The sequence below is a fragment of the Spirosoma flavum genome (genome assembly GCF_042686045.1).
GTDB lineage: Bacteria > Bacteroidota > Bacteroidia > Cytophagales > Spirosomataceae > Spirosoma > Spirosoma flavum.
Map to the genome: position 1 here is coordinate 403,143 of NZ_JBHUOM010000023.1, position 57,671 is coordinate 460,813.

Here is a 57,671-nt window from a genome sequence, read left to right on the forward strand (position 1 = left end):
AGGCTCGACGACGTGAAATACAGGCCCAATTAAATCTCGATTCGGTTGATTTAGTACTGGTTAATACTGTCACGAGTGGTCGTTGGTTTGGTCAATTGGCCATTCCCGGTAGAACGCCGGTCGTCACGTTTGTGCACGAATTGGCTATGTCGGTTCGGCTATATACACGCCCCGACGAACTTGATTATCTCCTTCGTCGCACTACTCAGCTACTGGCCGTATCGAAAGCCACAGCCCGCTATTATGAGCAGCAACACGGCTTCGATCCAGCCCGAATCATGCTCTATACGCTGATTGATACACCCTCGCTGGAGCGTAATGTGCAAGTGGCCCGTGAGCAACCCAATATCTATCCTTCGTTGGGATTACCAGCCAATGCGCTAATTGTAGGAGGGTGCGGCAATGCCGAGTGGCGAAAAGGCAACGATTTGTTCATATCAATAGCCCGGCAGGTAATCGGGCGGGACCCCAATACAGAACAGCCCATTCACTTTGTGTGGGTAGGTGTTCCACCCGGCCCTTTGCACGATGATTTGCTGGACGACATTCAGAAAGCGGGTCTGGCCAACCGCGTTCACCTGATTCCACCAACGCCCGATGTACTGCGCTACATGAGTCGGTTCGACGTATTTTTGCTCTGCTCCCGCGAAGACCCGTACCCGCTCGTGGTATTTGAAGCTGGTTTAAGTGGTGTGCCGGTTGTGTGTTTTGAGGAGGCAGGAGGCTCACCCGAACTGGTCGAAACCGATGGTGGATTTGTTGTTCCTTATCTCGACCTCGACGCGATGAGTAGCCGGGTTCTTGACTTGCTCCATCAGCCTGAACTAAGAGAAAAAATGGGGAAACGCCTTGGACAAAAAATTCTGAAACGTCATCCAGCTAAGCAAAGCGTCGAAACTCTCGTAACTTTGTTTGATAAACTGACCCGGCGATAGATTCTATCATCCCTGTGTTGGCCTTCTGTCGTGCCCGATCTATGACCATTGCATTTACAATCTGTTCTATAAATTACTTAGCCCAAGCTCGGACCCTAGGTGATTCATTACGACAAACTAACCCTGATTATCAGTATATAATTGGACTGGTCGATTCACTGAGCGAGGCTAATTTACCCGCCGAATTGATGCCAGTTTATCCTATGGTCGAAGTGGATTCCATCGGCATTATTGACTTCTCAGCCATGTGTGACCGCTACGACATTACGGAGCTAAATACGGCAGTCAAGCCATTTTACATCGACTATCTTTACAAAACCTATCCCGACGCCACCCAGGTCATTTATTTCGACCCGGATATTATCGTTTTTCAGCCATTGCATGATCTGAACAATGCACTGGCGAGCTACAGTCTGGTACTGACTCCGCATACCTGTTCGCCTACGCCCGATTGGGAAAGGCCAAATGAACAGCATCACCTGAACACGGGTATTTTTAACCTGGGCTTTATTGGTTTGCGTAATGATGCCACAGCTCGAAAATTCGTTGACTGGTGGAAGGACCGCCTGGTATATGAATGCCGGATTGACCTCTGTGCTGGTCTTTTCGTGGATCAGCAGTGGGTAAATTTCGCCCCCGTTTATTACGACAACGTTTTGATTGACCATCACTTAGGCTACAATATGGCTTATTGGAACCTACACGAACGGTATAGTAGCCAGAATGAGACGGGTGAATGGTTTGTGAGTAATAAACGTAAACACGACCAGGTACAGCCCACTGAAAAATTGCAGTTTTTTCATTTCAGCGGCTACAACCCCGATAAGCCAAACGAAATTTCTAAGTATCAAACGCGCTTTGGTTTTGCCCATCAAGATACCGCCAAAACCGATGCACCTTCCCGCTATGTCGATCAGCCGGAACAGCAGCGGCCCGATGTGAGACCCCTGTTTGACTTGTATCGCGACCGTCTGATGGCTAATTATAACAACCAATATCGGGCATATCCCTGCGTTTATATTAAGTCCCCGGTTGTATTGCGGTATCAGCGGATACGTAAATTGCTAAAATCTCCCTTCAACCGAGTTATTGCGCTCTTAGAATCTCGCTACCTATGACGAAGGGGCCAACTTTTCGAGAACTTTGGACATTTCGCTATCACAAGTTCACTCATATTGTAGGGAAATTCTGGTCGTTTGCCGTTAAATATCTCCAACTGCGTCGGCTGAAGAGCCGACTGGGGAACCGTCCTTTGGTGGCTATTATTCTATCGGAACAGATGGGTGATATCATCGGCTGTGAGCCAGTAGCCCGCGAGGTACGCAAGCGTCACCCTGATGGGTATATCATTTGGGTCGTGCGCGAAGCTTACATTGATCTGGTAAAATATAATCCTACTCTTGACGGGTTTCTGATAGAGAAATGTCCTGGAGAGCGGGTGCAATTGCTCCGGTCAGGTATTTATGACAAGGTGTATAACCTGCATATTTCGCACCGCAAGTGTAAATATTGCCCCGAAGACCCTATTAATCCTATCGCCGATCAGCTTGGAGTGACCTTCGATAATTATTATCACCGGGGCGATTTGCTGTACATATTTTCGCAGATCGCTGGGTTACCTGCCCTGACCGCTGACCCAGTGATGTACATTCCGGAAAGCGCTCGGCAAGCCGTACAATCCCGAAATTTACCCAGCCAACCTATTGTTATCCACTGCCAGTCGAGTCACGTTTTGCGCGACTGGCCCGCCAGTAACTGGAATCAACTGGTACAGTGGCTGCTGGCTACCTATCCATATCCTGTTATTGAGGTGGGGCTAGTGCCAACCGTTACCGAAACGAACCCGCGCTTTCTGAGTTTATGCGGCCAGCTAAGTTTACTCGAAACAGCTGAAGTTATTGGGAAAGCCCGTCTGTTCATTGGTATCGATAGTGGCCCTGCTCACATGGCGAATGCGATGAACACTGATGGTGTTATTCTGCTGGGTCAGTTGTTCGATTTTGTCGATTATCTGCCTTACTCCGGTCGTTACAAACGGGGCGAAGGCGTAACTATTCTGAATGATTATGGCCATCCGTGTGCTGAACTTCCGTATGCCTGGGTGCAGGAAGCAACTCAACAGCGATTAGGCCAACCCAAACTTGTATGAAGCAGTCAACGAATGTTAGTGTAAATGTAGTCTTGCCAGTTTACAAATCTCAGCTTACTGATTATGAGGTCATTGCTCTAACTCAATGTTTACGGGTACTAGGAAATTACCCAATCTGGCTAGCCACTCCGCACTCGCTCGACATCTCCGCTTATCGCGAAATTGGCCCAAACTTACAGGCTCGTACATTCGACGATAGCTACTTCTCCGATGTACAGGGCTATAACCGGCTTATGATGTCGGAAGAGTTTTATCAGGCATTTGACGATCAGGAATATGTGTTAATTCATCAGTTGGACGCGTTCGTGTTTCAGGACGATTTGACTTATTGGTGCCAGCAAAACTACGATTACATTGGGGCACCCTGGCTGCGCGACCGCGATTTTACGGGCTGGATTGACAAACTCGACTTTACCATTCGGCAACGGGTGGCGACCTGGTTTAACATCAAAAAACCGGATGGCGTCACTCCCCGCGAGATCATCACCCTGAACGGCGTGGGGTGCGGTGGCCTGTCACTCCGGCGTATACCGGCTATGTTGCGCTGCCTGAAACCTTTCAAGGAAAAAATTGCCGAATACGAGCGATACACCACGCACCATTACCATGAAGATGTGTTTTGGAGTATTGAAGTAAATCGTCACTGGCCACATTTGAGGATTCCCTCCTACCGAAAAGCACTCTATTTCTCAATTGAATTTTATCCCAAGTGGGCTATTGAACACTATAATCAAGGTCAGTTGCCCTTCAGTTGCCACGCATGGAACATTCACGGAACCGATTATTGGCGCCCTATTTTCGCCCGGTATGGCTACCAAATCTGACCCTTCGCATGACCGACTTACAACGTCCCACTATCTCCATTGCTCTTTGTACATATAATGGTGTAGCTTATCTGCCTACGCAATGGCAAAGTTTACTTGAGCAGCAGCAGTTGCCCGACGAAGTTGTCATTTGCGACGATCAGTCTACGGATGGTACAGATGCCGTGATTGGTAAACTAGCCGCTGATTCTCCTTTTCCGGTACGTATTCTCGAAAATTCAGTCAGGCTTGGGTCCAATAAAAACTTCGAGCGTGCTTTAGCTGCCTGTACCGGCGATCTGATTTTTATGTGTGACCAGGATGATTTTTGGTTGCCGGAAAAAATCGCCACCATGACGCAGTACATGGGTCAGCACCCCGAAGCGCAGGTAGCTTTCTGCGATGCCTGGGTAACCGATGAGCGTTTGGAAAACCGGCTCAGGCGCTTTTGGGAAGTCGTTCGGTTCGACAAACGCGCACAAACCCGTTGGCAATCAGGGGAATCAATGGAGGTGTTACTCGACGGTAACCGCATGATGGGATGCGCGACCGTTATTCGAAAGGAGTTCGTTAAGACCGTATTGCCAATACCAACAGACATACCCGGTGACTACATTTACGACGGCTGGATTGCCCTGGCGGGTGCGGCCAATAATGCCGTCCATTTTATTGACAAGCCCTTACAACTATACCGGACCCATGTTCAACAACAGGTAGGCGTTCGCGAACAGGAAGCCCCGGAAGCGGTTCGATTGCAGGATCGGTTCGCCCGACGCCGGGCTGGAAAACTGGCTCCTCTGCGCGAGAAACAAGTACAATTAACAAAAATTAGTCAGTTGCTCACCGAACGAGTCCCAACTAATGCGCCAAGCTTGCCCCTACTTCGTCGGCGATTAGCGCATTTTACCATGCGTAGTAGTTTGCCGCATAACCGTTTTAGTCGCTTGCTACCCGTTTTGAGCAGTTTGCAACACGGTAATTACAATCGATACGCCGACGCGTCGGCCAATTGGTACGCTCCTTACTTAGCTGTTTTGGGCGATATACTCGAATGACGTAGTTTTGTGCCACTGTGCTACTAACCATCTGTACTATCCGTCAACTGCCCCATGCGCTCGCGCTCGGCGACAGTTTTTGTCATCATTCTGCCAACTCAGCTGATAAGCCATTCGTTTTGATTGGTCTGGTCGACGATCCAGCCCACTTACCTACTGATTTTGTTTCGCCATACCCGTTGCTGCCTATTCATGAGTTGCTGACACCGACAGAGTTGACAGCCTTATCAACTGTTTATACCCCAACAGAATTTGCGGCTGCGTGTAAACCACTGTTTATTACTGAATTGTTCCGGCGGTATCCCGATGCCGATAAGGTTGTATATGCTGATCCTAATATTCAATTTCTGGGGTCGTTCTCCCCTATTTTGGATCAACTTGTCACGGCAAATGCTATCCTGACTCCTTTTATCACCAGTAATCCGGGCGATATGCGTTGGCCGGATGAAAAGTTCTTTCAGAATATTGGGCTCTATAGTTCAGATTTTCTGGCATTCCGGCGTTCAGACGAAACGGATCGGCTTCTGACTTGGTGGGATAATCGGGTCCGGGAACGAGCCTACGTAGATTTTTGCGAAGGTCTCTGTCTGGATCAACTTTGGCTGATGCACGTACCAATTTTCTTTCGGGATGTGTTAGTCGTTAAGAATCCGGGCTGGCATGTTGCTCTCTGGAATCTGCCCGAACGAGCCATCCGGCAAGTAGAAAATGGTTGGTTGGTAACGGGACCAGGCGCTCAAAATCAACCGCTACAGTTTGTTAATTTTAAAGGTTTAGCTAATCCTGACGAGGGCTTTTTCCCTCACCAGAACCGAATACACTTGTCAACGCGACCTGAAGTTGTGCAACTACTAACTACTTACCGTCAGGCTCTCATTGTTCATAAAAAGGCGCTTGTTGATGCTAGTAACCCAGCTTACGGAAAACAGCCAGAGCCGGTCATTTTGCGCGGCTGGCGATACGCTACGGTCCAGTCACTAAAGCGCATGACCCGCTTTCTCGACCGGGTGTCTATACCAGCTCTCACTTGAAGCCACTCGATCTACTACCTAATAATCAACTTCTATCAAGGTTTTATCAACCAATAACTCTATTTTTGCGGGCCAACTATCTCAGAAAAATACAAACGCAAGCTGGTTTGTAGATTCTCCTTCATGAAAGTACTCTACGACCATCAAGCGTTTACAGGCGTACCCTACGGGGGAATTTCCCGTTATTTTTTTGAACTGATGCGTTCCTTTTCCAAGCGGTCTGATATCGAGTTTGAATTGTCACTACGATTATCAAATAATGACTATCTTGATCAGGCATCGTTTAGTCGGCATATGCGTTACCGAAGCCTGGCGCAAGTACCAAACGCCCACAAGGTTGCATCGGCATTAAATCGACTTTATAGTCTCCAGCGAGTCAGAGCGGGCAAATTCGACGTTTTTCACCCGACTTATTACCACCGCTACTTTCTGGATGCTATTGGTAAAAAGCCATTTGTGATATCATTTCACGATGCAACCAGCGAACGTTTTGGCAAACAATACCCTGAAGTGGGCGAGGGTTTGTATGACCTGAAAAAGTTGCTGCTGCGCCGGGCTGACTGTATTATTGCCATTTCTGAGTTTTCAAAGCAGGAGATACTCCGTTTTTTTCCTGTCGAGCCAGAAAAAATAAAAGTAATTTATTTGGGCACAACCCTGGGCGAACACTCGTTGGTCCCTGAGCAGGTAGCTCCGCCCTTGCAGGCACCATATCTTCTTTACGTTGGTAAACGTGGATTGTACAAAAACTTTGACGGTTTCTATCGCGCTATTCAACCTGTGTTGAAACACCACCCCGACCTGCACCTTATTTGTGCGGGTGGTGGCTCTTTCAACCGCGATGAACAGACATTATTTCATGCCTCCCGGCTCACCAACCGGATTCATTATCGCCCTGCAACTGATGCCAATCTGCTGTCACTTTATCGACACGCTCGCGCCTTTGTATTTCCATCCTTGAATGAAGGCTTTGGAATTCCAGTGTTGGAAGCGTTTAGTGGCGGCTGCGCCGTGGTGTTGAGCAACCGAAGTTCGTTGCCTGAAGTGGGAGCCGATGCTGCCTTATATTTCGACCCCGAAGATGATGATTCCATAGCAGAGACTGTTGAGCGCGTTGTAACAGACGATGTACTCAATGCTGACCTGCGCCGGAAAGGCACTGAACGACTTCGTAATTTTTCGTGTGACAAAACCGCCCGTCAAACGCTGGACGTTTATCAATCTCTCTGCTAATCGACGGTATGAATCTGACATCCAAATCGCTTTGTGCATTTGTAACGCAACCGTACCGTCCCCCGGTGACTACTGCTGCCGACAAACAAACGTATCCGAAACTAACCATCGTAACGCCCTCCTATAATCAGGAACAATACTTAGAGCGTACGATTTTGAGTGTACTCAATCAGCACTACCCGAACCTGGAGTACTTTATAATGGACGGTGGCTCAACAGATGGTAGTCTGGACATTATTAAAAAATACGAATCTTATCTGGCTGGTTGGGTAAGCGAAAAAGACCAGGGGCAGACCGATGCGATAAATAAAGGATTTAAACGAGCAACGGGCGATTATGTCGCCTTTCAAAATTCTGATGATGTATTTGCACCCGATGCTTTCAGTCGAGTAGCCGAAGCCTGGCGTAAATTTCCTGACACCGACGTTTTTTTCGGTGATATGTATATTACGGATGAGGCCGACGTTATTCTTGAAGAGATGCGGGCACCGGAGTTTTGCGCCGAGTGTCATATCTACGAAGGAATGCAGGTTTTTAATCAGTCGCTGTTTATCCGGCGCGACCGACTAACTCAGTTTGGCCTACTTGATGAAAGCCTGCGATTTGTAATTGATTACGAAATTGTGGCCCGATTAGGCGTTCAATCGGGAGTTCGCTTTAGGCACGTTAGTGGATTCTGGGGTGGCTTTCGGGTGCAGCCCGACGCAAAATCGTCAACAATTGCGGCTACAGTGGGTATTCAGGAGCACCAGCAGGTAAAAGACAAATACCAACCCATGCTAACGTCATGGTTTGGCGCATCATTCTGGCAACGCTATTGCCGACTTCGTAAATTGCTGAGCTTTGCCTTGAAGGGAGAGTTTGGGTATGTTCGACACCGACTACGTCTGAATCGGCTAAGACAATAGCCAAACAATATAGGTTACGATTCGTACTTTAGAGTCGTAGTAATCGAAGAAGTGCACACCATACTTTATAAACAGTTACGCTTATATGAACAGTTTCATTCGCTTTGTACAGACACTCGACTATATGCGAATGGTTGTCGGCATCTGTATTCTTGTGGATGGCTACCCGCTGATTTTCTTTTTTCGGGAAACCCTGAAACTCGCTCCGGGCAGTACGGCATTTACGGCAGCCGCGCTGGCGGGGGGCTTGGTGCTTATGGTTCCGTTTACGATACTACGTCGCCTGTATCGGCCTAATATGACAATGCTGTGGCTGGGCGTGGGGTTCCTGTTGCTCAGCATTTTCTATATGTTCTTTTTCAATGGCGTACCAGGTTTCGACGAGTATGGCCGGGACACGATTTACTTCGCTTATGTTCTGATCTTTCTATTTTTACTCATTAACATTCCTAACGACATCATCCGGGTGTTTGTCCCGATTGTTGTGCTATTCACCTTGGTATCGAATTTAGGCTTGGTTTATTCGCTGATAACTGACCCGACCTGGGCCATTGGCCAGCGAGCAACTATTACGCTCAATAACGGCGATGAGGGGTCAGGTAACCCACACGCATTTTCGCGAAACGCCTTTATGGGAGTTATTGCCTGTGCTATTGGTCTGTTCCGTCCGCAGACGAATATCCTGTTTAAACTAGTCTGTTTTTTTGCCGGATTGCTCAACATAGCCGTTCTGGTTCTGACACAAACCCGGTCGGCTATTGTTGCCCTGATTCTTGCGGTAATTTTATTTATGTATTTCAACGTTCGGCCACCTCAGATTCGCATGGCAGTTCGTGGGCTTGTCAAACCTGTACCTATAATTATTATGGTGTTAGGTTTTATAGGCGTCATTTTCTTTTTTCAGCGATACTACACGATTTATTTAGTTCTGTATGACTACGTATCCAGTTTTATGGAGCGCAATTTAGAGAATGTATATGCTTTGTTAGGACAAAAAGCGCAAGGGACTGACTATAAAGCTACACTTGACGACTCGGCTGCCAACCGATCGGTCAGTGCAACGTTTCTGCAAAACGTTGTAATTGGTCACATGCACATGTTAGTTTTTGGCTATGGCTATAAATATACCTATTTGGACGTTCCACTTATGGAATCGTTCACCAATCAGGGCATCCTTGGCTTGCTTTTGTTTGGCGGTATAAACGGTATGGCTTCTTATTATGCCGTACGAATTATGCGCACTAATCCAAATGATTTAAGTGTCTTTTTAGCCTATTTTTATTTACTTGTTTTTGTGCAATTGTTCACCAATGGACGCCCGAATGAGATTTCATTCTGGTTCCCGCTGGCGCTGATGATTCGATTTATGGGGGTCGAACACTTGTTTCCTGCCTATTTATCGCCCAAACCAATTGTCGCTAATCAGGATCAATTTGTTGTCATTTCAACTGCTGAACAAACCTGATGCGTATCCTTATCGTCCATAATCTGTTGTGGGCTCATTATAAATCCAGCGTATTTCAGGCTTTTCAGCGCTTGGTTGACCAGCAAATCAATGTTTCTGTGCACGTATTGCAAATTGCCCGCAATGAACGCTCGCGTGCTGGCCTGGAAACAATTAACCCCGACGAAACAACACCTGTTTATACGTATGACTACGAATTACTGTTTGACCGGTATCTGGAAGAAGTCAGTCTGCGCGAACGGGCTCAGGCATTGCTTCAGCGGGCTAAAGCGTACAAGCCCGACGTAATTAATTTGACCGGCTATTATGATCCAGCACAAATTTTGTTGCTGCTGTGGGCTAAATCCAGCGGTATTCGGGTTGTAATGCAAAATGAAAGTACAGGAGCCGATCAGCCGAGGGGAGGCTGGAAAGAACAATTTAAGCGGTGGCTGTTCCAAAGATGCGATGGATTCTTCTGTTTCGGGAGTCAATCTGCTGATTATCTCATTCAACTTGGCGTTAATCCAGAAAAAATTTTACTTCGTAAAAACGCAGTAGATAATGATGTACTTCAATCGGTTTATGAAAAAGCGTTGCCTGACCGCGTCAATATGCAGCAAGCCATGCAGCTACGGGCAAATAACTTTGTGTTCGTTGGCCGACTAATTGAAGCGAAGAATTTACCTATGCTTCTGACTGCGTTTGCTGAAGCCTTAAAGTATTCTACGAATTCAACCAACTGGGGGTTAATCTTGCTGGGCGACGGAGCCGAACGCGACAATCTGAATCGGCAGATTACTACGCTTGACTTAGTTAACCGAATAACCATTTTACCGGGTCGTCCCTGGTTTCGAGTGCCGGAAGTTTTGGCATTAAGTGACGTTTTAGTCTTACCAAGTCGTTCGGAACCCTGGGGATTAGTGGTTAATGAAGCGATGGCCTGTGGGCTACCCGTTCTTGTGTCGGACCGGTGCGGTTGCGTAACAGACTTAGTGCCTCATGGTCAGACTGGTTTTGTATTCGACCCCGATCAACCGGATCAGCTGACACATTGGTTAATTCAGTTTATGAATGGCTCTGTCAATACGCAACAAATGGGGCAGTTCGCTAAACAGTTCATCGCGCCCTACTCACCCGAAGCCGTTGCGCAGGAAATGCTCGATGGTTTTCGCAAAATCATGAATTAATCGGTTACTTCACGGTATCTATGCGGATTTTAAATATCTGTGCTTACACCTGGCAATCAGGTGGCCCACCAAAAATTATTTTCGATCATACGGAAGTTGTTCTCCGATACGGTCATCAGGTAGATATTCTCAGCCCAATATCACCCGGCGAAAAACCATATCCAGTACCCGATGGAGCGCGGCTTATTTTGTGTCAGCGAACGCCGGTTATCAGCCGTTTTTTTCGTGAATTTTCTATTGAACTATACCAGTATCTTCAGCAGCATGTTCACGAATACGATGTGATTCATTGTCATGGCCTGTGGCATTTTGGCACTCTGGCTCCGTTCATGATTGATCGGACGGTAGCAAAAGTTATTACTATCCACGGCGTGCTGGATCGTTGGGTTTATGCCCATCACAATTGGAAAAAGCAGTTGATGGATACACTGGCACAAAAAGCTTATTTACAACGAGCTGATTTAGTGCAGATTAATAACTCTGATGAGCAGGATGACGTATTGCGTTATCTCGGCCATTCGCATTCCAACATAGTCATCATTCCGAATGGAGTAAAAGTGAGTGACTTTACTACACTTCCCTCGAAAGGCAACTTTCGCCAGAAGTTTGGCTTACCTACGGACAAAAAATTAGTTTTGTTCATGAGTCGCCTAAATGCAAAAAAAGGACTTGATTTGCTCTTGCCTGGCTTTCGGGATTACGTTCGCCAGTACCCCGATACAGTGTTGGCTCTGGCAGGTTCCGATGATGGGTACGAAGCGACTGCCCGTCAATTTATTGATCAGCACAATCTTGGCGACTCTGTACGAATGGTTGGCATGCTTACTGGCGACGACAAAAAAGCGGCCCTTGCTGATGCCGACTTGTTTACCCTTCCCTCCTATTCAGAAGGATTTTCTATGGCTGTGCTGGAAGCAATGGCCGCCGGAACGCCCACTCTGGTATCGGATCGAGTGGGATTTGGAGAAGTTATTCGAAAACACGAAGCAGCCGGTCTGCTAGCCCATTTGACAGTTGAAAGCGTTACGATTGGCTTAGAAAAACTACTTGGCGATGATAAACTGCGCCAACGTATTACCCTAAATGCAATGGCCCTAGTGAAAGCACAGTACGATATAGATGTGGTAGCAAAACAATTATTAGATGAGTATTCTAAAATTGTTAGGTCTAAATAATAGCGTTATAAATCAATAACTTTAACCGAGTTAGCGGTCGACTGAATTTGGTAATTAGTTGCGTATAACTGCTTTTTAGTACCTTTAATAACAATAACATATACGACATATATCTGATCATCTAAGAGGTAAGCCGTGGCTATGTTGGCAGTAAAACCTCTGGCATAATAATCTCCATCTGAAGAAAGCAAAAACGATTTCAGCGAATAACGACTCTGTTTAGTTGGAATTATATGCTGTTGTTTACTGCTTTTCAGCATTATATATGCCCCATCCACTTTATCTATATTTCGGATAAATGAGTCATTTTTGAATGTTACAGTATGCTTGCCGACCTGATCAACTAATAATGGAAATAGTCCAGATGTTTGTTGGTATGGACCCTCAAAAAAATAATGGTCAGGTAAGTGATATACACCAGTCCGAATAGCACGAACAGTAACAGTATCAACTACAGAACGTAAATTCAAATAAATGGGTGTACTAGGTATCGACCGATTGTACTGCCATTCGTATATGTCTGTATACCGTTCTTTATAATAATAATCGAGCGGAGCTAAATATTGAAAATAGCTAAACAGAAAAATGAAGAAACTTACTACCAACCAGGCTTTACTGAATAACTTATTTTGCTTGACTGTAAACTTGCTGGATATTAATAATATAATTAGAATTAGCCATATAAAACCGATGTGCTTGTAGCGACTAATCAACACAGCATCAATGCCATCTAAAGCCCTTCCAATTGAGAAAGCCAGCATGGTAATTCCCAAGTGGAACAGGCCTCCCCACAACGTGATTTCCCATCGTACAAATGGCCTTCCTGAGCGATCAAATGCCGATCGAATTAGTTTAAATCCATAATAGGCGACAATGATCCACAAACCGGCACCAGCAAGAACTATCAATCCAATGCGCATTGACGATGGTAAGGCCGTACTGGCATCTGCTGATAATCCACTGAAAGCCAGCAGTATTGTAAGAACAAGATCGGGATGCTGAAGATTATCAAGCGGTTTAGGTCTGAAAGCAGGAATTGTCAGATTGTAAGAGTACAGGGCAACAATACTTCCTATTATTAAAACCCAAATTAAACTATGCTTCCAACGATGTTGTAAAAGTAAAAGTAAGGCACCAACTGGTAAAACAAATATGCCGCTTACATCACTCAAAGTAGCCAGAACAGCGACTATGAGCGAAAGAACCAAATATTTTGTCGTAGGAGAAGAAAGAAAATAAAACGATAATATAGCAAAAAAATAAACGATGATATGCTGAAACGGAATCATTGCCCAGAAGATCGTTTCATAATATTGAATCTGAAACAATAATAATGAACTGGTTATAATCAAACTTAATGGGAGCCTTGCTCCCTTAATAATTGTGTATATTAAATATAAAATTCCTAATAAAGATAACAACCCCAAAAATGCGTGAAGCCTCAGATCTAACTGGCCGGTCAATAAATAAATAAAAATTGCGGCTATTCTATCAATAACTATCCTTCGCTCATCATCTTGAGTCCAAATGATTTGCAAAAATTCAGACCACGAAAAGGCGGACATTTGTTTGAACTTAGTTACTGGTTCTAACAGCGCATCATAATCGTCCTGAAATGGTATATTACTAATAAAATGAAAGAATGTAAAGAAGAAAATAAGTATAGGAATGGCTGACAGCGAAAAAATTTCTCTATTAATTTTTCCAGAAAAAGCCTCAGACATTTTAGTATTTATTTTTAATATATCGGTGTAGGAATGGAGTAAATACTAATCAGAAAATTAATTTCCGGGATCTATTATATGGTTCTTTTCACCACCTTTCCCCAATCAACCTGTCGGTCGGCTTCAGCCAAATCCACAAATGGAAACTCTAAAAGTAATTTCTTTAGTTTGGGCAAACAGTTTTGCAGTCCATAATAAGACTTAAACTGCCGGGCTCGACTTAAACCCGGAATCATGGGTTGTTCAGCATCAAAGTCGCGAGGGTGAAAGTACGTCATCACGTAATCTGATCGTTGCATTAGTCCCTTTATAACTCGGTAGGGAAACAATCTGAAATATCCTCCACCCGAAAATATTAAATCCTGACCCAGTACCGCAACCGTGTTAATAGGAAACTCTTTTAACAATGTACCGCCAACGTCCAGATAGCCGGGGTCAAATAGACTCAATGATGCGTCGCCCCCGTGCGATCGTCGTGCCGAAAACACCGAACAATCAATTTCAATACCCTGCTCAAGTAGAATGGGGAATACCCAGCGATTAAATTCCTTGATTGAAAAACCCGGTGCCCGGTATGACCGAACTTTTTTGCCCGTCAAGTCCTGCAAGTGCTTAATAGACCGTTCCAGGTCAGCCTGAAACTCGGCGGGTGTCTGTTCGTAGGCTAATTGATGAGCATACGAGTGGGTCGCAATTTCGTAGCCAGCGGCATCAATTCGACGGATAACATCGGGATGTTTATCAGCAACCCAGCCCAGACAGAAAAATGTTGCCCGGCTGTTTGTCTCCTCCAAAAGTTGGAAAATCCGGTCCATATTCTGGTAAATCCGGGTATCATACCGACTCCATTCAGCCTCCGTCCGGGTTGATGCATTATCCAGAATATGAAACCACTCCTCAATATCGAACGTCAGGATATTCATGTACAGTATGTAAATGACAGGTGTGCAAGTAGCACGCGTATAAGTAGTTAGCATATAATGCACGCATTACTTACACACTCATTACCTGCCTAATAAAACCGCTTGCCAGCTGCCAGAAAGGCTTTGACATCATCGCGGGTGGGAAAGGTGAAGTAGGTCATTTGTGTAGCGTCATTCTCGATTAATTCATACTTACCCGTATGCACTTTATCAATAGACTCCAGAATGGCATCCATGCCCATTTTTTTGGTTACATCGATTAATTCAGCCTGACTCATATTCCCGATAGGGAGTTTAGTCTGCACCAGAATGGGACCGTTATCAATGCCTTCGTCCACAAAAAATACGGATACGCCGGTATGCGTTTCGCTGTTTTTGAGTACCCAAAAGGAAGGCATCAACCCACGATATTTGGGTAATAGAGCCGTATGAAGATTAATACACCCGTGTGTTGCGACATCCAGCAATTTGCGTTTAAAAATCTGATTACCTGCAATCGAGACAAATAAATCGGGCTTGTATTGGCTGAGCTTCTCTAAGTTTTCGTCTTTATTGATATTCCCCTCAATATGAATAAGCGGGATATTTCGATCAGACAGCACTTTCCGAACATTGTTGCGGCTGTCTAGTTTCGAGGCTACATATTTGAAGCCATATCGTACAAAAAAGGGTAGACCAAAAATATCATAGGTCTTCTTGATCTTCTCCCCAAAACTCTCCCGCTTACCAAATGGCGACACGTCGAAAACGACTGTTGCAACAACTTCAGCATAAGGGGGCAGTTTTTTCAATAAATAGTCAATATTACGGGCAAGGTAGAACGGGTCATCCTGCGTAAGAATTACAAGGCGCATAAACAAAACAGTCAGATAACATTGAAGCCACAAAACTACATATTCCGACTGGAAAGCCAGTAATCGTTCATGTATTAACGAACAACCACTTTTTGGCGGAATAGTTGCCCGTCAGCCGTTTGTAGGTCTGCTACATATACACCAGTGTCCAAGTCATCCAGGGCCAGCGAAAGTATATTTCTGGCTGTTCCACGCCAACTTTTTACGGTTCGACCCAAAATATCGCGTATTGTCAACTCAGTAAACGTGACCAAGTCGGCCTCCACATGAAGTAAGCGATCAGACGCTAACGGATTGGGGTATACTTTCACTATAGAGCTAGATGGTTCCAATCCCAATACCAGTGGCCGCGCACTAACGACATTACTGTAAACAGACTCCGACGCAGAACTATAGGCTCGTAACCGATAGTAATAGGTCCCAAACATATCGGGCAAATTTGTATCCGTATAGGTTGTTGCTGTTCCGTTTAGTGAAGCTATTTGTTTGTAATTAGTTGGTGTGGCATCAGCCCGTTCCAGAATTTGTACTTGTGCCGAAGCCGAAGCCGTCCAGATTAATTGAATTTGTTTTTCCGAAATAGGTTTGGCCGCCAAGGTTGTCACCGTTGCTATAGCCTCTGCAATGGGCACGCCATCGAACGAGAAAGCCCGCATACCACGTGTATTTCGGAGCGTAGGGCCATCGTAAAAAGGTGATCCAGCATCGAAGAAAAAAGCGGGTAGATACCGGAGTGCTTTAGCTGTAGCAGGCTGCTTGAGGCCGAGCACAACTCGGTTACCACTAGCCGAACCGCCGGATACTAACCCTGCCTGTCGATCTAAATAAAAGAAATCTTTTTGTTCCAGATAGTCGATTTTGGCGCCTGTCGCAAAATTATAAAAGGTCGTATCACTCTTCCAGACCATTTGCATCTGATCATCGAAAACCAGTGTAATTGAATCTTTCCGAGTATTATAAAACGTTTTTTTAATATCGGGTGAATTAATTTGAAGGGTATCTGTTGATCCGTAAATATCACGAGCAATTTGTCGAAACTGTTCAAAAGCCAGTCGTTGGTGGGCTAATCCGCTGTAGTGTACACCATCGTAGCCCGGCGTTCCGACAGTAGCAATCGCTTCTACATTTTTAAACAGGTATTTCGTCCGTCGCTGAAAGTCGCGCAGGGACGCTGCACTATCCTGCGGGTTTGCCAAAATATTAGTCTGCGCCACATAGATGCGGGCGTCGCCATAGTCTTCCCTAAACTGATTATAAAGCGTAGCAAATTTTCCAGGATAACCCGGTATTCCGCTCCCGGCATCTTCTTCACCCTGTTTCCAGATAATAGCTTTTGTTTGCTTAGCTACGCCTGCCCACTGTGCCCGGTAAAGTAAATTCCCATAAAATGTACTTGTATTCGCATGGTTAAGTGGGTCGCGGGCCGATAAAGCGGCAATAGCCGTTCCACCTTGGGCACCGTTCAAAACGCAGGTTGGAATACCATAGTTTTCCAGAATTAGACGTTGAAGTGTCAGGCCAAAGCCTCCTACACTGGCATATGGCTGCTTAGCCGGATACCAGGTCATTTCAGCCGGTGTGCCTCCGTAGGGGTAAGTAGCGTTACGCAGGTATGTATCATCAAAATTAAACGAGTACAAGCCCTCAAAATCACTTAGAGCTAATGCATTTGATTGACCATGTAAAATATAGACATCACCACAAACAATGCGCTTACGTTCGGCTACCAACGTCGAATCGGCATTTTTGTAGGTGAATACACGGAACGAATATTCGGCTGGTTCGGCCTTAATAATAGCTGACAAACTAAATGCCGAACTGCTAATTGCAGGCTCTATAGTCTGGCTAATTACTTTCGTAAGTATGCCCGCCCGTACTACCTGCATCCCAATTTTGGTATATCCAGTGCTATCTATTTTGCCACTTATAATAACTGTGGCCTGGCTATTGGCATCACGTGGATATAACTGAAGCTCATGGGGTAATTGCTCAAAAACAACCTGACCTGTGGCCGAAAAATAGTACAAAAACAATATGATGCTTCCGTAAAGTCTTTTCATTGGCTTTGTCCCGTCTAAAAAAAGTTATAATATTGCATGATTTATCAAACCGAAAATGTACTTGTAAAAATACGACCTTTTTCGCATTAAAGAATCAAAAAAGGCTACTTACCCTACAATTAGTAACATAGAGTATGACCGACGTATCAGTCATCATTCTGACACACAACGAGGAAAAACACATTACTCGCTGTTTACAGAGTTTGCACCCATTTACGAATAAAATTTTTATTGTCGATTCCTTTTCAACCGATCGAACTGTTGAGATTGCTCGTTCGCTTGGGGCTGTTGTGGTTCAGAATGCATGGGTAAACTATGCTACACAGTTTAATTTTGGCATTAATAATACTCCTTTCGAGACAGCCTGGCTAATGCGCATGGATGCCGATGAGTATGTTATGCTTGACTTAGCCGAAGAAATTAACCGGCGGCTAATGGGTCTACCTACTGCTATAGGGGGCGTTTATGTAAAACGGCGGGTATTTTTCCTGAATCGCTGGATGCGTCATGGCGGCTTCTATCCTATCTGGCTGCTTCGGCTGTGGCGCCGGGGTGATGGTTTTTGTGAGCAGGTTTGGCATGATGAACATATTAAACTGACAAAAGGACAACCGATACAATTCGATCATGATATTGTTGATCATAACCTCAACAACTTAACCTGGTGGACCCAAAAGCATAATCATTACACCATTTTGGAAATGATTAATCTACTTAACTACCGCTATCAGTTCGATCAGGCCGAAACAGTACAACCCAGGTTTTTCGGAACACAAGATCAGCGTATCCGGTTTTTGAAGGAAAAATACGCGTCGCTACCGCTGTTTACGCGGCCTATTTTATACTTTATTTACCGCTATTTTGTCCGACTGGGTTTTTTAGATGGACGAGCGGGCTTCGTTTGGTGTTCTCTGCAGGCATTATGGTACCGTTTTTTGGTGGATGCCAAACTGATGGAAGTAAACATTCGGGTTGGCGACGACAAAGACGCAATTATTAACTATTTCCGAACGGAATATGGCAAAGACCTTAGACCAGCCCGACCCGAACAGGTCAGCCAATCCTGATTCAACCGCATCTCCGCAGGTGGAACCAAACCCACCAAACGGGCAAACCGACCTGTCGCGTTTTAATATTAGCTGGTATAATCCAGGACCACGCTGGAAAGTTTTATTGTGGTTTCTGACGAATGCTTTTTTGTTAAATACCTATTTACCAGTACCCGTTGCCTTTAAAATAGCTATTCTTCGATTGTTTGGCGCGAAAATTGGGGAAGGAGTAATGATTAAACCTGCCGTAAATATTAAGTATCCTTGGTTACTTATTGTGGGAAATAGAGTCTGGATTGGTGAACAAGTTTGGATTGATAATCTGAGCGAGGTTACTATTGGTGATAATGTCTGCTTATCTCAGGGGGCAATGTTACTTACTGGTAATCATGATTATAGTCGCTCAACATTCGACCTGACGACCCAGCCCATATCGCTGGCCGATGGCGTCTGGATTGGTGCTAAAGCAGTTGTGTGTGCGGGCGTTCGCTGCGAATCCCATTCGGTGCTGGCGGTCAGTTCAGTAGCTACGCATTCGTTAGAAGCGTATGGTATTTATCAGGGAAATCCGGCCGTTCGGGTCCGACAACGAAACATTAAGGCGTGAAAGTATCGATCATAACTGTTGTGTATAATGGAGCGGAGTTTATTCGGGACTGTATCGAATCTGTTCTGAACCAAACCTACACCGACATTGAATATATTATAGTAGACGGACGATCAACGGATGGTACGGTAGACATTGTGAAATCATACGGCACGAAAGTTGCCCGCTTTATATCAGAATCCGACAAAGGCTTGTATGATGCTATGAATAAAGGCATTCATTTAGCTACCGGAGATGTAATTGGATTACTAAACGCCGACGATTTCTATCGTCATAATAGCGTCATTGAGAATATGGTTGCTACATTTAAGCGAACGGACAGTGATGCCGTTTATGGCGATATGTTATACGTCGATCGGCTTGATACTCGAAAACTAAAACGTTACTGGCGCTCAGGTGGTTACAGCGATAATGCATTTTTGTGGGGTTGGATGCCAGGGCATCTGTCTTTTTTTGCAAAGCGATGGTTGTATGAGCAATACGGTGGGTTTCGGCTTGATATGAAAAGCGCGGCTGATTATGAATTGATGTTACGATTCATTCATAAGATGAAAGCAAAACTTGCCTATATGAATGAAGTAACTATTGTAATGCGAGTAGGTGGCATCAGTAATAGTAGTTTACAAAACCGCTTAAGGGCCAACAGAGAAGATAGATTGGCTTGGCAACTTAACGGCTTGACGCCTTACTTTTTTACGTTCTGGCTCAAGCCGTTACGCAAAATAAAACAATATATTAGCAAGCCACCTGAAACCCGTGATAAGTAGTTACGAAGCCGTTGAATCAAATTGTACTTGTATGAATTGATAAACCCATGATTTTTACGCTCCTTAGATCCCCGAATTGGGTAGCCAGTTTTGAGTCAGGTAGCATTACTCGTTGAGTCATCTATAAAATTTAGCGAGATTAATAGTCTCTAAACGCCCCACCTTATGAATATTGATTTATTGATTGCATACCTGCAACATAAATTCAATGATGAGCACTTTACGATTGGTTTAGACCAGTGCATACTCTCATTTTTAGTTGCTTGTTTTGTTGCTGTCGTGTCTATCCCTGTTGTTATTAAGATTTCTGAACTGAAGTCGCTTATGGAAAAGCCCGGTGAACGCCGGTCTCATTCTACACCAACTCCCACATTTGGCGGTATTGCTATCTTCGCTGCGATTCTAATTGCTTATTTTTTGTGGCCAAGTATTGATCAAACAGACATTTACACCACGAATTTGTCTATCGTGGGAATGACAATTTTATTCTTTATTGGTATTAAAGATGATCTGGTCGGTATTGATCCGGCTAAAAAACTGATGTTTCAAGTGTTGGCTGCCATGATTCTTATTCTTTTCGGCGGCCTGCGTGTCGATTACCTGTACGGAATTATGGGATTTCATCACATTGAACCAATTGTTAGTATCATCCTGACCTGCTTCATTTTTATTACCCTAACCAATGCTATCAATCTTATTGATGGCATTGATGGTCTGGCTGGTGGCATTGCCATGATTGCCAGTAGTACATTTGGTGGCTGGTTTTTATTAACGAACCATTTTACAATGGCTTGTCTGGCCTTTACCTTGGCGGGCGCATTGCTAGGATTTCTGCGGTTTAATTTCTCAAAAACCAGCAAAATCTTCATGGGTAATACTGGATCGCTGATTATTGGTTTCCTGTTGGCCTTTTTTGCCGTACGGTTTGTAAATTTAAACGCAGCATATCGATACGAACCAACCGCCTTTTTCAACGCGCCCATCATTGCAATAGTAATTCTGATTGTCCCTATTTTTGATACTTTACGAGTATTTCTAGTCAGGATTTTGGCCGGTCGGTCGCCGTTTTCAGCCGACCGTAATCACATGCACCATATTCTATTGGATAATGGACTTTCACACGCGGGTGCAACGGCTGTACTATGCGGAATATCATTATTCAATACAATTCTGTTTCTCTTTTTACATCGCAACATATCGAACACTTTATCTTTGGTAATTTTAGGCTGTTTGTTTGGTGTGTATATGGTTGTAAGCTTTACGCTCAAAATGCGGGTAATGTATGTTTCGACTCACCCACGTCGTAGAAAGGCTGTACTACGTCGGGAGTTGCTGAATGGCATTGTTGGACGTCGTATTGTTGATTATCTATAAGTAATTAGTAGACGATATAATAAAAAATCCCTTCAGAGCTCTGAAGGGATTTTTTATTATCAGCACTATTTTTGTATTAATATATGGCAACATTGCATTCAGCATTAATTTGTCTGTAATAAAGTAACAACTGGTTTTCAGTGATTTACGAGTTGATTATCGTGTCCTAATCTGCTCATCGTCTTCAAGACAATACTTCTTTTTTGTCAATACCTTCAGGTTGACCTTCTAGGACACTTTTAGCTTTTTTGACTACGTTCTCAACTGTAAAGCCAAAATACGCCATAACTTCTTCACCGGAACCAGACAAACCAAAGCGATTCATACTAAGCGTAGTTCCTTCGTCTGTGACGTATTTGTGCCACCCGATTGGTGAACCTACCTCAACGGCCAGCCGCTTGCGGATAGAGGGCGGCAAGACCTCACGTTGATACTTTTGGTCCTGTTTTTCGAATAACTCCCAGGAAGGCATACTAACCACCCGTGCCTGAATACCCTGTTTTTTTAATTCTGTCTGTGCATCCAGCACCAATGATACTTCCGACCCCGTCGCAATCAAAATTAGTTGGGGTGTTCCTTCAGCTTCACTCAAAATATAGGCCCCCTTTTCGAGACCCCGCGCCGATCCATAGTTACTCTGGTCAATTACGGGCAATTTCTGACGGGAAAGAATTAGAACGACGGGACCTTTAGGTTGCAGCATAGCTACTCGCCAGGCTTCGACTGTTTCGTTGGCGTCGGCCGGTCGAATAACGACAATATTAGGGATGGTCCGCAGCGAGACAAACTGTTCAACGGGCTGGTGAGTAGGTCCGTCTTCACCTAAGGCAATACTGTCGTGTGTAAATACAAACGTAGCTGCCGATTCAGCCAGAGCTGTTAAGCGAATAGCACCGCGCATGTAATCTGAAAAGTTCAGGAATGTACCACCATAGGGATGCACACCACCGTGTTGTGCCAGGCCATTGAGGGCAGCTCCCATAGCGTGTTCGCGTACACCAAACCAAATATTCGAGTTGCTATAATGACCAGGCTGAAAACTAACATCGCCCTTCGTTGGCATATCGTTGGACGAAGCCAAATCAGCCGAGCCACCAAACAGATAAGGCACTCGTTTTTTTAGGGCTTCCAATGCTTTACCCGATGCCTGTCGGGTAGCTAACGGCCCATCGGCGGGCGTAAATTGAGGCAGATCAGCCTCCCAATCTTCGGGCAGTTTACCGGCAAATGACAGATTGAAGGTTTTAGCTTCTGCTGAAAACTGCGTTGTGTAAGCATCAAATCGTTTTTTCCAGTCAGCCTGTAGACCGGCTCCACGTTTTCCGGCTTCGAGCAAATACGGTATTACTTCATCAGGTACCACAAACGACTTGTCAGGGTTCCATCCGAAAAATTCTTTGGTTTTACGCAAATTTTCTTCTCCCAACGGGCTACCATGCACCTTGCTGGTTCCCTGCTGTGGGCTTCCGTAGCCGATAATTGTACGCACTGCAATAATCGATGGCCGATCTGTTTCGGCTTGAGCCGCCCGAATAGCTTTGTCAATAGCATCCAGATCATTGCCATCGGCGACATGCTGTGTATGCCAGCCATAGGCATCGAATCGAGCCATACGATCTTCGGTAAAGGCCAGATTAGTGGGACCGTCCAGCGAAATCAAGTTATCATCGTATAAGTAAATCAGCTTACCTAACTTGAGGTGACCTGCCAGCGAAGCCGCTTCTGATGCTATACCTTCCATCAAATCTCCGTCGCTAACAATGGAGTAAGTATAGTGATTCATCACCGTATGCTCATCCTTATTATATGTCGCAGCCAGGAACGCTTCAGCCATGGCCATACCGACACCGTTAGCAAAACCCTGACCGAGCGGGCCTGTAGTTACTTCAACGCCCGGCGTCAAATTCGATTCAGGGTGTCCGGGCGTCCGGGAATGAATCTGACGAAAACTTTTCAGGTCATCAAGTGAGAGATCATAGCCATAAAGATGCAGCAGACTGTAAAGCAAGGCCGATCCATGTCCAGCCGATAATACGAACCGGTCACGATCAGGCCAATGTGGATCTTTGGGATTAAAGCGCAAAAAGCGCGACCAGAGAACATAAGCCATGGGGGCCGCGCCAAGTGGTAAACCAGGATGTCCAGAATTGGCTTTCTGAACGGCATCAACCGACAACAGTCGGATGGTATTAATACTGAGTTGGTCGAGGTCAGCTGATTGATTAGCCATAACGAAAAAAACGAACGTTGAAAAATAACCTTATTATCCTGACATATATTTATCTACATACCAGGTATTATAGATTAACAACCAAACGCAAAAGAAGATTGAAAATAGTTGTAGCAATCAAGTAAGTTGATTATCAGATATATAGAATAATCATTTATTCAACATGAGAAAATCGTGTTTATACTTCAGACTAAATCAGAAAAAAGTTTAGTTATGTAAACGCCAGAAGTATTGCAGTTGTACTATAATGGACACGATCTGTCCACAATCGTACACATAGACTAAGCGAAATATTCTATTTGGGCTAATAATCAGGCATTTAGTTTTTTGGTATAGTAGTTGAGCTACTTTTAGAGAAAGATACCCTCATAATATCAAGCCAAATTGCCTTGATGTTATAACGTCATTCAAAAAGATTAAAAGTTTAGGTTAAGAAAATAGAAAGCATACATAGCTCTATGTATGCTTTTTTGTTGTCTATTTATAGGTATCAACGTCAGTGAAGCACTCAGGCAGTCGTAATAAGATGCGATGAATTTACTGTTCATAATCCTCTTGATAAGAGCTGTCTGACCTTCGATTTTAACTAAAGGCCCGTCCAAAATTTGGACGGGCCTTTAGTTAAAATCTTCTCTACAGTTTCTGCGTTAGTAATCCGCGCAATGTAATGAACCCAAGTAGGATTCCTTCGAAAGCAATCACGCGTAATTAAAAACCGAATGCGGCAGGCGGATTGCTTAGTTTAGTCTGATCAATGATAGAATACACGAAACCGGCAATATCAGGTGCTCTCTTCAATGCGCTTACCACCTCCTGATAAGATTCCGTTACGCCAAAGGGTTGCCCAATTCCTACCATGTAAATATAACAACCAGCAGCCATATCCATGACTGTTGCAATGTGTCCAGCATCAATTAATGTCTTTTTTGCACTAATTGTTACTTCAATAAATCTAGCCATAGTTAAGGTATTTTTACCTGATGTACAAGATAGCGTTTTTTAAACACAAAAAATCATCAATACAGCCGGTTTTTTGCATTGAATCGGTATAATGCTAGCATAAATACAGTCACTCACTCTATTAATCGCACTTTTTCTTATTAATGCGTAGCGACAATATCCGGAAAATCTACGACTGTATCTACCTGATTAATCTTTGCTACCGATACAACGAGAGTAGCTAAAGCATTTTTAGTGGGTTCGTCAATCATTAAAACCCAGTCTGTTTTAAGAATATGATGCGTTTTGTGGCCGATAGGATCATGTACCGTCGCATTAGCCGTTTCCTTTTGAGCCAGCGTAATGTTTATAGTATCGCCTTCCTTAAAAGTAGGCACAAAGCTGAAGTACCCATCAGCTATAACACTACCCGCCTTGTGCTCCGTAGCAGGTTCAAAAAAAATAACTTTCAGATTTTCAGATTGACTACTCATTCGTATTTAGTCAAGATTAAGAATACTACTATTTAGGTAACTGCCAGAAACTACCAAATGTTATGGGTGTTATTTCGGTCCAACTTACACTAGTGGCACTCTGAAAGTAATCTTTATTTATTATTAAAAGATACTAACTCTTATTAATTCAGAGGGCAGCCTGGTTGAATGAGTAATGTGCAACATCGCGAAAAATCATATTGGTTTCTCATTTTTTTGCATAATCGTATCAATGAGCGTACTTTTGAGATTACTATGGTCAACGGCAGTAGGTTCAAATCCACTTACTTCGACAAATATGTGGGAGTAGATTACCTTAAACTAGTGACTTGGCATTTTTGGTCCCGTAGCTCAGCTGGATAGAGCATCTTCCTTCTAAGAAGGCGGTCATTGGTTCGAATCCAATCGGGGTCACATTGACAATCAGTTAGTTAGCTTCGTTGCTGGCTAGCTGATTTGTTTTCAAGTACATCGTTGGGGATAACAATTCATTGGTTCCTCGCTTTTATTTGTAGGCATAGAAAATGTCGCCCTTTGCTATCACTAACGACCATTCAGTAGGTTGGCAAACTCTTCTACAAATGAATGGCTATCGATTAACTCACAGTCAGAGGTCAACGCCGAAACTTGTTGACTGGCTATTGATAACCGGGTAATTTGCTCCATTACGCAATCGTCATTGTAACCTTTGGCGTGAACGACGATTGCCAAAACCCCATTATTTCGCCAGGTTTCACTCCAAATTAACATTGGCTTGCCTTTTTCCTTAGTACAGATCGGGATGCTGCTCTGCAAACTGGGAACGCCCTCCCCGTAATTTAACACGAAACTCTTCTTTAGTTCATCACTATAGTCGCAGGAGAGTTTAAACAACAGGTTGTCATAGAAAAACAAAGAAAAATTGGCGACGAAAACGCCCTTTATTTCCACTTTAGAAGCCTTAAAAATACGAATATGAGTACAAGGCAGTGTTAATGTTCCTTTGACATAAGCTTGACCTTCTTCCTTGAAGTCAATTCCTTTTAGTGAGTCGGGTGTGGTGACGCCAATCATATACTCACCCAATCCGCTGACTCTTGACTGAGCATGAATATGATACGCTGAAAGACAAAGGAGCAGTATACCGTATTTCATTGTCGAAAATACACGTTAAATTAATTCGATCATATCAAACCGGGCTCATGCCGCAGGGAGATGTGATAAGTTAGGGCCATTCCGTAAGTAGGCTATTTGCAACATGCATTGTCACAAGCTATATAGTAACAATTGGTCATAGCAAGGGTTAAAAGGTAAAGCCTCAACTGATATGAGTAAAAGCATGTCGGCTGTGTGGCAAAGTGACAACCGGGTTACGGGTTATTTGTACAGTAGCTATTTACTTGATTTTACAAACAAGTTTAACTCATCTCTAGTATGTTCATCATCATTGAGGGATTTTACGGCGAAGATCAAACGCCACTGATTGTTGTCGATGAAAAAGGTCGTCCCCGCTTGTTTGAAATCGTGGAGGATGCCGCCCAGTATTGCCTGCAAATGAGCATTACTGATTTCTCCATCTTCGAGCAATATTCACAATAATCCCTACCAATCTACTTCCCTCCTTGCTTTGAGTTTAATCACACTATTGGTTGACAGATATGATTGACAAGCTGATCGTTGTGCAACCAGTTCTTCCAAAGACAATATTCGAAAGGATCAGGTTAAAACAACGTTTATCCAGAAAAAGGCAGTTTTCCAACGCTTAAGGATGTTCTTATTTAGCGAATCAGCTTGCTGTCAATTGGGTAGAATTGTTGATAATCGTATTAACTACCTAAGGAGTAGACTACTCATAAAGACAGCCGACTCCTAGTTAGAAATCGGCTGTAAAGATTACCATTCTGAATATTCACTTGGTCTGTACGTTTCGTGCAGCAGATTTGTTTCAGAAGTAAGACGGGTTTGGTTACTATCTGTCAATAGTTAGATGCTATTTCCTTCACCGACAGATTCGAAAGCTGAGGTATTTTACCACGTCATAAATGGTTAAGAGACTTCCAATCGGCCTACGCTAGTCTAATACCTGTAGCGACTAAAAATGAGGCAGTCGCTTCAAAGAAATTAATAAACCAAGTCTCCGACTATAAAAACAATGTACATATCAGTATAACTCGCTTATATTCTGATAGTTAATTATAAATACATCGCTTTAATTGACTTACAAAAGTCACAATGCCTAAGCCATCTCATAGATTTCCTGCTCAGACATAGCTTCTTCCTTAGCTAAACAGACCATCACCAGCTCGGCAAATGCAACTTTATCGGATTTGCGGTATTGCCACTGAGCCACTCTACCGGAAGGCGCTCTGAAATCCTGACTAACCTGCTGACACATGGCCCATGGCTTAGGATTCATTCTGATTTTATATTGACGAATTGGCGTATCCTCAGCAAACCAAAGGTCTATAATGTTTTTTATCGTGATTTTCATGATGCACTCGTCAAGCAGTAGATATTTAAATGACTAAACGAGTAAATGTAGTTTTAATTCATTATTTGATGATTAAATTGACTAAAAGGTAGTCCTGATACGCAATTTAAAGATGCATAAATAATTTTTTGAGCTGAGTTTGCCACCTGACTCTCACTTATTAAATCATCTCTATTTGGAAGGGGTTGTCAGACAGTCAAACTAATATTGACTAGCCAGGTCTGGGAGTAGCTGGATTACTATTAAACAAGAACACACTATCATCTGGGCGCAGGCTTATAAATAGCTGACATTAAGCCAAAAGGATTTACTCACGAGCATCGGCTGGCCGAGAGCTGAAGCAGTTATACAACCAACGAACGTGCTGGATTATCGACTGGAACGTTGTTTACTATTAACTAAAGTGGAGATAAAAGTAGTCCGATATGGGGGACATGCAGTGGGGGTTCAACACGGTAATGATACTATCACATTTACAGACAATATCCTATTCTATACCTACGCGTGCCAGCTTGTCGTGCATATTATTGGAGGAGTGTGCCCAATTCAAAACAGCATTAGCAGTAAATTAACTTCCCACTTAGTAACTCAGTATTGATCAAATACTAATAATCTACCTCACTACGGGGTAATCGTTTTCAATTCCTATGCTCGTCCCATTGATGAGACAGCCACCGTTTTGTAAGCCTAGGCAGTTGGATTTGGTTTCAATTGAATCTGCCAGCAGCGTGACAAACACGGTCTAAACGATAACCTTGCCTGTACTTAATTCCTGTTGCTGACGCGCCCAAATCAATTCTCGTTTTACTTGAAATGACATGGCAACTGCCGTTGACTCCCGTTCTTCATCATCCTGTATAGCCTGTTGTTCCGTAAGACTCAATGGGCCGGCTTGATGAATACGTTGATAGGTATCTCTAACCTGTTCAATAGCCTGACTTTCCAGCTTATAATGTTGCTTCCATTCCTGAACATGCTGTTGAAGAATTTGTACCCAAGTTGGTTTATCACCTACTGAACTTGGCGTAATTGCAGCCACATTGGTCTCTATAGCCTGTTGCCGGTAAGCATCGAATAACTGATTAAACGCATCACTCGTCATGATCGCTTTAATAATAGGGTTGTATTATAGGTACAGTTGATTGTACGTATCTAAACTTGAACAACCTAGCTTAGCGTCAGTAAAATTAATTAATAATGAACTGTTTTCTGGTAGATTGACTAAACGGTAGGGGCTAGTTGATGTTAAAGAGTGACTTTATACCCTTGTTTACTTTAAAGGGCGCGTTTAAACCTTATAGATACGGAAAGTGCATAGGCTAAGACATTTGCTGCGCCGATTAATAGATAAGCTTTTTTTGTAAACTTAATGTTGTTACTTTAGCGTCTAGAGGGCACAACAATATACTATACTATTGATTAAATAAATCCCTTTATAATTATACAGACAATGTTTATAAATAGCATAAGAGATAAAGAGCATCTTGAGGCACATCGATACCAGCTTGAGCATAATCTCGCAAACAGCCAAAAGTTTTTGAATTTTTTTGAGTCAAGACTACCTGAAGGGTATACTAAACTGAGTAGTAAAGACTTTAAAACAGACATACAAAGTAAGTTTGCCGAATCTGCTTACAGTCATAAGCAGTTGATCGCTATGCTAGAAACATACCATCAGGAGGTAATGAAGGCATTGGCAGAATACGACAAAAATAGGCCGTAAAAAAGCCAGCAGAAGAAGCGGACTGTTTGAAAAGATAACCGTCAATCACGGCCAACTCGTTATATTATAGTGTTCATCCGGTCTAGGTATTCGTTTGTCTTTTAAAAAGTTAACGATTTGAACGATGCTATTTGGTGGTATGCAAGGCCGGCAACTGTGAGTAAATACTGGTCTAATTTTCATCCAGCCTATTGGCTGTCAAAGTAGTGACCGTTTCCCATGAAAATGGAAGCCATTGGCCAGTTCTATCATTGAATACTTCAGTAGCTGCTTCACAAGGAAACAGTTTATAATCGAATTTAGGGTAATTACTGACCAGGTAGCCGGGATAATAATATTCTTTTTGCTGAAGTTGAGCGTAATTTATTTTCAGCAGCATCAGATATTTACCTAAACTATGTCGGTGATATTCCGGGTGATAAAAATTCATAATACCGGCAATACTTCGTTCACCGTTATCGAATATACCAACGGCAATCAACCTGTTTTCATCTCTGACTTCGATCACATACGTGTCAAATGTAGTATAGGCAGCTCCGTTCAGTAGCCAGAATTCGACCGAGTCGGGAGCGTCGAAATTTAGGGTACTTTTATAAAGGGCATAAAGGGTTTCTATTTCTTCAGAAAGAATAAAGGGTTTGACCGTTACCGAAAATCTTTCATTGATTCTAAGCAGTCTGGATTGCTTGGGTCCGTACGTAACAGCTGCTAATGCAATACGCAACCAGTGTACAGCACAACGCGTATCATCGAAAAGTATATACTGACACGTAAAAATTTCCTGCTGCATCCGAAAATAACCTATGCTCAAGAACAAATCCAATTCACTTCCTTCCATCGGTAAAGTAATCCGTCGCTATAGTGCGTTTTTCTTGTAGAGTTGAGACAGAGGGCAATTTAACGTTTAATCTCATACAGACTCGTTACCTCCCCGTATCAAGTCGACAAAAAGATGGAGCAGGTATAAAATGGAAAACCAAACAGGCATTCTTATCATTAAAATATGGGCTTGTCTACTTCTCGCCAGGACGAATGTCGTTTCCCTACACCGTAATGCAGTGGCAAATAGAAACCTTGCATTCTGTCTGATAACATAGGGTTAGAAGATACACTAGAGAGCACAATCAGCAGATAAAACAAGGGGTTTAATAGTGTAAAAAGAGCTTACTTTTATGCGGAAAGTTGACTTTATTTTGTTCTTATTATAGAATATAATCAACTAGTTATAAGCCATTATGGAGTCTATTCACCTACCTACGTTAGCGGCTCACACATCGGAGTCGAGAGGTACCCGCGCCACCCGTCGTAAGGTAAACGGACAGGCTACAGCAGCCTTACTGATTCAAATGGCAACCGAGATTTTAACGGCATCGCCAACGCTCAGGAAGAAGGCTAACATTACGCTGATGGATTTAGCTGCGGCTGATAAAATTCGGAAAGATTTAACCAAGAAGGCCACCCTGTTATACTAAGTCAAACAGTCCTGTAAAGCAAAATCCCCGCCATAACTGGCGGGGATTTTTGTTATGTAGCAGCGTTTTTCAAGCTTCTTCTACGATCGGCACGATTAAAAAAAACCAGTGTGCATAAGTTGTTTTTTTGATGAAGAAACCCAGTTGGCAAGATGCTTCATTCTGTTATTTGCACAAAAATCATCCTTGTTTGTAATGTTTCTCTGACTGAGTCGTCTTAGCCTTGACAGGAACGTACAATCTATTCTGACCACTTATTTTTATGTCTTATTCATAGATTTCTGCTGGAAAAATAGCCGTTTACGAGCCGTCCATATAAACAATCATATAGAGCAAATCGCCTTTTCAATCGTTACGATTCTTACCAACAAAATGAATAGTGCAACTTATTTTAACGCTAAATGCAACATACGATAGGTTGACGCCATCCTTAATACGATGAACTGATACCCGTGAAAGCCAGGCCATGTATATCGGTTCGTTTACGAAAACTTAACTGTCACATTCTTAATTAATCGCACCCAACCGGTTCGACTCCAACCAACTTCTCGATGAAACATCTTTTCACGCTGCTCCTGCTTGGCGTAGGGCTTACTAGTGCTTTTGCTCAGATTTCCCACCCCGGCAAATTGACTGGCATGCTCACAGATTCCACTACCACTAAACCCGTTCCATTTGCCACAGCGGCACTAATGGAGGGCACTAAACTCGTCACCGGCACCACCACAGATGGGGCCGGGATGTTCATATTGCCTGCTCTACCACTAGGCAGTTACACCCTAGTCTTATCGTTTGTAGGCTACCGTACGAAAACACTATCGGTGAAACTTACTACAGAACAACCCTCCCTTCAGCTTGGCCCCATCCTAATGGCTACCGAAGGTAAAACGCTTGGCGAAGTAACCGTAGCAGGTCAAAAAGCACTGGTTGAGGATAAAGGAGACCGCTTGGTGTATAATGCCGAAAAAGACATTTCAAACGCCGGGGGCACGGCTGCGGATGTACTCCGAAAAGTGCCGACGCTAAGCGTTGATCTGGATGGAAATGTGCAGATGCGAGGTAATGGTAATATTAAAGTACTCATCAATGGAAAACCCTCGGCCATGATGGCTCGTAATTTAGCCGATGCCCTGCGGCAAATGCCAGCCAATGTCATTAAATCCATCGAAGTCATCACCAGCCCCGGAGCCAAATATGATGCTGAAGGCTCTGCTGGTATCATTAACATCATCACCAAAAAAGCACTTCAGGGGTTTAATGGCTCTGCTACGGTTACGGCAGGTAATTTTAACCGGGGACTAGGCACCAGTCTGAACCTGAAGAAAAAGAAATTCGGCCTTTCTCTGTCAGCAAACGGATACCAGTTTCGCAACAGGCGGGAAAACCAGTCGATCCGTACTACCCTGATGCCCGGTAGTGACGGACCCAGCCAACCACTTAATATATTGACTCAGAGCAGCACCGCCGACAATACTGGTACGGGTGGATACGGGGAGATGAGTGCAGATTATGACCCCGATTCGACCAATCACATCAACTTTGCCGCTAATGTCTGGGGTGGTTATTACCCGAACAACAGTAGCGTAATGAACCGGCTGACCAACCCCGCAGGACAAGAGTTGCAAGCCTTTCGCAACAACATCCAATTCAGCAACCCGTATGGCAACGGCCAACTCGATCTGGGTTATACCAAAACGTTTAGGAAGCCAAACCAGGAATTTTCGGTTTTAACTCAGGTTAGCCGAATGCCTGATAATTATTTTTACGACACTGACCGATATTCCACATCCGAGTTGCTTACTTATCGTCAACACAGCACTAACTACAGCCGCAACAAAGAATATACCTTTCAATCCGATTATACCCATCCCTTCACCATCAATGGCAAAAGAGATACTACTAACATCAAACTTGAAATTGGGGCAAAGGGCATCCTGCGCGACATCGGTAGTGAATACCGGGTAACACAGTCTTTGGATGGCCAGAGTGCCTTGCTCCCGGATTCTTCCCAATCGAACGACTTCAACTATACGCAACGGGTATATTCAGGCTATACAGCCTTACGGATCGACACGAAGCGCAAGTGGAGTCTGAATGCCGGAGCGCGGTTCGAACATACCAACATTAGTGGCGATTTTTTGACGACCAAAACCAAACTAGCTAGTCAGTACAACAATTTGATTCCCAGTATTACCGTATCCAAAAGCATCAAAACTCATACAGTAAAGGTCAGCTATACTCAGCGTATCCAGCGCCCAATGGTCTGGTATTTGAACCCCTGGCTTAACCAGAGCGATCCTAAAAACATCCAGACCGGCAATCCATATCTAAATCCCGAACTAAGCCACGCTACCGAGCTTTCTTACAGTGGAAGTACCAAAAATGGTCTATCAGTGAATTCAGCGCTTTACTGGCGGCTGACTAACAATGCCATAGAATATCTCTCGACGGTAGATGCAGCCGGAATATCTACGACCAAACCTCAGAATATTGCCCAGCGGAAAGCTTATGGTCTAAACGTAAATCTAACTAGCCAGCCAACCAAAAGCTGGAGCCTGAATGGGGGTGGTGATTTTCGCTACGTAGATTTGTATAGCCCCTCGCTGAATCAGGGTAATAACGGCCTTGTCTGGAATGTCAATATGAACACCAGCTACAAACTACCCCAGAATTACACGTTACAGGCCAATGGCAACTTTAGTTCGGGCTGGATTAGTTTACAGGGAACCAGTACGGGCTTTTACTGGCACAGTATTTCAGCAAAGCGCGAGTTTATGAACAAGCAGGCCAGCCTGACACTGGGCTTAAATAATCCCTTCAACCGGGGAGTGACTCAAACCAGTCGGCAGTCAGCACCAACGTTTGAGTCAGAGTCTCGATCTTATTACATCCGACGTTCGGTGCGACTCTCATTTGAATGGCGGTTTGGACAAATGAGTACTGGTGGTGGCAAAAAAGGCAAGAAGATCAGTAATGATGACAAGGATGGCCGGTAAACATGCACGTCTTGTTCCTAAAATCAGTACGCCTATAATGAAGGGAGTATTCGTTCGTAAGCAGTAAAATCTATTTACTTTTTGCTAGTTTCTATACTATTCAAGCTAGCCATATGGTACAGCTTTTCACCTACTGCTTACAGTGATCGATAAATTATGATTCCTGGCTTGCCAACGTATTTTATTTGGCAAGCCAGGAAGTATAGTCTCACCGCTTAGCCTTTAGCCACCTCTTGAAGCGAGTCAGCCCCTATTAATTTCTTGTACAGCGTTAGAGCCTGAGCCACTACCTGATCCATGTTATAGTACCGGTACGTACCCAGTCTCCCCACAAAATGAACACCCGTTTGCTCATCAGCTAACTCCTTGTACTGCCGATAGAGAGCCGCGTTTTCAGGCCGTGGAACGGGGTAATATGGGTCGCCCTCATCCTGTGGATACTCATACGTAAGACTCGTTTTCGGATGTTCCTGCCCGGTTAGCTTTTTGTACTCCGTAATACGTGTGTAGGCGTGGTCATTCGGATAATTAACAACCGAAACGGGCTGGTAATCGCTTACATCCAGCGTTTTGTGGTCGAAGCGAAGCGACCGATAAGGAAGTTTGCCGTAACAGAAATCAAAATACTCGTCGACTGGGCCGGTATAAATCAGCTCATTAAACGATAATTGGTCCTTCACTTGCTTAAAATCGGTACTAAGCATCTGGTGGATATTCGGGTGATCAACCATTTTCTCGAACATCTTCGTATAGCCGTGAAGCGGCATATACTGAAACTCGTCCGTGAAATAGCGATCATCCTGGTTGGTACGGGTCGGAATACGTGAAGTCACCATCTTATCAAGTTCCGACGGATCGACGCCCCATTGCTTACGGGTGTAACCCCGAAAGAATTTCTCGTACAGATCGCGGCCTACCTGGCTGACAACAACATCTTCGGACGTACGAATGTCATCGACCTTTTCGCCAACGCTTTTGAAGTACTCCGCCAATTCCTCTGACGTAAAATTGTAACCGTACAGCTTATTAACCGTATCGAGATTGATAGGAATGGGAAGCAATTGCCCATCAACCGATGCCAGAACCCGGTGTTCGTAGTGACGCCATTCTGTGAACTGAGACAGATACGAAAATACGTCGGGGGAATTAGTATGAAATATATGCGGCCCGTAAAGGTGAATCAAAATACCGTCTTCGTTGGGGCAATCGTAGGCATTTCCACCGATGTGGAATCGTTTGTCAATGAGTAAAACTGTCTTTCCGGCCTGATTGGCTAAGCGTTCGGCCAACACACTACCGGCAAATCCGGCACCCACAATGGCATAATCGTATTGCATAAAAAGGAGTTGTATTTATAAATGCTTTTATTCGTTAGGTACAACTTGTTGCGAAAGGTAATAGTCCTTACATCGGCTAAATTTATGAGGTTGTGGTCCTTTTACTTATTTATTGGTACTCGTCAGGTGTCAGCTGAGTGCATCCCTCAGTAGACAGTTATCTACTCTTCAAAATTCGCACCGCTATATTTATTTTAGCAAACAGCTTCCAGGCTTTTAAAAATAAACTGGATTATCTGAAGGCTTTTCGGGTGAATGCCACATTGACCCAAAATCGGTGGCAGATGCTCCCCAACAAAATAGAAAAGAAGAATAGGATACCCAAAAGGGATAACCCAACCGCTTATTTAACTGTACCCGGTATTCATAAACGCCCCCTGTTAGGTCGGAGAAGCGCTACGTATGGGAAGCGCGAACAAGAGTACCAATCATGTCCACCGCCACAAAGGTAGACCAGCCGCGCGGTGGATACAAGGAATATCAACCAACTCAACGGTATGAATCACCTATATCACGTCAGCAATGACCAGTCAATTGGTATCATTCTTTGCAGTATTGCGGACCTTTCCGTTTAAGGTATCCATCAACAGACGAATCAGGGTTCATTACATTATAGGCACAGCGATTGGTGTAGTACGAGCAAACTAGGAAGAGGTTGATGCCTTCGACGCCACAAAATCCAGTAAAGCATGGGCCAGTCGTTGAGGAGATAAAATCTCGCTAGGATGATCTTTAAGAATAGCTGACGCTGGCATGCTGGCAAATTGGGCCGTTTGGGGGTCTTGCACCATAACCGTGCCTTTTTCGTCGTGAATGTGAATGGCCCCGAGAGACCCGTCAGAGCCAGCACCGGACAGCACAATTCCAATCGCATGGGCCTTCTCTCCTTTAGCCAGTGAATTAAAAAAGATGTCAACTGCCCAGTTGCTTCTAGACTCTACATGTCGGTCTTGTAAGTGCAGAGAACCGTTTTCAATCGTCATCATTTTGTTGATGGGTAGCATATAGACACAATTGGGGCGGACGGGTTGATTGTTGGTGGCCCACTGAACAGGCATGTTCGTATGTTTGGCTAAGAGTTTATCTGCAATACTGACAAAGTCCCGATTTAAATGCTGGATAACAATAAAGGCGATCCCCGAGTCTGGCGGTATCTGCTCGAAGAAATGCCATAAGGGTTCCTGACCACCAGCCGATACGCCAATGGCGACGATAAAAAACTTTTTTTTAGTTGGCATAGCAAAAGGGGACCCCTGTACAGTATATTCCTCAAAATAATCCAATCAGTGCACGGCACTCTAGCCTCTTCAATTTATTCATTTATGTAAAACTAAGCCGTTTTTGACTGGTTTGCCTAATTAATTTTTAAAGCGGCTTAGCTGTGAAAATTTATATTATGTACAAAATTAATGATGGTAGTATATTTCCTTAAGTGCGCGTTAGCATATTTATTGTCAATAAAATACGTCCAATCGTTAACATAGCCAACAATTAGGTAAAACCTGTGATGCTACTAATGAGTCTGTTCGTTCATGTACTTAATAACTCACCCCCCATATTTATGTTACTATGTTTAAGTTGATCTCGGTAGAAACAGATTAGCGTAGAGAGTAACTGCATTCAAAATTGGAGTTGGATCGTATAAGAGCCAATGTAATGAGTAGTCACAAATTGCCCTATCGCATGTTGATAAGTAAGCAATTTCAAAGGTATGTAATATGCAATTGGCAGTAGCGAAGCCTATCACTTTAACAATCAGATTGATGGTCGTTAGTTGTATTTGTAACCCACTGATTAGGTGAACGTTCCCTAAGTGAAAAGGCCAGACTTACTCAACTTCCATACTGTAAAATTGACATTTATATGCAGGCAACTTCTAATGAAAAAGCATTTCACTTACATCTGAACTACGATGTTCAGACTGAACCTCATACCAGTAAATGGTTACTGGCGGATATTAAAAAGCGTGTATTCGACATTACCGTAGCCAGTTTAGTAACAATTGCTATTCTCATTTGGCTTTTTCCTCTACTTATTCTATTGATTAAATTGTCATCGGCAGGCCCTGCTCTGTTTATTCAATTGCGGACGGGGCGAAATGGCCGCTTATTTCCATGTCTGAAATTCCGGACTATGGTCTACGATAATAATGCCCACTTTCGGCAGGCCACTCGTAATGATGCGCGCATAACACGCATTGGAAAGTTTCTGCGCAAAACGAATCTTGATGAAATGCCCCAATTTCTGAACGTATTGGCAGGACATATGAGCGTGGTTGGACCACGACCGCATCCAATCCCTCTGGACGATCAGCATTGGCATACGATGCCTGGCTACAAGGAACGCTATACCGTTCGGCCCGGCATTACTGGGCTGGCCCAAGCCAGAGGGGCACGGGGCGAGACCGATAGTTTATATAAAATGAAGCTACGAGTACGATACGATCATTTATATATCCGTCGGCAGTCATCTCGACTGGATGCAAAAATCTGCTGGTGGACGGTTAAGGCCGCTATCTACGGAAATGAAAATGCTTGGTAATTAATAGGTTAAGTCAACTTCAACAGTATTATAACTTGTTGAAGTTATTGATTTTCACCTTTGCTTGGTCTCTGAACAGGGTTGCTTTTTAAGACATTCACCTATCTCTAGTAGATAGCCATTAGTTTAAAACCAAATTATGGAACGCATAGCCGCAGTTGTAGTAACCTATAACCGACTTGATGATTTAAAAAAGTGTTTGTTGAGTTTGCACGAGCAAACCCGGCGGCCCGACACGATATATGTGATCAACAACGGCAGTACGGATGGTACAGACGAGTGGCTAAACAGCCAGCCAGACTTAATTGTACTGACGCAGCCAAACCTGGGTGGAGCGGGTGGCTTTGCTACGGGTATTAATCGGGCTTATCAGGATAAATACGATTGGATCTGGTGTATGGACGATGATTGTCTGGCTGCACCGGACGCACTTGAGCAACTGCTTCTTTCGCCCAACATTGGCCCCTGCGTCAAGAACAGCGTTTCGGTTAATGTCAGAAATAAAGAAGAACTGGCTTTCTTCGTTTATCGACCCAATAAAACATTTCGCCATGTCACAGATATGACGCAGTTCGATATAGTTTATGGGGTAGCCTCCTTTTTCAATGGTACACTGATTAGTTCGGAGGTAATTCAGGCCATTGGTATACCCGACAAAAAGTTGTTTATCTGGGGTGATGAAGTAGAGTACATGACTCGCGCCCAAAAAATGGGATTTCCAGTCGTGACCATACCAAAGTCAGTATTTTATCATCCGCCCAGTGTAGACCGTGATGGTATTCCCTGGCCGGGCGCTTGGAAAAACTATTACCGTGTTCGCAACGAGCGTCGGGTCTTTCAGAATGATCACGGCAATAAATATGGTTTCATTATGTTCATGTTCTGGTCAATACGGGCTACGTTCGAACAATTGGCTTCGGAGCGAAAAAATCGAGTATATAATTTCCTACTGTATGGAGAGGCCGCCTTTGACAGTCTGCTGAATAATTTCCGCAAACGCCCCGATACGATTTTAACTCTCCGGCTCTATCGCTTCATGAATAAATAGTTTTCTGACATGGGTGCAGGATGTTAGACTCCTTGATTATGGTCTTGACATCAGCGATGGCAATCTACTGCTGAATGCTCGCGCTTTAGCGAGCTTTCAGCAGTGTTATAATGAGTAATAATTCCTCTATGAAAATAATACCGCCAAAAAAAACAACGATACTATTGAGTCTTGCGCTGATGATAGTCCTATCATTTAGCCTCATCTCATCGTTGTTTTTTAAGGAACAATGGTTGTGGATGGATGAAGTACTTAGCTATTTACTAATATCTGATCCATCTGTTGCCCATATGAACGATGCCGTAGTGAGCGGCATGGACGCAAACCCACCTCTTTTTGCCAATTTGTACTGGCTCATCGGGCATTCTATCAGCCTGAATCCAATGTTCCTACGGGCGGTTTCGGTTGTCATTTTTGCCAGCACCATTACCCTGTTTTACAGGTATACAACAACCCTGATTGGTACACCCGTCGCCAACTTTGTGCTCATCACGGCCATCGTCGGCTTAACGTATCTGAATCTGACTCTCTCGACGCAAATTCGCACGTATTCACTTTTTCTGCTTATTGGCTTCGGATATTTTGTTGTATTACACAGGCTTATTGCTTCGCCTAACCAGATTAAGTTGCTGATTGCTCATTGTCTGTTAGGCATTCTGCTGGTATTTACCCACAATTTTGGGTTGTTCTACGTAGCGGTGTCAGGCGCTTTTTTCGCGATTCTATTTGTTTGGTCCAGGCAACGGCAATACCTGTTTGTGCTGGCTGCACACGCACTGATTGGGCTGGTCTGGCTGCTGCTCTGGTTTCCTGACTTTGCAATCCAGACCGAAGCAGGTAAACCCCATTCTTGGATTCTTTTACCCACATTCTCGTCTTTTTTCAGCACGGTTGGTGAACTAGCCCCAACCCTATCCTCGAAACTGGAGCGTCAGCCCCTGCTTGTGTTCCTGCCTATTTTGCGATTCGTGCTTGTGGTTGGGCTATTCGCCTATATCGCTCTGCCACGCTTAAAAAATAATTTTCAGGCCATAAAAAACGACAAGCCATTTATGTTCTACCTGTTGAGCGGCTGGATTTACCTGGCCACTATAGGTCTTGCGCTGCTGGTTTCGTTCGTTCACACGTCGGTTTTTGTTAGCCGGTATTTATGGCCGAGTCATCTGCTTGTGGTCTACCAGTTGGTATATGCTTGGTACGTTCTTGGCGAGCGCTGGCATATCCGAATCAGGATATCAGTTTGGGGGCTCCGTTTGATTCCAGTTTATATGGTTTTGCTGGCCGGGTTTCTCTTTTATCAAAACCGCAGGGTTGTCGTTTTCCCGGATGTGCTACAGTATTTGCCCCAATTGGACAAGCGATATCCTGTATTCGTTGAGTCAGCTCATTACTTTCTACCTATCTGGTTCCACGACAAAACAACGAATGTACGCTATCTGCTGGATTGGGAAACGGCAGTTCGAGAAGGTAATATGCTGAATGCTACGGTAGAATACAACATTCTAAAGTCGGTTCGGGACAAGTATAAGGTAGCCGGTATACTGCCCGCACAAAGCTTCAACCCAATCGCGGTTCCTCATTTCTATGTGATCGATGAAGGAGCTCTATATCAGATCGAGCATTTCATTCAAACTGGTCAAGTACGCGTAATCCGTCAATTGCCCATTGGTCTTTCGGGTCATCGCCTTCTTGAATGTACGTTTCAACCTCTGCACCAAGCGGTTGGTTTTCAGCAATATAAATGAGTTACCAGCTATTGGATAACCAGTCAGCTTAGTTTCTTAATAGCTTAAAAATCAGTGATTTACGACAAAAGCGTCTGTAGAAGAAAAGATCGGTAACCTTTCATCGCTTGCTATCTTACCATCAAATCGATTCTATAATGAAACTGAGTGTAGTTATACCAGCTTATAATGAACAGGAGTCGATTCCAGAGACTCTACGTGCTTTGTATCAGACATTGTTGAAATACAACATCCCGCACGAAATATGCGTGACTAATGATAACTCCAAAGACTGTACGGCTGAAGTTCTTGATAGTTTAATGCTTGAGATCGATACGCTGGTTTATTATACAAATCTCGGTCCGAACGGATTCGGCTACGCCGTGCAGTATGGGCTGGAACGATTCACGGGTGATTGCGTAGCTGTGTTCATGGCCGATATGTCCGACGATCCGGAAGACTTAGTAAATTTTTATTACAAAATGCTAGAAGGCGATTACGACTGTGTTTTTGGCAGTCGTTGGAGTAAAGGGGGAAGGGTCGTTGATTACCCGCGACTCAAGCGATATATCAACCGGGTCGCCAACTTCATCGTCCGAATCGTGATGGGTTTCCGTTATAACGATACGACTAATGCGTTTAAACTTTATAAGCGGGAGACGATGGAGGGGCTAAAGCCTTTCTTGTCACCTCACTTTAATCTCACGATTGAATTACCTCTAAAAGCCATAGTGAGGGGGTATTCTTTCGCCGTAGTACCCAATAGCTGGACTAACCGAAAGTATGGAGAATCTAAGTTAAAAATCAAGGAAATGGGAAGTCGTTACTTCTTTATCCTCCTGTACTGCCTGATCGAAAAGTATTTCTCCCGTGGAGATTTTCACAAAGAATTAAGGCCTATTGCCTCCGTAAACCAGTAGTAAAAAACTTGCTTTAAGCTCACTACTACTTACCGTAAAGGTTATTAGGCGTTGGTTTTAGAAAAGCATTGATTGCTGTAATAACTTCTTGAGGATAGGTGATTAGGTTGAAATGATCACCCGATACGGTAATCACCGGATGATCGGGGAAACCTACAATCAAATCTTTTTTTGAATGAATGCTCATCTCAGGCTGTGTATCAATCGTCGATTCTAACGGATTTAGAATAATCTCTAATTGATTGACAAGATATTCAGGAGAGCTATTAATCAAATTTTGAAACACCTCGCCAAAGATTTGAGCCGAGGGTTTGTTTCGGTAGCGTAATCGAAGAATAAGTTGTTTGTTAAATCGATTGAAAAGCCATCCATTTCGCACAAGCCAGTAGATATATTCTGGCTTTTTAAGCGGCAGAATTACTTTTTTCGGATCGATCCAGGACGCAATCTGCACAACCCGACAGCCTGTCAGGTGCTTGGCGGCATACGCTATCCAACCACCCATCGAATGACCAATTAAACAATCTTCTCTTGTTATCTGGTGTTGCTTAATCAACATTTGAGCATACTGAATAGCCGTGATAGCGGAAAAATGGGTAGTACCAAGCAAATCCAGGTTGTTAATAAACAGTTTTTCACCTGGCAGATGGGGAGCGATTTGGTCAAAGATTCGTTGAGTTTCACCAAAGCCAGGAATGAATATAAGGCGCATAATAATTGGACTATCAGTTAATTAATTACCTGATAGTCTGACAAGGCGAAGTACTTGGTGAGCCGACGAAAATGCGTATTTAAGCGAGGATATAAGGTCGTATTTTTACCCTCCTCACTCATGTACCAGCTTTGACAACCTGATGTCCACACCGTTCCGGCAAATTGCTGTTGAAGGCGTTGATTATAGGTCTTTTGAATCGATTCCTTCAAATCCAGATAGCCCGTTTCACCCAAACGTTCTATCTGATTAATGTAGTGCATGATATAAGTCATCTGCGATTCCATGATATGAAGTACCGAATTATGCCCTAAGCCAGTATTGGGTCCCAAGAGAAAAACCAAATTCGGAAAGTCGGTCACGGTAACACCCTTGTAGGCTTCACCACCAGTTTTTTTCCAAACATCAACTAAATTTTCGCCCCGCTTGCCAATAAACTGAATAGAAAAATTCAGGTCAGCTACGTGGAAACCCGTCCCCAAAATAACGACATCAACAGGGTACTCCTGACCGTTGACAGTTTTGATACCCGTTTTTGTAAAGGTATCAATGGCATCAGTCACTAGACAGACATTCGACCGGTTAAATGTGGGATAGAAATCATCTGATTTCAAGATCCGTTTACAGCCGATGGTGTAGCTAGGCGTAAGTCTGGCGCGGGTCTCGGGATCTTTTACCTCCTTGGTCAACTTGCTCAACGAAATGCGTTTCATGACAGTATTAATCCAACGGGTACCGATAAAGCCCCTGCCCACTAACTCACTCAACCAAAAAATTCCTTCCCGTTGCAATTTCATCAGACCAGGAAACCGCTTGAACCGTTGCTGGTCGTCTTCTGAAAAGGAGCGATTCAAACGGTGACTTATCCAGGCTGGGGTACGCTGAAAAACGGTTAAGTGTTTTACCAGCGGGGCAATGTTGGGTACTACTTGAACAGCACTGGCCCCGGTGCCAATAACGGCCACGTTCTTACCTGTCAGGTCATAGGTAGCATCCCACTGGGCCGTATGAACAACCTTTCCCTGAAATAAAGGTAAGCCTTTGAAGGCTGGAATACTCGGTCGGTTCAGGGGACCAAGGGCGGCCAGTAAGACTTTAACGGTCGTGGTGTTCGTATGGGCATCGGTGAGGTGCCAGCAACCTGTTTCGGCCATAAATGTGGCTTTTACAATATCCGTACTGAATCGAATATGGCTGCTTAGTTCATTCCGGGCCACCACTTGCCTGATATAGGCCAAAATAGCGGGTTGGGTTGCATATAAATGAGCCCAATCGGGGTTAGGCTCATCGGCAAACGAATACAAGGGCGAGGCCACATCACAGGCACAGCCGGGGTACACATTATCCCGCCAGGTACCCCCTACTGAGGTGGCTCGCTCAAAAATGACGAACGATTCCTTCTGCTGCTTTTTCAAGCGCAAAGCCGCTACTAAACCGGCAAACCCTGCGCCAATGATCCCTACCTGATAGTCTGGCTTCATCTTATTTAATTGGTCAAGGAAATAAAAGCTTTGTCGGTTTGTTTCTTGATTATGCGGGAATAGCCAACCGGAAATAACCGAACTAGTAGGTCTAAAAGTTGGGCATCTGCCCCAATCAGCACCCGTTGTTTTTTCTTTTCGATAGCTCTTATCAGCTGGCGAGCGGCCTCCTGGGGTAGCGTTTTGGCGACTTGATCGAACTGTTCAATCGCTTGTAGATGAGCAGAAGTCATGTTGCTCGCTACCCGAGAATTTTTAGCGATATTGGTTTTAATGCCGCCCGGATGAACGCAGGTCGTTATGACTCCTGTACCTATTAATTCGCAACGAATCGTTTCCGTAAAGCCTCTAAGGGCAAACTTGGCAGGTGAATAGGCTGACTGATGGGGGAACCCAGCTAAACCAAATACACTCGATACGTTGACGATATGGCCTTTGTTATGGGTTAGAAAGTAGGGGTAAAACGCTTTGGTAAGACGCACCGCTCCCCAAAAATTGATGGTAAAAAGCCATTCCATATCCTCCAAATCGGTTTGGTCGAACGTACCCGACAGTAAAGCGGCTCCTGCGTTATTGATTAAAATAAGTTTACGTCCCTTTAGGGTAGGCATAACTTGCCCGGCAAATTGCTGAATAGCCTCCTTATTAGCAATATCTAATACATAGCTTTGTATAATACCTCGCTGTTGTTCAACCAGTTGCCGAGTCTCCTCTAAGCCCCTGGATTCGATATCAGCCGCAATAATTGATGCACCCCGATCAGCTGTTTGTAGAGCCAGTTCCCGGCCAATACCCGAAGCGGCCCCCGTGACGATGACAACGGAATTAGAAAAATAGGAAGAACCCATTAGCTTAGCTTTAGCTTTTAAGTAGAACTTCTTTAGAGGTTTGGTATGGAAATTTGTCGCGGTCGCCCGGCGGTCGCCAAGCTTAAATCTTCATATCCACACTACCCAGCGAGTTCCTAACTGTAATACTACCTCATGCGAACCTGTTTTACAAACGAGTTTTTGTTCATGTTCAGTTGTTGCTCACTGGAGCCATACTAACTTCTGGCAAACGCAAAATCAGTCTCGTACTACGGATGATAGAATTGAGTTAAGAAAAGACGCTTCGCAAGTATTACCGAGTCTTGAGTCAGGTCCGGTGGTCTGCCTTAACGGCTAGCCACCTATTACTTGGTAGGGTAACCAGCCGTAGTGGGTAGACTGTCACAGCCGTGTAGTACCATTTAGGCAAACTACTTGTATTTATTCGGTGGGTAATTGTGCGGCTGGATGAAAAGTTAACCGGTTTGAGCCCAAGCGTGTTGGTGAGCCCTCATCGTTTAAACTATTCTTGAGTGCCAGCTTCCGGATAGGTTATTGAGTACTTGTTTGGGCTGAACTTGGAGGGCTTGTGCTGTCGGGGTTACTCGTTCAAATAGTATTGCCACGAGTATGAGTCGTATTAGTTGGTATCTAAACGTATGATTAAAGTATCAACAGTAAATATAGTTGAAGTCTTTCCGAGAGATATTCAAATTCTGAGACTATCAGAGATTATCACGAGTCTCAACAACTAGCAAAAACGTATTGCAACCACAACAAAAAAGCACTTACAGAGTTTCTGTAAGTGCTTGATTTTCAACGAGCCAGTGGAGGGATTCGAACCCCCGACGCGCTTGCGCATCCTGATTACAAATCAGGCGGAATCGACCGCTATCCGACACTGGCAACAACTTTTAATCCGTTTCCGAATCGTGATGCAAAAGTAGCGTTTTTAGGCATTAAGTGCAAGACCGAATACTGAAAAATACAGACTAAATACCTAAAAAATACGTAGTCTGTGGTTTTTTCTAGGCTTGTGCTACACGTAGTTGATGCCGGAGGTCATCCAGTTGCTTTTCCGCATCAGCAATTTTTCTGTCGATGTCAGCACGAAGTTTATCGGCATTCTTCGAACGGGCAAAGAACTCAATATTATTGCGATAGGTAGCAATATCGTTTTCTGTCGATGTAATGCGCCGACGAATATCACTTTCGCGCTTATTGTCGTTACTGCCAGCATCACGATTACCACGCCCATAATCACCACGGTCACGCTCACGAGTGCCACCGGTACGGGTAGCTTCCGCTTCGCTTTGCAACATAATCCGCTCCTTGTCTTTAGCCGGAATTTTACCCGTTGAGCCAACCAACGCGTTCACAGCATTGATGTATCGCTTTTGGGTTCCCTGCATATCTTTCTTCGGAACGAATCCAATAGCATTCCATTCCTTCTTGAATTCATTCAGTTGGGAAAGATCAGCATTGGCAGATGCAGCCGCTTCGATACGCTCAATCAGGGCAATCTTACTAACTAAGTTACCTTCAAACTCGCGTTCTGTTTCCTGATTTTTTGAGCGTTTCTTGTTGAAGAACGCATCACAGGCAGCTTTAAAGCGATCAAAAATGGTATTTTTCTGTTTCTCCGGCACTTGACCAACGTTTTTCCATTGGCGCTGCAATTCAATAACCGTCTGAGTAATTTCGGGAGATTCCTCGTCCGCTGCCAGAATGGCTTCAACTTGTTCGCAAAGTTCCGTTTTAGCCCGTAAGTTTTCTTCCCGCTTGCTTTCCAGCTGCCGGAAAAATTCGCCCTTGTTATGGAAGAAAGTCTTCAACGCAGCCCAGAATTTCTTACTTAGCTCTTTGCCTTCTTCGCGGGGCATCGGTCCTTTAATGGCGTTCCAGCGGTCTTGCAAGGCCATAACAGCCTTCGTTTTGTCGTTCCAGTCGTTAATACTGTTCGACGTAAACGCCGTAATTGGCACTAATTCTTCGTAGATGGCCGATTTTTCTTCGTATAGCTGCGACGATTCTTTCCGTTGCTCATTGGTTTGGCCCCGGCGTTTGTCATACAGCACATCCAGGGCAGCTTTCATACGACCCCACAGCACTTCCTGCTCAGCTTTAGGAGCTGGACCAATGTGCTTATATTCTTCGAACAGAGCATTGGCTTCGTCAATCGTCTGACGCGTTACGGGCGTTTCTTCCGACGCTTTAGCCATTGCCTCGACCTTCTCAATTACCTCCGTTTTAAGGCTGGTATTACGCTTACGATCGAGTTCTTTTAGTTCAAAATAAATATTTCTGTTGCTGTAATAACGGTCAACTAGCGCATGATAAGTAGCCCAAAGTGTCGCATTATGCGGGGAGTTCATGTTCCCGGCAGCCTTCCACTCGTCCTGAATTTTCTTAAACTCGTTCCAGCTAACCTTTGGATCGCCCGCGTTATTTTCGTCGGTCTCCACCTGTTCGCGCAAGCGGGTCAGCAACTCCGTTTTCGAGGCAAAATTACTATCTTTCGCCTTGTCCAGATTTTGGAAATATGTATTTTTCTGACTCTTTATCTGCTTATATAACTCATCGAACCGCTGAACCGAATCGTCATATTTATACTCAAAGCCTTCGTCAGCACCAGTCTCGGCAACATAAGCCTGCAAAGCAGTTTCGCGCTCAGCTCGCTTCACCTGGTCGAATAGCGGCTTAACTTCTTTCAACACCTGATCGGCTTTTTTGAAGTCGCCGGGTGTCACAGATGCAGTGCTGATAGCGGCCATTTGTGTTTCGAGGAGATTCACAAAATCATCTTTCGAGAACTGACTATAATCAATTGTCGATTGAGGTATAGCTTCGTCTTCCGATTCATGAACATCAGCATACTGAGCCGTAATGTCGTCAGTGACAGCAGATTCATCCGTAATCACCGGCGCATTAGTTTCAGCTGTTGGTGCATCCACTACGGGTATTTCTGTTGGCTCAACAGTAGACTCCGGCCCTGCCTCATCAGATTCGCCCGATGTACTATCTGCCGAATCTACCGGCGCGACAGTTTCATCAACCGGAGCAACTTCTGTAGCTGCATTGACAACCGACGGTTCGGCTGGTGTATCATTTATATCGTCAACACCAGCGGCTTCAGGCTGCGTTGTTACAGTTTCATCAGCCGGAGTTGCTGCCGGTTCGGGCGTAGTTTGTGTACTATCCTCGACCGTAGGGTCTGGAGTTGATGCCGCAACAGATACTGCCGAAGCGGAATCTTCCGAAACGGAACTGTCCGCCGATACAGTTGTATCGTCGGGGGTATTGACTGCCAGCATGTCGGTAGCCTGGTTTTGAATTTCCGGCTGCTGGTTAATTTCCTGTTCTTGGTTTGCCATGTTGGGAACGTACCGATTACTTTTGCAAAAGTACGACAATATGCGGATTTCCTTGTAGTACAGTCATTGAAAAGCCGTTAACGAAACTTTAGAATATGCCTTCAGCAATCAGCGACTTACGAAATGAATATACCCTAAACGGGTTGGATGCGGTTGATGTTTTACCCGACCCCATTGCGCAGTTTCAGCTATGGTTTGATGCCGCTCTAAAAGCGAACGTTCCTGAACCAAACGCCATGCACATAAGCACCGTTACAACGGAGGGACGACCCGACGGACGAATTGTGTTGCTCAAAGATGTATCGAATACCGGGTTTGTATTTTATACAAATTATGAAAGCCGCAAGGGGCGCGAACTGACCGAACATCCATTTGCCACACTCACTTTTTTTTACTCCGAACTCGAACGCCAGATTCGGATTGAAGGCCATGTGGAGAAAGTTAGTGCCGACGAATCGGACGAATACTTTAACAGTCGCCCGCGCGGAAGCCAGATTGGTGCTTGGGTGTCGCACCAGAGTTTAGTTATTGACAGTCGTGATGTAATGGAGAACCGCCAGCGCGAACTTGAAGCCCAGTTTGCTGGTCAGCCCGTACCGCGCCCGCCCTATTGGGGTGGCTTTCGGGTTGTACCCGATGCGGTGGAGTTCTGGCAAGGACGCCCCAGCCGCTTACACGACCGGATTCGCTATCGAAAAGAAGCCGAAAACTGGCTCATCGAACGCTTGTCGCCTTAGTATTTCAACCACTGGTGAAGACCCGACGTATCGACCCGTAGAGAACACTGAGTTTATATTTTGAGCCTTTTGCTTTGAGCTGTGATAGTGCACCGCTCAAAGCAAAAGTGCTTGTATAGATAAAACGTTATGGTAAAAAAAGCCAGTTCACTGCTTCTAGGGGAAGCTTCTTCTTTTTCCTCTCGTCTATGACCGGCAATAAAGCCAAAACCCAACCGACGGTTTCTAACCGAACACTATTCAGCGTAATTTCGGCTTCGTCGGTCGGAACGCTTATAGAGTGGTATGATTTTTACATTTTCGGCAGTTTAGCAGCCATCCTTTCATCCCAATTTTTCCCACAAGGAAATCCCACAGCCGCACTCCTGTCAACATTGGCAACGTTTGCGGCTGGTTTCGTTGTGCGCCCGTTCGGTGCCCTGGTTTTTGGTCGACTCGGTGATTTAGTTGGCAGGAAATACACGTTTTTAGTAACACTTGTACTCATGGGCGGTTCAACATTTGCCATCGGATTAATTCCTGGCTATGCGACCATTGGTTTTTGGGCACCACTGTTGGTACTGCTGCTACGGCTAATACAGGGGCTGGCGCTCGGGGGCGAGTACGGAGGAGCGGCTACTTATGTGGCGGAGTATGCGCCCGAAGGCCGACGGGGGTTTTATACGAGTTTCATCCAGACAACGGCTACGCTTGGCTTGTTTGTGTCGCTGGGCGTAATTCTGCTAACGCGTGAGTCACTGGGCGTTGACAAGTTTGCGGAATGGGGTTGGCGGGTTCCATTTTTGCTGTCTATTATACTGGTAGGCGTTTCGATTGTGATTCGATTACGCATGGCTGAATCGCCGTTATTTTCTAAATTAAAAACCGAAGGTAACCTGTCAAAAAATCCACTGGCAGAGAGTTTCGGCAAGAAACAAAACCTAAAAATGGTACTGCTGGCCCTGTTTGGGGCAACGGCGGGTCAGGGCGTTATCTGGTATACAGGGCAATTTTATGCGCTATCTTTTATCCAGAAAGCCTGCAACATCGAGTTTGTCCAGTCGAATATTATTGTCGCCATTGCGTTGTTAGCGGCAACGCCTTTTTTTGTCATTTTCGGAGGATTGTCTGACCGAATTGGCCGGAAGGGAATTATGCTGACGGGCATGTTGCTGGGTATTCTGACTTATCGCCCGATTTATGACAAATTATACAGCTTAGCCGACTTAACGACAAAACAGGAATTTACAGACGCCCGAACGATTGACCGTAAACTGACAAAGCAACCCAATGGCGATCTGCTGACAACGACGACCACAACCCATTTTTTCATGGATGGCTTAGTGGCGAAAGACATTGAGAAAACGGTCTCGACCAAAACACCGGCTAACCAGCCAACTAAACCTGACCGAACAAAAGCGGTAACGCTGCCGACAAAAAGTTTCTGGTTGATGATCCTGCTGGTGTTCGTGCAGGTAATTTATGTGACGATGGTTTATGGACCAATTGCGGCTTTTTTAGTTGAGTTGTTTCCAACCCGGATTCGTTATACATCCATGTCATTGCCGTACCATATCGGTAACGGCATTTTTGGCGGACTAACGCCATTTATTGCCACAGCCCTGGTCGCAACCGCCACAAAAGCGAATGAAGCCATACCCGGTTCAGTTGACAAGCCTTATCTTGAAGGACTTTGGTACCCAATTCTGGTGGCCGGAGTATGCTTTGTGATTGGGTTACTGTATTTGAAAAACAAGAGCACAAGTACAGCAGAGGACTAATTTATCACCGACAGCACGGCTACGGCCAACCAGTTATTTACTTTATTTAACTAAACCGACCATCGGCAGTAAGAGGCTGATGGCTACAAAAATGGAATATCTCAAAAAATACCTCGGTATCGTCTGGATAGCACTCGGTCTGTACGTTGGTTACGACCGGATTACAGATAGCCTGGCGAAAATTAGTAGCGACAAACTCGAAGACCAGGTGTTCGGCTGGGTAGTGCTGGGAGTACTGGTACCAATTGTGGTGGGTGGCCTGATTCTATTCGGCAAATTTGCCCTCGACGGAGAATATAAAAGTAGTGAAAGACAGAAAGAGCGAAAGAGTCAATAATTTTACAGCACTAATGCGCGAACGATCCAGCGTTCTGATTCGCTCCGCTCCGGCCACTTCATCGTTGTGGGTCCGGTTTCAGTCTTTCATCTTTGCTCACTAATATTATGCGTATCCGAACCTTTGACGAATATCAGCTAGCTTACCAAAAAAGTATTGAAGACCCGGAGGAGTTCTGGGCCGAAGTAGCACAGGAATTTCAATGGCGCAAACCCTGGACCAAAACGCTGCAATGGAACTTCAACGAACCGAATATAAAGTGGTTCATTGGCGGCAAACTCAATATTACTGAAAATTGTCTCGACCGGCATTTAGCCACAAAAGGTGATCAACCGGCTATTATCTGGGAACCAAACGACCCCAATGAAGCCGGTGCAACGCTCACCTATCGAATGCTTCACGATCAGGTTTGCCGGTTTGCCAATGTACTCAAACGCAACGGCGTCGTGAAAGGCGACCGTGTTTGCATCTACATGCCGATGGTGCCTGAACTGGCGATTGCGGTGCTGGCCTGCGCCCGTATCGGGGCTGTGCATTCCGTAGTATTTGGTGGATTCTCGGCGCAGAGCATTGCCGACCGAATCAATGACGCCCAATGTAAAGTGGTAGTTACAGCCGATGGCGCCTATCGGGGAAACAAGGAAATTCCCCTCAAAAGTACTGTAGACGATGCGTTGATTGGCTGCCCCGGTGTTCAGAAAGTGATTGTGCTTACCCGCACCCGAACACCCGTTTCGATGCTTAAAGGCCGCGACATCTGGTGGGAACAGGAACTCAAGCAAGTTACAGCTGACTGCCCCGCCGAGGAAATGGACGCCGAAGACATGCTGTTTATCCTGTACACCTCTGGCTCAACCGGCAAGCCTAAAGGCGTGGTGCATACCTGTGGGGGCTACATGGTGTACGCGGCTTACACGTTCCAGAATGTGTTTCAATATGAGGAGAATCAGGTGCATTTCTGTACAGCAGACATCGGCTGGATTACGGGCCACAGCTATATCGTATATGGACCGCTGGCCTGTGGTGCTACCTCCGTAATATTTGAAGGAACGCCAACCTACCCCGATAATGGTCGATTCTGGGACATTACCGACAAGCTTAAAGTCAATATTCTGTACACGGCTCCAACCGCCATTCGCTCACTGATGAGCTTTGGGTTGGATAAAGTCAACAACCACGATCTGAGTAGTTTGCAAGTGCTTGGCTCCGTAGGCGAACCTATCAACGAAGAAGCCTGGCATTGGTATGACGACAACATCGGTAAAAATCGCTGCCCAATTGTCGATACATGGTGGCAAACCGAGACCGGTGGTATTTTGATTTCGCCGTTGGCCGGTATTACCAAGACAAAACCAACCTATGCCACGCTTCCTCTACCGGGTATTCAGCCGATTTTAGTCGATGAAGCGGGTAAAGAAATTGAGGGCAACGGGGTAAGTGGTAACCTATGCATGAAGTTCCCGTGGCCGGGTATTCTGCGAACAACTTACGGCGATCACAAACGCTGCCGCCAGACCTACTTTGCTACCTATCCGGGTTTATATTTCACGGGCGATGGTTGTCTGCGCGATGAAGACGGCTACTACCGCATCACGGGTCGTGTGGATGATGTGCTGAACGTGTCGGGCCACCGCATTGGTACTGCCGAGGTCGAAAATGCCATCAACATGCATACGGGTGTGGTCGAAAGCGCAGTAGTGGGCTATCCACACGACATCAAAGGGCAGGGTATCTACGCTTATGTTATCACTGATCAGATGCCCGCCGATCATGATGCCGACCTTATGAAACGTGACATTCTGGCCACCGTTACGCGTGTTATTGGTCCCATTGCCAAGCCCGACAAAATTCAGTTCGTGACGGGCTTACCCAAAACACGGTCCGGTAAAATTATGCGTCGGATTTTGCGTAAAATCGCCGAGGGCGACACTAACAGTCTTGGTGATACGTCAACTCTACTCGATCCAGCCGTTGTCGATGATATTAAGTCTGGAGCATTGTAATTACTAATCTAAAACTCCAGATTCAGTAAAAGTTTGACCCTGTCTTAATCCCCTAAAAGTGTCTTTTTGCACTCGTATAAAAAAGCGTTTTAGGGGATTCGGGTAGGTCGAAATCAGTAAAAAAAGAGGTTATACAGTCACTAAACAGCTTCAGTATAAGACACCAATAGTTCGGGAGGTAGCCTGTCAACAAGGTTTATTACGCTACGAAAGAAAATGGAGAGAGGATCGTTAAATTCCACCAAAAAGGAGTAGAAATACGGGTGCAAACGGGTATATTCTAGCTTGTTTTCCAACGTTTTAATAAAAAACTTTGCTAAGCCGAAATGAACGTATTCCGGTCTTCTAACCATCCTCCAAACTCGGTTCTCTTATGAAAAATCACCACCGCTGTAATTGCCACATTATCCCACCGTTCATCTTGGATGAACTCAAGAAGGCGGGCGTTGACATCACTGCTCAAACCAAAAGTATTAGCCGGGATTTTCGGCTGCGTCGTGCTGACCAACTTGCTTTTCGAAGCAGCGAAGCATCTCTCGTAACGCCACCCGTTAAAAATGCGGATCGTTTCGTTTACGATTCAAAAACAACGCAAAATCAGCGACTTCTGCTCGTTCGTAAAGAGGGAGGTGCGGCTTCTGCAGATCAGGTAGTTAATCAGGTTTATGAAAACGCTGGTGCCGTACGAAGCTACTATAAAAATACATTTAACTACTTATCGGTAGATAATCACGGAGCCGATTTAATTCTGAACGTGCACTTTGGGAAGGCCTACGCCAACGCCTTCTGGGACGGTGACGAAATGACATTTGGCGATGGCGACGGTCAAATCTTTACTAATCTAGCCAGTGCCCTCGATGTAACAGGACACGAACTTACACATGGTGTTGTGCAATATACGGCTGGACTAACCTATCAGGGACAACCGGGAGCACTCAATGAACATTATGCTGATGTATTTGGATCTGTGATCAAGCAAGTCGCCAAACACCAAACCGCAGCCACCGCCGACTGGCTCATTGGTGATGAGATAATGGGACCTACCCTCACGGGTCAGGCGTTACGCTCGATGAAAGCACCCGGCACAGCCTACAATAATCAATTTATGGGAAAAGACCCCCAGCCTGCCCACATGGATAATATCTATAAAGGATCGGCAGATAATGGCGGGGTACACATTAACAGTGGCATTCCAAACAAAGTGTTTTATCTGGTTGCTACAGCTATTGAAACTGATAAAGCGGCTCTTCTCTGGTTCGAGACCTTAAAAACGCTCAAGCCAACGACGAACTTTAAAAGTTTCAAAACGGCGTTACTCAAACAGGCTAAGAAGTTAGCTACTGCGGGTAAAGTGCCAGCTACGACCGAAAGCGTTGCCAAACAATCATTTCAGGATGTCGGTTTATGAAAAAATAGCCAAATCAGCAGTCTTATCTATGAAATTAACGTATTCACGCGAAGGTGGCTTATTCCCTCAAATAGCGCAGGCAGAAGTTGAATCCAGCGATCTACCGGCTGACTTACAAAAGCTGGCAGGTACTGTCTTGGCCAACCCGGAGTCATATACGTCCAGGTCAGCAACTAGAGACATGCGGGACGGTTACCAATACCGGCTCGACCTGCAGGAGGGGAGTAAGAACGTTAGCCTAGCATTCGACGATCTCAACATACCCGATGACGTTCAACCGTTAATTTATTTTCTACAAAAACGTACGGGCAAGCCCTAGTAAAATTAAGCTCGTTCGTGGTTGATATTGAAGCATAGGTGAGGTAAAGGCAGAAAGATTGAGTTTTGTTTTGCGTGTTTGGTATGGGGTAAATCTCGCGCCAAACAGCAAAACAAAACTTATCTTTACCGCAGTCCAGTTTACCCAAAAACTCACCATCATGTTAAAGTTTATTATCGGTTCTGCTTTCGCTACTGTCTTTCTACTCAGTAGCTTTTTCATTGAAAAGAAACCAGCCGCGAAAACTGCCAGAGAAAATTATCAAACGTATTGCTCCTCGTGTCATGGTGAAAAAGTCGAAGCCTTTGTAGACCGAAAATGGAAGCACGGCAATGCGAAAATTGACCTCACTAAAAGCATTTCGGAAGGTTATCCTGATCTGGGTATGCCAACCTGGAAAGCTACCTTGACTGAAAAAGAAATCGGCGAACTGGCCGATCTGATTTTGGTTAGTCTGAAAAACGTTGACCAATATAAATTTGCCAGCAAACCGACATCGAATGTGTTTCCATCTGAAGGTCAGACGATTAAATTAGACACCGTTGTGTCTGGTCTGGGCTCGCCCTGGGGGCTAGCCTTTCTGCCTAATGACGAACTGCTCATCACCGACCGATCCGGCGATATCTACCGAGTTGATAAAACGCGGCAAAAAACCAAAGTTTCGGGCGGTCCGACCGTATTGGCCGAAGGACAAGGTGGCTTGCTGGATTTAGTGCTGCATCCTGATTTCGCCAAGAATCAACTCGTTTACTTTTCGTATTCAGCCGTAAAAAATGAAGGCGACCAGAAACTATCGACTACGGCCATTATGCGGGCTAAGTTGACAGGCAGCACGCTAACCGATCAAAAGATCATTTTCGAAGCCCTTCCTTACTCTAAAACCCGTCACCATTACGGATCCCGAATGGCATTCGATAAAAAGGGTTATTTGTTTTTCTCAGTCGGTGAGCGGGGGAATGAAAAAGAAAATCCGCAATCTATCGCAAACGATTTAGGTAAAATCCACCGCCTGTACGACGACGGGCGGGTACCGGAAGACAACCCGTTTATAAAGGACAAGAACGCCCGTGCCTCCATTTATTCCTATGGCCACCGGAATCCGCAGGGAATGATCCTAAATCCAATCACTGGCGAAATCTGGACGCACGAACATGGTCCACGCGGGGGCGATGAGTTAAACATTATCAAGAAAGGCAGTAACTACGGTTGGCCGATTATATCCTACGGCATCAATTACGACGGCAAACCGATTACAAATTTAACCGCCAAAGAAGGGATGGAGCAACCCCTCACCTACTGGCTTCCCTCCATTGCTCCCTCCGGCATTGCCTTTGTTGAGGGCACGAAATATCCCGGCTGGAAAGGCAATTTGCTTGTTGGCTCGTTGCGGTTTCAGTATCTGAATCGCTGCGTGATGGATGGCAATAAAGTGGTAAAGCAGGAAAAGCTGCTGCCAAATATCGGTCGTCTTCGAAATATAGAAATGGGACCTGATGGGTATCTATACGTATCGGTTGAGGAACCCGGCTACGTGTTTCGGTTGATGCCGATGAATCAGTAAACTAGCTGGTATAAATAAAAAAGCTGCCGGACAGAGATATTCGGCAGCTTTTTTTTTGTTTAGCCATAACCTGATCCACGTGTAGATAGTTATTTTTGATTTCTGAGAATGAACCCATTTATTGTTATGACCTTTTACCATCAACAAATCATAAAAATTAAAGAGAAAATTTACGCTAAGAATTACTTATATAAACAAGTAATTCTGGCAAAGATATTTATTGATAATCATTTTGATAATACTATATGCATTGATGATATGGCTGTAGAAGCTTGTTTTTCAAAATTTCATTTCATTCGACTTTTCACAAATGTTTATGGCCTGACTCCGCATCAATATTTAACAATGGTTAGAATTGACAAAGCAAAAAAACTTTTACATACTGACAAACCAATAAAAGAAGTTTGTTTTTCTGTTGGCTTTAGTAGCACAAGTTCGTTTACAGGACTATTCAAGAAGATAACTGGCTCAACACCTTCTGAATTCAGAGGCAGGACGAATGAGCGGCAACAAGACTGTATGAAGGCAGTTTGACTGCATTTATCGAGGATATTCTAAAAAATAGCAATTTTCAAGAAGCGTCTTTGTAAACCCTTTCCAACCTTTGTAAAGACAGTAGCATCACTAATTGCCTACTATAAAGCCATCTTAAATTACATTGAAAAATGAAACTCAAAGTAACAAGTATACTCGTTGATGATCAGGATAAAGCTCTAAAGTTTTATACAGAGATACTTGGTTTTATAAAGAAGATAGAAATACCAATGGGAGACCATAAGTGGCTAACTATTGTCTCAAATGAAGAAAAAGACGGTATTGAATTACTACTTGAGCCTATGGCGTTTCTACCAGCTAAAGTATATCAAAAAGCGTTATTCGATGCAGGAATTCCATTAGTCGTATTCAACGTTGATGATATTCAAAAAGAATACGAACGTTTAGAAAAAGTAGGCGTAGTATTTAGTGTGCAGCCTACACCTATGGGCCCTGTAATATTAGCTGTATTTGACGATACGTGCGGCAATAATATTCAGATAGTTCAGATATAAAATCATTTAAAAAAAATCTCCGTGAGTACGGTTTCAAAGCCCATCATTACGCCAAAACAAGTAATCTCTCACACGTACCGTAACAACCCAATCTCTGGGTGAGTCGCTTTATATCGACCGTACCAATTGCAGAGTGGATATAACAGAATAATCAGGCCGAACCACACGACATACACTAACTCAAGTGATATACCTGCGCTGGCGGGTCTGCCAAAATTTAGCGGCCCGGTGGTAATGTCGGCCCACGAGTACCCTTGAAGCAACACCATCGCAATCATGGATAGATGCACAAGGTACCAGTGAACGATATAGTAAAACATAGGTACTTTACCGTACACCGTCAGCCAGCGCGTGAAAGGATTGGTTTTTCCATCAATTGCCGATAAGAACATCAACATAAGGCCGAGCATAAGTAACACATACAGCAGCGAGGGCGGATATTTAGTGACGTTGATGAAAGATAGAAAGGTGAGTAATTGAGTTTTCTGAGTGACCCAGGGAGCCGGATCGCCATAGATATTCAGGAAGCGAAGCAGCACAAACAAAATCAGCGCACCAAAGCCGATGCGCAACAGCAGGGGTTTTCGCTGCTCAACAGGACGCTCCATCAACTGACCGCAGGCAAACCCGACAAGCATAATGCCCAGCCACGGAATCAACGGATAGGCCACCACCAACGCGAACGTCGGACTCACTGGAAAGAAATCTGTTCTGAACAATAACGCCCATCCCAATTTGGCTGCCGGATTGGTAAACGCTGGTACGAGTTGCAAAATATTATGCCCAAACACAATGACGAACCCGATGATACCCACCCATTTGACGGGTAATTTCGCCAATACTGAGAGTATGATTAACCCACCGCCAATAGCGTAAATAACCTGTAACAGAAGACTTTGAAAGTGAATATCGAACCAGAAGGCAAAATTGATAACAGTCAGTTCAA

Annotated in this window: 49 protein-coding genes and 2 tRNA genes (2 of these 51 cut by a window edge); 32 read left to right on the forward strand and 19 right to left on the reverse strand. The window is 44.5% G+C overall.

The genetic code is table 11. The annotated features are described in order from the left end of the window. From ACFS25_RS22375 to ACFS25_RS22425, 11 genes are all read left to right on the forward strand, one after another. Nucleotides 1–935 carry the 3' portion of a glycosyltransferase family 4 protein gene (locus ACFS25_RS22375; protein ID WP_381507054.1) on the forward strand. The gene continues 244 nt to the left of window position 1, outside the view, so only the last 935 of its 1,179 coding nucleotides appear in the window; its start codon lies off the left edge, out of view; it ends in the stop codon at nucleotides 933–935. A gap of 41 nt (nucleotides 936–976) precedes the next feature. Then, a complete protein-coding gene (locus ACFS25_RS22380) occupies nucleotides 977–2,053 on the forward strand; it encodes a glycosyltransferase family protein (RefSeq protein WP_381505439.1) in 1,077 nt (358 codons plus the stop codon). Then, nucleotides 2,050–3,084, forward strand: a complete 1,035-nt coding sequence (locus ACFS25_RS22385; RefSeq protein WP_381505441.1) for a glycosyltransferase family 9 protein — start codon at nucleotides 2,050–2,052, stop codon at nucleotides 3,082–3,084. The genes ACFS25_RS22380 and ACFS25_RS22385 overlap by 4 nt, the downstream gene beginning before the upstream one ends. Next, nucleotides 3,081–3,908, forward strand: a complete 828-nt coding sequence (locus ACFS25_RS22390; protein ID WP_381505443.1) for a DUF5672 family protein — start codon at nucleotides 3,081–3,083, stop codon at nucleotides 3,906–3,908. Before ACFS25_RS22385 ends, ACFS25_RS22390 begins: the two co-directional genes overlap by 4 nt. 8 nt (nucleotides 3,909–3,916) lie before the next feature. Then, complete coding sequence (locus ACFS25_RS22395) at nucleotides 3,917–4,942, forward strand: glycosyltransferase (RefSeq protein WP_381505444.1); 1,026 nt, start codon at nucleotides 3,917–3,919, stop codon at nucleotides 4,940–4,942. A 17-nt stretch (nucleotides 4,943–4,959) separates the two neighbouring features. Beyond that, nucleotides 4,960–5,973 (forward strand): hypothetical protein, encoded by a 1,014-nt coding sequence (locus tag ACFS25_RS22400; RefSeq protein ID WP_381505446.1) that lies wholly within the window; start codon nucleotides 4,960–4,962, stop codon nucleotides 5,971–5,973. Nucleotides 5,974–6,096: 123 nt separating this feature from the next. After that, entirely contained in the window at nucleotides 6,097–7,206 is a 1,110-nt protein-coding gene (locus tag ACFS25_RS22405; protein ID WP_381505447.1) for a glycosyltransferase family 4 protein, read from the forward strand. Between the two features lie 8 nt (nucleotides 7,207–7,214). Next, complete coding sequence (locus ACFS25_RS22410; protein ID WP_381505449.1) at nucleotides 7,215–8,114, forward strand: glycosyltransferase family 2 protein; 900 nt, start codon at nucleotides 7,215–7,217, stop codon at nucleotides 8,112–8,114. Between the two features lie 85 nt (nucleotides 8,115–8,199). Then, entirely contained in the window at nucleotides 8,200–9,579 is a 1,380-nt protein-coding gene (locus ACFS25_RS22415; protein ID WP_381505452.1) for a hypothetical protein, read from the forward strand. Continuing rightward, nucleotides 9,579–10,748, forward strand: coding sequence for a glycosyltransferase family 4 protein (locus tag ACFS25_RS22420; protein WP_381505454.1), 1,170 nt, complete (start codon nucleotides 9,579–9,581; stop codon nucleotides 10,746–10,748). The genes ACFS25_RS22415 and ACFS25_RS22420 overlap by 1 nt, the downstream gene beginning before the upstream one ends. Before the next feature lie 20 nt (nucleotides 10,749–10,768). Beyond that, a complete protein-coding gene (locus ACFS25_RS22425; RefSeq protein WP_381505456.1) occupies nucleotides 10,769–11,923 on the forward strand; it encodes a glycosyltransferase in 1,155 nt (384 codons plus the stop codon). A 5-nt stretch (nucleotides 11,924–11,928) separates the two neighbouring features. Here ACFS25_RS22425 and ACFS25_RS22430 read toward each other — a convergent pair whose 3' ends face one another. The 4 genes from ACFS25_RS22430 to ACFS25_RS22445 form a co-directional block, all read right to left on the reverse strand. Beyond that, on the reverse strand, nucleotides 11,929–13,647 hold the full coding sequence (locus tag ACFS25_RS22430; RefSeq protein ID WP_381505458.1) for a hypothetical protein: 1,719 nt from the start codon (nucleotides 13,645–13,647) through the stop codon (nucleotides 11,929–11,931). Between the two features lie 74 nt (nucleotides 13,648–13,721). Further along, nucleotides 13,722–14,570: a polysaccharide deacetylase family protein gene (locus tag ACFS25_RS22435; protein WP_381505459.1), complete on the reverse strand. Its 849-nt coding sequence runs from the start codon at nucleotides 14,568–14,570 to the stop codon at nucleotides 13,722–13,724. Between the two features lie 89 nt (nucleotides 14,571–14,659). Next, nucleotides 14,660–15,424 carry a methionyl-tRNA formyltransferase gene (locus tag ACFS25_RS22440; RefSeq protein ID WP_381505461.1) on the reverse strand — a complete coding sequence of 255 codons (765 nt, stop codon included), beginning with the start codon at nucleotides 15,422–15,424 and terminating at the stop codon, nucleotides 14,660–14,662. Nucleotides 15,425–15,498: 74 nt separating this feature from the next. Next, nucleotides 15,499–17,484, reverse strand: a complete 1,986-nt coding sequence (locus tag ACFS25_RS22445; protein ID WP_381505462.1) for a sialate O-acetylesterase — start codon at nucleotides 17,482–17,484, stop codon at nucleotides 15,499–15,501. Between the two features lie 134 nt (nucleotides 17,485–17,618). Between ACFS25_RS22445 and ACFS25_RS22450 the strand changes: the two genes are divergently transcribed. From ACFS25_RS22450 to ACFS25_RS22465, 4 genes are all read left to right on the forward strand, one after another. Continuing rightward, a complete protein-coding gene (locus tag ACFS25_RS22450) occupies nucleotides 17,619–18,551 on the forward strand; it encodes a glycosyltransferase family 2 protein (protein WP_381505463.1) in 933 nt (310 codons plus the stop codon). Further along, nucleotides 18,502–19,140: a WcaF family extracellular polysaccharide biosynthesis acetyltransferase gene (locus ACFS25_RS22455; RefSeq protein ID WP_381505465.1), complete on the forward strand. Its 639-nt coding sequence runs from the start codon at nucleotides 18,502–18,504 to the stop codon at nucleotides 19,138–19,140. Before ACFS25_RS22450 ends, ACFS25_RS22455 begins: the two co-directional genes overlap by 50 nt. Further along, nucleotides 19,137–19,907, forward strand: coding sequence for a glycosyltransferase family 2 protein (locus ACFS25_RS22460; protein ID WP_381505467.1), 771 nt, complete (start codon nucleotides 19,137–19,139; stop codon nucleotides 19,905–19,907). Before ACFS25_RS22455 ends, ACFS25_RS22460 begins: the two co-directional genes overlap by 4 nt. 165 nt (nucleotides 19,908–20,072) lie before the next feature. Continuing rightward, entirely contained in the window at nucleotides 20,073–21,281 is a 1,209-nt protein-coding gene (locus ACFS25_RS22465) for a glycosyltransferase family 4 protein (RefSeq protein WP_381505469.1), read from the forward strand. Nucleotides 21,282–21,465: 184 nt separating this feature from the next. Here ACFS25_RS22465 and tkt read toward each other — a convergent pair whose 3' ends face one another. The 3 genes from tkt to ACFS25_RS22480 all read right to left on the reverse strand — a co-directional run bounded on the left by tkt (nucleotide 21,466) and on the right by ACFS25_RS22480 (nucleotide 24,944). After that, the gene (gene tkt, locus ACFS25_RS22470) at nucleotides 21,466–23,511 is read right to left on the reverse strand and encodes a transketolase (RefSeq protein WP_381505471.1); all 2,046 of its coding nucleotides are present in this window, start codon (nucleotides 23,509–23,511) and stop codon (nucleotides 21,466–21,468) included. Between the two features lie 708 nt (nucleotides 23,512–24,219). Next, complete coding sequence (locus ACFS25_RS22475; protein WP_381505473.1) at nucleotides 24,220–24,471, reverse strand: hypothetical protein; 252 nt, start codon at nucleotides 24,469–24,471, stop codon at nucleotides 24,220–24,222. Between the two features lie 140 nt (nucleotides 24,472–24,611). Beyond that, on the reverse strand, nucleotides 24,612–24,944 hold the full coding sequence (locus tag ACFS25_RS22480) for a hypothetical protein (protein ID WP_381505475.1): 333 nt from the start codon (nucleotides 24,942–24,944) through the stop codon (nucleotides 24,612–24,614). A 340-nt stretch (nucleotides 24,945–25,284) separates the two neighbouring features. On the opposite strand from ACFS25_RS22480, the gene ACFS25_RS22485 reads away from it, so the two are divergent. Then, nucleotides 25,285–25,358 (forward strand) — tRNA-Arg (locus ACFS25_RS22485). Nucleotides 25,359–25,487: 129 nt separating this feature from the next. Here the strand turns inward: ACFS25_RS22485 and ACFS25_RS22490 are convergent. Next, on the reverse strand, nucleotides 25,488–26,078 hold the full coding sequence (locus ACFS25_RS22490) for a hypothetical protein (RefSeq protein WP_381505477.1): 591 nt from the start codon (nucleotides 26,076–26,078) through the stop codon (nucleotides 25,488–25,490). Between the two features lie 279 nt (nucleotides 26,079–26,357). Here ACFS25_RS22490 and ACFS25_RS22495 point away from each other — a divergent pair, with 279 nt between their 5' ends. Then, nucleotides 26,358–26,522 (forward strand): hypothetical protein, encoded by a 165-nt coding sequence (locus ACFS25_RS22495; RefSeq protein ID WP_381505479.1) that lies wholly within the window; start codon nucleotides 26,358–26,360, stop codon nucleotides 26,520–26,522. A 637-nt stretch (nucleotides 26,523–27,159) separates the two neighbouring features. On the opposite strand, the gene ACFS25_RS22500 is transcribed toward ACFS25_RS22495, so the two are convergent. The 3 genes from ACFS25_RS22500 to ACFS25_RS22510 form a co-directional block, all read right to left on the reverse strand. Beyond that, on the reverse strand, nucleotides 27,160–27,414 hold the full coding sequence (locus ACFS25_RS22500; RefSeq protein ID WP_381505481.1) for a hypothetical protein: 255 nt from the start codon (nucleotides 27,412–27,414) through the stop codon (nucleotides 27,160–27,162). A 742-nt stretch (nucleotides 27,415–28,156) separates the two neighbouring features. Beyond that, entirely contained in the window at nucleotides 28,157–28,516 is a 360-nt protein-coding gene (locus tag ACFS25_RS22505) for a hypothetical protein (RefSeq protein ID WP_381505483.1), read from the reverse strand. Between the two features lie 793 nt (nucleotides 28,517–29,309). Further along, the gene (locus ACFS25_RS22510; protein WP_381505485.1) at nucleotides 29,310–29,975 is read right to left on the reverse strand and encodes an arginine-tRNA-protein transferase; all 666 of its coding nucleotides are present in this window, start codon (nucleotides 29,973–29,975) and stop codon (nucleotides 29,310–29,312) included. Nucleotides 29,976–30,372: 397 nt separating this feature from the next. On the opposite strand from ACFS25_RS22510, the gene ACFS25_RS22515 reads away from it, so the two are divergent. Together ACFS25_RS22515 and ACFS25_RS22520 are read left to right on the forward strand one after the other, a co-directional pair. Beyond that, nucleotides 30,373–30,609 carry a hypothetical protein gene (locus ACFS25_RS22515; protein WP_381505487.1) on the forward strand — a complete coding sequence of 79 codons (237 nt, stop codon included), beginning with the start codon at nucleotides 30,373–30,375 and terminating at the stop codon, nucleotides 30,607–30,609. Between the two features lie 551 nt (nucleotides 30,610–31,160). After that, nucleotides 31,161–33,605: a TonB-dependent receptor domain-containing protein gene (locus tag ACFS25_RS22520; RefSeq protein WP_381505489.1), complete on the forward strand. Its 2,445-nt coding sequence runs from the start codon at nucleotides 31,161–31,163 to the stop codon at nucleotides 33,603–33,605. A 215-nt stretch (nucleotides 33,606–33,820) separates the two neighbouring features. Here ACFS25_RS22520 and glf read toward each other — a convergent pair whose 3' ends face one another. After that, nucleotides 33,821–34,942, reverse strand: coding sequence for a UDP-galactopyranose mutase (gene glf, locus ACFS25_RS22525; RefSeq protein WP_381505491.1), 1,122 nt, complete (start codon nucleotides 34,940–34,942; stop codon nucleotides 33,821–33,823). 644 nt (nucleotides 34,943–35,586) lie between these two features. After that, nucleotides 35,587–36,180, reverse strand: coding sequence for a chemotaxis protein CheB (locus ACFS25_RS22530; protein ID WP_381505493.1), 594 nt, complete (start codon nucleotides 36,178–36,180; stop codon nucleotides 35,587–35,589). A gap of 625 nt (nucleotides 36,181–36,805) precedes the next feature. Here ACFS25_RS22530 and ACFS25_RS22535 point away from each other — a divergent pair. From ACFS25_RS22535 to ACFS25_RS22550, 4 genes are all read left to right on the forward strand, one after another. Continuing rightward, nucleotides 36,806–37,483 (forward strand): sugar transferase, encoded by a 678-nt coding sequence (locus tag ACFS25_RS22535; RefSeq protein ID WP_381505495.1) that lies wholly within the window; start codon nucleotides 36,806–36,808, stop codon nucleotides 37,481–37,483. 139 nt (nucleotides 37,484–37,622) lie between these two features. Beyond that, a complete protein-coding gene (locus ACFS25_RS22540) occupies nucleotides 37,623–38,531 on the forward strand; it encodes a glycosyltransferase family 2 protein (protein ID WP_381505497.1) in 909 nt (302 codons plus the stop codon). A gap of 179 nt (nucleotides 38,532–38,710) precedes the next feature. Beyond that, nucleotides 38,711–40,276 carry a hypothetical protein gene (locus ACFS25_RS22545; RefSeq protein WP_381505499.1) on the forward strand — a complete coding sequence of 522 codons (1,566 nt, stop codon included), beginning with the start codon at nucleotides 38,711–38,713 and terminating at the stop codon, nucleotides 40,274–40,276. A 137-nt stretch (nucleotides 40,277–40,413) separates the two neighbouring features. Beyond that, nucleotides 40,414–41,175 carry a glycosyltransferase family 2 protein gene (locus tag ACFS25_RS22550; protein ID WP_381505501.1) on the forward strand — a complete coding sequence of 254 codons (762 nt, stop codon included), beginning with the start codon at nucleotides 40,414–40,416 and terminating at the stop codon, nucleotides 41,173–41,175. A gap of 25 nt (nucleotides 41,176–41,200) precedes the next feature. Here the strand turns inward: ACFS25_RS22550 and ACFS25_RS22555 are convergent, their stop codons facing one another. The 5 genes from ACFS25_RS22555 to ACFS25_RS22575 form a co-directional block, all read right to left on the reverse strand. Beyond that, nucleotides 41,201–41,887: an alpha/beta fold hydrolase gene (locus ACFS25_RS22555; protein ID WP_381505503.1), complete on the reverse strand. Its 687-nt coding sequence runs from the start codon at nucleotides 41,885–41,887 to the stop codon at nucleotides 41,201–41,203. Between the two features lie 17 nt (nucleotides 41,888–41,904). Further along, a complete protein-coding gene (locus ACFS25_RS22560) occupies nucleotides 41,905–43,368 on the reverse strand; it encodes a flavin-containing monooxygenase (protein WP_381505505.1) in 1,464 nt (487 codons plus the stop codon). Nucleotides 43,369–43,373: 5 nt separating this feature from the next. Beyond that, nucleotides 43,374–44,216 carry an SDR family NAD(P)-dependent oxidoreductase gene (locus ACFS25_RS22565; RefSeq protein WP_381505507.1) on the reverse strand — a complete coding sequence of 281 codons (843 nt, stop codon included), beginning with the start codon at nucleotides 44,214–44,216 and terminating at the stop codon, nucleotides 43,374–43,376. 783 nt (nucleotides 44,217–44,999) lie between these two features. Beyond that, nucleotides 45,000–45,083, reverse strand: a tRNA-Thr gene (locus tag ACFS25_RS22570). A 122-nt stretch (nucleotides 45,084–45,205) separates the two neighbouring features. Then, the gene (locus tag ACFS25_RS22575) at nucleotides 45,206–47,551 is read right to left on the reverse strand and encodes a DUF349 domain-containing protein (protein ID WP_381505509.1); all 2,346 of its coding nucleotides are present in this window, start codon (nucleotides 47,549–47,551) and stop codon (nucleotides 45,206–45,208) included. A gap of 95 nt (nucleotides 47,552–47,646) precedes the next feature. On the opposite strand from ACFS25_RS22575, the gene pdxH reads away from it, so the two are divergent. From pdxH to ACFS25_RS22620, 9 genes are all read left to right on the forward strand, one after another. After that, complete coding sequence (gene pdxH / locus ACFS25_RS22580; protein ID WP_381505511.1) at nucleotides 47,647–48,288, forward strand: pyridoxamine 5'-phosphate oxidase; 642 nt, start codon at nucleotides 47,647–47,649, stop codon at nucleotides 48,286–48,288. A gap of 188 nt (nucleotides 48,289–48,476) precedes the next feature. Beyond that, the gene (locus tag ACFS25_RS22585) at nucleotides 48,477–50,048 is read left to right on the forward strand and encodes an MFS transporter (protein ID WP_381505514.1); all 1,572 of its coding nucleotides are present in this window, start codon (nucleotides 48,477–48,479) and stop codon (nucleotides 50,046–50,048) included. A gap of 91 nt (nucleotides 50,049–50,139) precedes the next feature. Further along, nucleotides 50,140–50,385 (forward strand): DUF6814 family protein, encoded by a 246-nt coding sequence (locus ACFS25_RS22590; protein WP_381505516.1) that lies wholly within the window; start codon nucleotides 50,140–50,142, stop codon nucleotides 50,383–50,385. A gap of 107 nt (nucleotides 50,386–50,492) precedes the next feature. Next, a complete protein-coding gene (acs, locus tag ACFS25_RS22595) occupies nucleotides 50,493–52,388 on the forward strand; it encodes an acetate--CoA ligase (RefSeq protein ID WP_381505519.1) in 1,896 nt (631 codons plus the stop codon). Nucleotides 52,389–52,761: 373 nt separating this feature from the next. Further along, nucleotides 52,762–53,796 (forward strand): M4 family metallopeptidase, encoded by a 1,035-nt coding sequence (locus ACFS25_RS22600; RefSeq protein ID WP_381505521.1) that lies wholly within the window; start codon nucleotides 52,762–52,764, stop codon nucleotides 53,794–53,796. 28 nt (nucleotides 53,797–53,824) lie between these two features. Beyond that, nucleotides 53,825–54,115, forward strand: a complete 291-nt coding sequence (locus ACFS25_RS22605) for a protealysin inhibitor emfourin (protein WP_381505523.1) — start codon at nucleotides 53,825–53,827, stop codon at nucleotides 54,113–54,115. A gap of 160 nt (nucleotides 54,116–54,275) precedes the next feature. Continuing rightward, nucleotides 54,276–55,676, forward strand: a complete 1,401-nt coding sequence (locus tag ACFS25_RS22610) for a PQQ-dependent sugar dehydrogenase (RefSeq protein ID WP_381505525.1) — start codon at nucleotides 54,276–54,278, stop codon at nucleotides 55,674–55,676. A gap of 108 nt (nucleotides 55,677–55,784) precedes the next feature. Beyond that, nucleotides 55,785–56,210, forward strand: coding sequence for a helix-turn-helix transcriptional regulator (locus ACFS25_RS22615; protein WP_381505527.1), 426 nt, complete (start codon nucleotides 55,785–55,787; stop codon nucleotides 56,208–56,210). 131 nt (nucleotides 56,211–56,341) lie between these two features. Continuing rightward, a complete protein-coding gene (locus tag ACFS25_RS22620) occupies nucleotides 56,342–56,725 on the forward strand; it encodes a VOC family protein (RefSeq protein ID WP_381505529.1) in 384 nt (127 codons plus the stop codon). Between the two features lie 68 nt (nucleotides 56,726–56,793). Here the strand turns inward: ACFS25_RS22620 and ACFS25_RS22625 are convergent, their stop codons facing one another. Beyond that, nucleotides 56,794–57,671: the 3' portion of a DUF1624 domain-containing protein gene (locus ACFS25_RS22625; RefSeq protein ID WP_381505532.1), read on the reverse strand. Its footprint extends 292 nt past the window's final position; 878 of the gene's 1,170 nt are visible here — the last part of the coding sequence; the start codon falls outside the window, past its right edge — the gene reads right to left on this strand; it ends in the stop codon at nucleotides 56,794–56,796.

Bases quoted from the DNA above. Each gene is read 5' to 3' on its own strand.
- ACFS25_RS22380 (WP_381505439.1), top strand. From the start codon at position 977: ATGACCATTGCATTTACAATCTGTTCTATAAATTACTTAGCCCAAGCT.
- ACFS25_RS22385 (WP_381505441.1), top strand. From the start codon at position 2,050: ATGACGAAGGGGCCAACTTTTCGAGAACTTTGGACATTTCGCTATCAC.
- ACFS25_RS22390 (WP_381505443.1), top strand. From the start codon at position 3,081: ATGAAGCAGTCAACGAATGTTAGTGTAAATGTAGTCTTGCCAGTTTAC.
- ACFS25_RS22395 (WP_381505444.1), top strand. From the start codon at position 3,917: ATGACCGACTTACAACGTCCCACTATCTCCATTGCTCTTTGTACATAT.
- ACFS25_RS22405 (WP_381505447.1), top strand. From the start codon at position 6,097: ATGAAAGTACTCTACGACCATCAAGCGTTTACAGGCGTACCCTACGGG.
- ACFS25_RS22410 (WP_381505449.1), top strand. From the start codon at position 7,215: ATGAATCTGACATCCAAATCGCTTTGTGCATTTGTAACGCAACCGTAC.
- ACFS25_RS22415 (WP_381505452.1), top strand. From the start codon at position 8,200: ATGAACAGTTTCATTCGCTTTGTACAGACACTCGACTATATGCGAATG.
- ACFS25_RS22420 (WP_381505454.1), top strand. From the start codon at position 9,579: ATGCGTATCCTTATCGTCCATAATCTGTTGTGGGCTCATTATAAATCC.
- ACFS25_RS22425 (WP_381505456.1), top strand. From the start codon at position 10,769: ATGCGGATTTTAAATATCTGTGCTTACACCTGGCAATCAGGTGGCCCA.
- ACFS25_RS22430 (WP_381505458.1), bottom strand. From the start codon at position 13,647: ATGTCTGAGGCTTTTTCTGGAAAAATTAATAGAGAAATTTTTTCGCTG.
- ACFS25_RS22435 (WP_381505459.1), bottom strand. From the start codon at position 14,570: ATGAATATCCTGACGTTCGATATTGAGGAGTGGTTTCATATTCTGGAT.
- ACFS25_RS22440 (WP_381505461.1), bottom strand. From the start codon at position 15,424: ATGCGCCTTGTAATTCTTACGCAGGATGACCCGTTCTACCTTGCCCGT.
- ACFS25_RS22445 (WP_381505462.1), bottom strand. From the start codon at position 17,484: ATGAAAAGACTTTACGGAAGCATCATATTGTTTTTGTACTATTTTTCG.
- ACFS25_RS22450 (WP_381505463.1), top strand. From the start codon at position 17,619: ATGACCGACGTATCAGTCATCATTCTGACACACAACGAGGAAAAACAC.
- ACFS25_RS22455 (WP_381505465.1), top strand. From the start codon at position 18,502: ATGGCAAAGACCTTAGACCAGCCCGACCCGAACAGGTCAGCCAATCCT.
- ACFS25_RS22465 (WP_381505469.1), top strand. From the start codon at position 20,073: ATGAATATTGATTTATTGATTGCATACCTGCAACATAAATTCAATGAT.
- tkt (WP_381505471.1), bottom strand. From the start codon at position 23,511: ATGGCTAATCAATCAGCTGACCTCGACCAACTCAGTATTAATACCATC.
- ACFS25_RS22475 (WP_381505473.1), bottom strand. From the start codon at position 24,471: ATGGCTAGATTTATTGAAGTAACAATTAGTGCAAAAAAGACATTAATT.
- ACFS25_RS22480 (WP_381505475.1), bottom strand. From the start codon at position 24,944: ATGAGTAGTCAATCTGAAAATCTGAAAGTTATTTTTTTTGAACCTGCT.
- ACFS25_RS22490 (WP_381505477.1), bottom strand. From the start codon at position 26,078: ATGAAATACGGTATACTGCTCCTTTGTCTTTCAGCGTATCATATTCAT.
- ACFS25_RS22495 (WP_381505479.1), top strand. From the start codon at position 26,358: ATGTTCATCATCATTGAGGGATTTTACGGCGAAGATCAAACGCCACTG.
- ACFS25_RS22500 (WP_381505481.1), bottom strand. From the start codon at position 27,414: ATGAAAATCACGATAAAAAACATTATAGACCTTTGGTTTGCTGAGGAT.
- ACFS25_RS22505 (WP_381505483.1), bottom strand. From the start codon at position 28,516: ATGACGAGTGATGCGTTTAATCAGTTATTCGATGCTTACCGGCAACAG.
- ACFS25_RS22510 (WP_381505485.1), bottom strand. From the start codon at position 29,975: ATGGAAGGAAGTGAATTGGATTTGTTCTTGAGCATAGGTTATTTTCGG.
- ACFS25_RS22515 (WP_381505487.1), top strand. From the start codon at position 30,373: ATGGAGTCTATTCACCTACCTACGTTAGCGGCTCACACATCGGAGTCG.
- ACFS25_RS22520 (WP_381505489.1), top strand. From the start codon at position 31,161: ATGAAACATCTTTTCACGCTGCTCCTGCTTGGCGTAGGGCTTACTAGT.
- glf (WP_381505491.1), bottom strand. From the start codon at position 34,942: ATGCAATACGATTATGCCATTGTGGGTGCCGGATTTGCCGGTAGTGTG.
- ACFS25_RS22530 (WP_381505493.1), bottom strand. From the start codon at position 36,180: ATGCCAACTAAAAAAAAGTTTTTTATCGTCGCCATTGGCGTATCGGCT.
- ACFS25_RS22535 (WP_381505495.1), top strand. From the start codon at position 36,806: ATGCAGGCAACTTCTAATGAAAAAGCATTTCACTTACATCTGAACTAC.
- ACFS25_RS22540 (WP_381505497.1), top strand. From the start codon at position 37,623: ATGGAACGCATAGCCGCAGTTGTAGTAACCTATAACCGACTTGATGAT.
- ACFS25_RS22545 (WP_381505499.1), top strand. From the start codon at position 38,711: ATGATAGTCCTATCATTTAGCCTCATCTCATCGTTGTTTTTTAAGGAA.
- ACFS25_RS22550 (WP_381505501.1), top strand. From the start codon at position 40,414: ATGAAACTGAGTGTAGTTATACCAGCTTATAATGAACAGGAGTCGATT.
- ACFS25_RS22555 (WP_381505503.1), bottom strand. From the start codon at position 41,887: ATGCGCCTTATATTCATTCCTGGCTTTGGTGAAACTCAACGAATCTTT.
- ACFS25_RS22560 (WP_381505505.1), bottom strand. From the start codon at position 43,368: ATGAAGCCAGACTATCAGGTAGGGATCATTGGCGCAGGGTTTGCCGGT.
- ACFS25_RS22565 (WP_381505507.1), bottom strand. From the start codon at position 44,216: ATGGGTTCTTCCTATTTTTCTAATTCCGTTGTCATCGTCACGGGGGCC.
- ACFS25_RS22575 (WP_381505509.1), bottom strand. From the start codon at position 47,551: ATGGCAAACCAAGAACAGGAAATTAACCAGCAGCCGGAAATTCAAAAC.
- pdxH (WP_381505511.1), top strand. From the start codon at position 47,647: ATGCCTTCAGCAATCAGCGACTTACGAAATGAATATACCCTAAACGGG.
- ACFS25_RS22585 (WP_381505514.1), top strand. From the start codon at position 48,477: ATGACCGGCAATAAAGCCAAAACCCAACCGACGGTTTCTAACCGAACA.
- ACFS25_RS22590 (WP_381505516.1), top strand. From the start codon at position 50,140: ATGGAATATCTCAAAAAATACCTCGGTATCGTCTGGATAGCACTCGGT.
- acs (WP_381505519.1), top strand. From the start codon at position 50,493: ATGCGTATCCGAACCTTTGACGAATATCAGCTAGCTTACCAAAAAAGT.
- ACFS25_RS22600 (WP_381505521.1), top strand. From the start codon at position 52,762: ATGAAAAATCACCACCGCTGTAATTGCCACATTATCCCACCGTTCATC.
- ACFS25_RS22605 (WP_381505523.1), top strand. From the start codon at position 53,825: ATGAAATTAACGTATTCACGCGAAGGTGGCTTATTCCCTCAAATAGCG.
- ACFS25_RS22610 (WP_381505525.1), top strand. From the start codon at position 54,276: ATGTTAAAGTTTATTATCGGTTCTGCTTTCGCTACTGTCTTTCTACTC.
- ACFS25_RS22615 (WP_381505527.1), top strand. From the start codon at position 55,785: ATGAACCCATTTATTGTTATGACCTTTTACCATCAACAAATCATAAAA.
- ACFS25_RS22620 (WP_381505529.1), top strand. From the start codon at position 56,342: ATGAAACTCAAAGTAACAAGTATACTCGTTGATGATCAGGATAAAGCT.